Source organism: Ureibacillus sinduriensis BLB-1 = JCM 15800 (assembly GCF_000772955.1).
GTDB lineage: Bacteria > Bacillota > Bacilli > Bacillales_A > Planococcaceae > Ureibacillus > Ureibacillus sinduriensis.
Window position 1 is genome coordinate 519,042 of record NZ_JPVO01000055.1, and the last position, 57,671, is coordinate 576,712.

The window sequence follows — 57,671 nt, forward strand, 5'->3', positions numbered from 1 at the left end:
GATTTTATCACACCGTGCTGTCCTGGAAGAACAGAAGGCTTCAAATAAAAAACGTTTACTGGACGAAATTCATGCTGGTGATGTAATAGAGGGTAAAGTTCAACGTTTAGCACCATTTGGGGCATTTGTCGATATCGGTGGGGTGGATGGTTTAGTCCACATTTCCCAAGTTTCACATGATCATGTAGATGATGTAAGCAGTGTTTTATCAGAGGGTCAGGCTGTTCAAGTAAAAGTGCTTTCGGTTGATCCAGAAAATGAGCGCATATCATTATCGATTAAGGATACATTGCCTGGACCATGGTCAAAAGTGGAACAACAGGTGACAAAGGGGTCAATTCTGACTGGTACAGTTAGACGTTTAGTATCCTTTGGGGCCTTTGTTGAGCTATTCCCGGGAGTTGAAGGGCTTGTTCATATTTCGCAAATTTCTCATAAGCATATCAATACACCTCACGAGGCACTAAAAGAAGGCGACGAGGTACAAGTGAAAGTATTGGATGTAAACGCGGAAGAAAAACGACTATCTTTGAGCATTAAAGAGCTTCAAAATAATCCCGAAAAAGAAGAAGAATTCGACTATGAATTACCTGAAGAAACAACTGGATTCTCGTTGAGTGATGTAATTGGAGACAAGTTAAAAGGTTTTACAAATAAATAAAACCAAGCAAGAGACGTACCATAAAGGTGCGTCTTTTTTAGTTGAAGTCAAATAGTAAGTTCATACCAAGTTAAGTTCAATTAGTTTGGCAAAGAAAACTTCTCATCGAGGAAATAGCTGACTTTTTTTCGCTGGACAGTGGGGTTGTTTCGTCTTGACGGGTGGTTAAGTTTTCCAAAATTAATTGCTTAGAATTGAAAAAATGATATAATTTATATTTTCGTGTATAATACTAAAGATAAGAATTTGGAAGGATGAAGTACAGATGACAAAACCAGTAATCGCCATCGTAGGTCGTCCGAACGTTGGAAAATCCACAATATTTAACCGTATTGTTGGTGAACGCGTGTCAATCGTGGAAGATATTCCAGGCGTAACACGTGACCGTATTTATAGTTCGGCAGATTGGTTAACACATGAATTTAACATCATTGATACAGGTGGAATTGAAATAGGAGATGAACCTTTCTTAGAACAAATTCGCGGACAAGCAGAAATTGCTATTCGAGAAGCCGATGTAATTATCTTGATGACAAATGGGCGTGAAGGCGTTACATTAGCTGATGAGCAAGTAGCAAAAATTTTATATAAAACAAAAAAACCGGTTGTTTTAGCGGTAAATAAAGTTGATAATCCGGACATGCGTGAAATGATTTACGATTTTTATTCTTTAGGATTTGGCGAACCATTCCCGATCTCAGGTTCCCATGGTTTAGGTCTTGGAGATTTGCTCGATGAATGTGCGAAACACTTCCCTAAGGAAGAAGAAGAGCAATATTCGGAAGATACAATTAAATTCAGTTTAATCGGCCGACCAAATGTTGGGAAATCTTCATTAGTGAATGCATTCTTGGGACAAGAACGGGTAATCGTAAGCGATATCGCTGGAACAACGCGTGATGCTATTGATACACCTTATACTTATGATGATCAGGAATATGTCATCATTGATACAGCGGGTATGCGTAAAAAAGGAAAAGTGTATGAATCAACAGAAAAATATTCTGTTTTACGTGCATTAAGAGCCATTGAACGCTCCGATGTTGTTTTAGTTGTTCTAAACGGTGAAGAAGGCATTCAAGAGCAAGATAAAAAAATTGCCGGCTATGCCCATGAAGCGGGTAAGGCAGTTATCGTCGTTGTGAACAAGTGGGATGCTGTTGAAAAAGATGAAAAAACGATGAAACATTATACACAGCAAATTCGCGAGCACTTCTTATATTTGCATTATGCTCCAATCATTTTCGTATCTGCGAAAACAAAACAACGTGTACATCAAATCTTGAACATTGTTCAGCGTGTTAGCGAAAATCATGCAATGCGTATCCAATCGTCAATTTTAAATGAAGTGATTGAAGATGCAGTAGCACGTAATCCGGCACCATCTGATCATGGGAAACGTTTACGGATTTATTACACAACACAAGTGGCAATTAAGCCGCCAACTTTCGTTACATTTGTAAATGATCCGGAATTAATGCATTTCTCTTATGAACGATTCCTTGAAAACCGAATTCGTGAAACCTTTGACTTTGAGGGAACACCAATTCGATTAATCGCAAGAGCACGCGACTAATCGACTTTGAGGGGGAGAGAATATGGAAAATGTTACGGTTTTAGGAGCGGGCTCCTGGGGCACGGCATTGGCGCTAGTACTGGCTGGTAATAATCATGATACGCTTGTTTGGACACATCGTGGAGAACAAGCGGATGAAATCAATATACATCATACAAATCAAAAGTATTTACCTAATATCCAATTGCCAGAGAAACTCGTTGCCACGAGCAATCTAGAAGAAGCGATCCATCATTCAGACATCATGGTTGTAGCGGTGCCTACAAAGGCCATTCGTGAAGTCTGCGGCTCAATGGAACAGTTCCTAAAGGATAAAAAATTGTTTGTCCATGTATCGAAAGGAATTGAACCGGATTCGCTTATGCGTATTTCCGAAATTCTATCTGAGAGCCTTTCACCGGATATAGTAGAGGAAATAGTCGTCCTCTCAGGGCCCAGCCATGCGGAAGAAGTCGTTTTGCATCATCCCACAACAATTACGGCAGCTTGCAGTAATCTGGACGCAGCTGAAAAGGTTCAGGACCTATTCATGAATAACTACTTCCGAGTGTACACGAACGACGACGTAGTGGGAGTGGAACTGGGAGGGGCATTGAAAAATGTGATCGCCCTGGCTGCCGGGATCTCAGATGGCCTTGATTATGGAGATAATGCAAAAGCTGCGCTTATTACAAGGGGATTGGCAGAAATCACTCGACTGGGTGTGAAAATGGGCGGAAATCCTTTTACTTTCGCCGGTTTAACTGGTATGGGTGATTTAATTGCAACTTGTACAAGTGTCCACTCACGGAACTGGAAAGCAGGCAACATGCTTGGCAAAGGTTTGAAACTTGATGAGGTGCTGTCTCAAATTGGGATGGTGGTTGAAGGGGTGCGTACAACAAAAGCGGCCCATCAGTTATCTGAAAGATATGACGTACCGATGCCGATTACTACGGCACTTTTTGAGATTTTATTCAATGAGAAAGAACCAAAAGTAGCGGTGGATGAATTGATGATTCGAATGAAAAAACGTGAGATTGATCTTTACTAATTTTGTCATCATGCTTCATTCGGAATAAAAGGGTATGAGGAGGTAGTACGTTTACCTCCTCTTCTTGTGAAAGGAGTTTCCAACTTGCAAAATTTGTTATCTTCCATGGACTACCTAGCGCTGCAAACGGCGAGGGGACCACTTGCAACGATGCATGCCTTGGATGTCATGTGGGTTTCATTTTATTCAATTGGTGCCATGTTGTTATCTGTACTGATTGTGGGAATTACAAGAAAGTGGGTAAACAACGGGTGTCTATCTTTGGTTTTGCGATTAATCGCTTTTGTCATTTTTGCAATCGGTTCCATCCTCATGGTGCTCGTAGTTTTGACATGGCCGAACTAAATTATATACATAGTATAAGCTTCTAAATGGTAGCTGTTAGTGAAACAATGTACCCGAGGTGAGTAGAAAATGAAGAGAAAATGGAGCCTGTTTTTCGTACTAGCTCTTACTACCGTTTTGTTATCAGGTTGCCTCTTCCCTGAAGAGGAAAAAGCAGAAAACCAGGTACCTGACGATCTCCAATTAGCCTCTGTTCAAAAGGCTGTGGAGGAATTTCAAGCAGATACAGGTGTACTTCCAATTAAAACACGAGACATGGATACTGATATCTTTATTAAATATCCGATCGATTTTGAAAAACTTATTCCAAAATATTTAGCGAATGCACCAGCCAATTCATTTGAAAAGGGTGGATTGTTTCAATATATTATTTGGGACCCGGAAGTAAAGCCCACAGTGAAATTGGTTGATTTGCGATCTGCTGAAAGAATCCGGGAATTAAATATTAGATTTATGAGCACCTACTATCCAACTTTCAAGGAGCAAATTGCAGATTACGTGTATTCGATTGATTTCGAAAAGATAGGTTATAAGGAAGACTTAACTGTCCAAAGCCCCTATACGAATAATTTGCTTCCTTTAATCGTCACGACTGAAGGTGAAGTCTACATTGATTATTCATTGGATCTAAATATTTTCTTGAAAGAAAATAATGTAAAGCCTATACCAGGCGAGGATATCAGAATGTTATTAGTAAATGAGTACCCAGTTGTTCCTGCGTATTCATTGCCTTACACAGTCGATGAAAACAACGAACCGATCTTTATGTATGACCCGACTGCGGACAAAGAAGATGAACAAGAAACAACCGAAGCCAAGCAGTAAAGATAATAATAGTTAATGAAAATAAAAGTGTTTAAAAAATATGGTTACTTACATATTTTTTAAACACTTTTTTCATATGTATGAGTAAGCGTTTTTTGTTTGTACGATAGAACTCTTCAATTTGGCCAACAATATCGATTATTCATTCCCTATCTGAAAATTTTCGTACAAGGCGTTTTCATATTTGAAGAATGTCGTACATAGACTAAATTACGTAAAGGAGGAGCTACAATAGGCGAAGAAATCTTTCATCAAATAGCGGAAAGAACGAATGGGGACGTATATATCGGTGTTGTAGGGCCTGTAAGAGTTGGTAAGTCTACTTTTGTGAAGAAAATGATGGAGTCGGTTGTGCTCCCGAATATCGTAAACGATGAAGATCGCAAAAGAGCACTGGACGAGCTGCCTCAAAGTTCACCGGGTCCTGTTATTATGACTGCTGAGCCGAAGTTTGTTCCTGCACAGGGAACAGAAATTACAATTGGTGAAAGCGAAATACCGTTCCGTATTCGTTTTGCAGACTGTGTTGGGTATGTAATTGATGGGGTAAGGGGCTACGAGGATGAGGACGGTCCAAAATACGTCCATACGCCATGGCATTCAGAAGCCATTCCATTTGAAGAAGCAGCGAAGATCGGTACGGATAAGGTCATTCGCGACCATGCGAATATCGGTGTTGTCGTAACGACAGATGGCTCGGTTAATGGCATTAGCCGGCAAGCTGCCGAAGTAGCAGAAGAACAAATTGTTCAACAACTGAAAGAAATTGGGAAACCGTTTGTTATTGTGTTGAACTGTCAAATGCCGACACACAATAACACAATGGCCCTTCGTCATGAGTTACTCGAAAGATACGAGGTTCCGGTTATCCCGGTTGCAATTGATCAAATGAATACCAAGGATATGGAATATATCCTTCAAGAAGCACTATATGAGTTCCCTATTGAAGATATCGAGGTGGAGAAACCAGATTGGCTGGATGTATTGGATTATACGCATCCGTTGAATGTCACGCTCTCAGATGCAGTAGGGAATGTGTTGGACTCGGTAACAAAGATCCGTGATGTGTCCCAGGCAGCTTCAGAGTTGCGTGAGATTGATTTTGTAGAAGAAAGTGAAATTGAACGTGTCGATGCTGGTTTAGGTGTAGCAACAGTACGTGTAACGTTGAAACCGGAAATTTATAAAGCTGTATGTAATGAATGGTTGGACGCACCGATCGATACAAAAAAGGATTGGTTGCTCTTCATTAAAGAAGCGGCAGAAGCGAAGCAAGCGCAAAGAAGATTCCGCGAAGCGATTGATGAAGCAAGTGATAATGGATATGGTATCTCTCTACCGACATTGGAAGAATTCCAGCCGAGCGAACCAGAAATCATTAAACAAAATAATTTCTATGGGGTCCGCATGAAAGCAAGTGCACCTTCTTACCATATTATCCGTGTCGATATGGAAACGGAATTTGCGCCTTTAATCGGAACGGAATTCTATGCAAATCAATTACTAAAAGACTTGCAGTATTCATATAAGCATGACCGAGATCAATTATGGCAAACGCAGCTATTCGGCACTACGCTCCATGAAGTGCTTCAAGAGGGAATTCGTTATAAAATGAATGCTGTTCCTCCAAGTGCCAAAAAGAGAATGCGCCAAACGATTGAGAGAATGGTGAATGAAGGCGAACGTGGTTTAGTAACATTCATAATCTAGGAATAATCGCTTCATTACCACAGTTAGGTGAATATTTATGCACTTATATCTTTAGTTACATCTCGTGGTAGCATAGGAGTGGTATGGTAAGCTTCTGGATTAATTCGAAAGAAATGTTTTCTGAAAGTAGCTAAGGGCGAATTTTAAGGGGATTTTAACATTCCATCTGAACTTAGTAGCCTAATGCCAACGTGTAACCTTAATGTATAAAATGAATAAAAATGGTATAAATTAGGAACAGGACTTTTCATTTACCAGGTGAAAAGTCCTGTTATTTATGTTTTGAATGAAAAAAACCGTGCTATTGTTGAAAAACATGGATAAATACAGTTGCACAGGGATTTTCTATATGTTAATCTTTTTACATGATTTAGGTTCATGACCCTTTGAGAGGAGGTGAATGGTGTGAATAAAACAGAATTAGTAAACTCTGTTGCTGAAGCTGCAGGTCTTTCGAAAAAAGACGCTTCTAAAGCAGTTGAAGCTGTATTTGATACAATTCAAGATGCTCTTGCAAAGGGTGACAAAGTACAATTAATTGGTTTTGGTAACTTCGAAGTACGTGAACGTGCCGCTCGTAAAGGGCGTAACCCACAAACAGGTAAAGAAATCGAAATCGCTGCTAGCAAGGTACCTGCGTTTAAACCAGGTAAAGCTCTTAAAGATGCTGTAAAATAATCAAAGCGTCTAGCAGTTACATAGAGCAGTCGTCATGGACAAGCATGATGGCTGCTCTTTTTACTTGTTGAAAAACTTGTTATAATAATGTTTTGTAGGTTTCTCACATCTATGTGCGAAGTTCAAATAATGGGTGGATCCATAATAACGGTAAATAACTAAAATAAATACATACATAACACTTAATATGTCGAACGAAAGGCTATTTTGCGTAAAGGGGAAGGATGTGCTACGATTCTTTTGAGTAGCGACTGTCCGTTTTAACTAGGAGGAAGAAAGATGTCGAAAGTAGATTTAGAAAAAATAGAAGAAGCTGTAAAAATGATATTGGAAGCTGTCGGCGAAGATGTCGAACGTGAGGGACTGCTGGATACCCCTCAACGAGTTTCTAAAATGTATGCTGAAATGTTTAGTGGAATAGATGAAGATCCGAGAGAATTTTTCAGTACAGTATTCCATGAAAATCATGAAGAACTAGTATTAGTGAAAGATATTCCGTTTTATTCTATGTGCGAGCATCACCTTGTTCCATTTTATGGGAAAGCCCATATCGCTTATTTGCCTCAAGGAGGCAAAGTTGCAGGGTTGAGCAAGCTCGGCAGATGTGTCGAATCTGTAGCTCGAAGACCTCAGTTGCAGGAAAGAATCACATCGACAGTGGCAGATACACTTATGGAAATGCTGGAGCCTTATGGTGTGTACGTGGTAATCGAAGCAGAGCACATGTGCATGACAATGCGGGGATTAAAAAAACCTGGCTCCAAAACAGTTACTTCAGTGGCACGTGGTGTTTATGCCGAAAATGACGTTTTGCGAAGAGAAGTAATTTCATTTATTCAAATGTCTTAAAACTATAGTTTTAATATGATATGATGTACAAGAAAATGTTTTAACTTCATTCTAGAAGAAACGTATTGGACATGGGGCTAATAGAGAGAGGGAGTTGGATAAAAGCTTCCGCAACCATGCGGACATTTGCTGACTTCACCTGCATCGTGCAGGCCTCGAGCTCGGGTAAAACCCTTGGCGCAAATATTTTGGCTATGGTGACGAAAAGAAATATTTAAACGACTGTCGAAATAGCCAGGCATAATTTGATTTTGAGGAGACAAAACAAGATGACTCAACCTGATTATATTATTATTGAAGCTCAAGAAGATGGCGTACATGTAATAGGTTTGACACGCGGTACGGATACTAAATTCCATCATTCCGAAAAATTGGATACTGGGGAAGTAATGATCGCCCAGTTTACGGAACATACATCTGCAATGAAAATTCGTGGAAAAGCAAAGATTTTTTCGTCACATGGCACGATTGAAAGTGGATCGAAAAAGTAATATTTAAATGTTTTTTTACACAAAATGACTAACAGTAATTGTTATATACGAAAGTTAATTTAATTTGTATTGGTGAACCAAACGAAACAATGCAATGGAGCCACACATTGCACTTTAAGTAGAATGGAGTAATTTCTATGGATGCAACATACATTCAACAGTCAATTGAACAATTAAAAACAAATATTTTCATGCATGTTCGTCATAGAACTTTGATTCAACATACGGGATCACCAGTGCTCGATGAAAATCAATTGTTTTATTTGTTATTACCATTTCTAAATGGAGAAAAGTGGGATGAGCAAATTTTTGAGAGTGCGATTACGGTAGGTATCGTTCATGCTTCACTAAACGAACACGATAAAATTAGCGAAAAAAATGCAACTAGTAAGGAACAGCAGCTTACAGTTCTTTCGGGTGATTATTATAGTGGACGTTATTATGAGATTTTGGCGCATTCCGGCAACATTTCTCTCATTCGACAGCTTTCTGAAGGGATCGTGAGCCGGTGTGAGCATCAAATTAAGCAATATGAAGCATCACAATACACGATCAATGAGTGGTATCAAGTTATTTCCGTCATTCAAACAGAGCTGATTAAGCGTTTTTATCAAGTATACGAGTATGAACAATATGGTTCATTTATGCATACGGGTTTATTATTGCTTCAATTGCAGAAGGAACTTCAACTGCATCAATCCGGTACAACTTCAAACCTGTTTGCTAAAATGCAGGATAGTGTTCTGGGGGAAGAAGGTTCAATTGAGTTAATCATCCAAAAAGAAATTGATTCTCTCAAAAGCTTGTTAAACGAAAATATCAGGACGTCCACAATATTAAAGGACGACTTAAAGTTATACATACAGCATCAAGTTGCGTTAAATGAGAAAGTAACGCGGGAAAGGTAATGAAAAAATGGCTAAATCGAAAGAACAACACGTACACGAAGTTTTTGAGAACATATCAGATAGCTATGACAAAATGAATTCAGTAATTAGCTTTCAACTGCATGTAAAGTGGCGTGAGGACACGATGAAACGAATGGCTGTTGAACCAGGTTCCAAATGTCTGGATGTTTGTTGTGGTACAGCCGACTGGACAGTAGCGCTTGCAAAGGCAACTGGGGAAACAGGTGTCGTGAAAGGCTTGGACTTCAGTAAAAATATGCTGAAAGTTGGGGAGAACAAAGTTAAACCTTATCCTCAGGTCGAATTGATTCACGGCAATGCCATGGAACTCCCATTCGAAGATGATACATTTGATTATGTAACGATCGGATTCGGTTTACGCAATGTTCCGGATTATATGCAAGTCTTGAAAGAAATGAACCGAGTGTTGAAGCCTGGTGGGATGGCTGTGTGTCTGGAGACATCACAATCCGAAATTCCAGTATACAGACAATTATTTAGATTCTATTTCAACCACATCATGCCATTATTCGGAAAGCTATTTGCAAAAAGCTATAAAGAATATTCATGGTTGCAGGAGTCCGCAAATGATTTCCCAGGGATGAAAAAGTTAGCGAAAATGTTCGAGGAAGCAAACTTTGAAAAAGTAACATATAAGCCGTATAGTGGTGGGGCTTCCGCTATGCATATGGGCTTTAAAAAAGAAAACTAGGGGGAGAAGGGTTCGCGCGTGGAAAAGATGAAGCTAACATTACTTTATTCCGATTTGAAATCGGATATAGACATCATCGAAAAAGAATTAGAAACTGCGTTAAACTCGTCTTCACACTTGATAAATGACGCCTCTCTCCATTTGTTGCAGGCTGGCGGCAAACGGATTCGCCCTGTTTTTGTCTTAATGAGTGCAAAATTTGGGCAGTATAATATCGATCAAATCAAAAATATTGCCGTACCGCTGGAGTTAATTCATATGGCATCACTTGTACATGATGATGTTATTGATGATTCGGATTTGAGAAGGGGTAGGCATACTGTAAAAGCGCAATGGAATAACCGTGTTGCCATGTATACCGGCGACTTTATTTTTGCAAGGGCTTTAGAGTATGTGACATCTATCGACAATGTAAAAGTTCATCAAATTTTAGCCAAAACAATGGTTGAAATTTGTAATGGTGAAGTTATTCAAATTGAAGATAAGTTTCGTAACAATCAAAACCTAAAAGATTATTTCCGCCGTATAAAGCGAAAAACAGCATTGCTTATTGAATCAAGCTGTGAACTTGGGGCTGTCGTTGGTGGACTTGATGTTAAAAACGTAAGACGTTTAAAACGATTTGGCTATTTTGTAGGGATGAGCTATCAAATTGTCGATGACATTTTGGATTTCACTGCAACGGATAAAGAGCTGGGCAAACCTGCTGGAAGCGATTTACTTCAGGGCAACATTACGTTGCCTATTCTATTGCTTAAAGATCATCCCACGATTTTGCGTTTTGTTGAAAAAGCAAGCAAAGGTAGTGTATCGGAATCGGATCGAATGGAAATGTTAAAGGTGGTTCGCAATTCTGATGCAATCAAGAAAGCGATTGCTTTAAGTAATCAGTATTTGAGAAAAGCGTTAAAAGAAGTGGACGCTTTACCGAACCACCCTATGAAGAAAAAACTAAGAGACGTGGCTTTATTTATTGGGAAACGTAAATTTTAAACAAAAATAACAAGGTTTTAATAGTAAAAGTTGATGTATTCCGGTTCTTTTGGTAATATTTATCGGTAGGTGTAACGCCTTTAGACAAACTTAAGGAGTGTTTTATAATTATGGCAATCGAAAAAACTTTTTTAATGATTAAACCAGACGGAGTAAAACGTCAAGTAATCGGAGATATCGTGAACCGTTTTGAACGTCGTGGGTTCGAATTAAAAGGTGCTAAACTAATGGTAGCTTCACGTGAAGTTGCTGAAGCTCATTATGCAGAACATGCGGACAAACCATTCTTTGGCGAATTAGTTGACTTTATCACTTCAGGTCCTGTATTCGCTATGGTATGGGAAGGCGAAAGCGCAATTTCATTAGCCCGTACGATGATGGGTGCTACAAAACCAGCTGATTCTCAACCAGGAACGATCCGTGGTGACTTCGCTACTACAATTTCTGAAAACATAATTCACGGTTCAGATTCAGCAGAGTCTGCAGAACGTGAAATTGGCTTATGGTTCGGCGGAGAATTAGCTTAATTCCTGCTTTGCAATAATATGAAAATAAAAATAACTATTGCGCATATGCAATAGTTATTTTTTGGTTGTTTGGAAACAATTTCGTTGAAATTTGGTATATAATCGGTTTTGGAGGTGAAAGAATTGGAAGATTACGTAATTTTAGTATTAGGAATTGTATTGATAGGTGCTGCAATACCAATCACGGCAATATTGACTAGCCATCTAAGCAAGCAATCAAAATTGAAGCTGGAAGTGCTGAAGCAAGAAATCGAACTGGAAAAAGTGAGAAAAGAAGGATATATCATTGAAACAGAAAAGCTTCGATTAGAAATAGAACAAACTAGACAGCAATTAACATTGGATCAACCAGTCCAATTCAAGTTGGAAGATAGGTAGTGAAAAAAGTCACTTTTTCCACCCTCTTTGGCTATGTAAAATAGTCGAAATGATATATATTTCCGATTTTCTGTATTTCCTATATAATGAAATGAGGAACTAACGAGGGGAAAGATAACCAATGTCAGATTATGAACAATTTATTACTGGAATAAATAAAAAAACAGGTATCAATTTAGCTCTCTATAAAGAAGCGCAAATGAAGAGACGATTAACTTCTCTATATGAAAAAAAGGGATATCGTGATTTTGTCGAATTCTTGCTGGCACTTGAAAGAGACCGGGATCTAATGAATGAATTTCTAGATAGGATGACAATTAATGTTTCGGAATTTTACCGTAACGGCAAACGATGGGAAATTTTGCGAAATAAAATATTTCCGTTATTGCTTCAGTCCAATAAAAGATTGAAAATTTGGAGTGCTGCTTGTTCAACGGGGGAAGAGCCCTATACAATCTCGATGGTATTATCCGAACATTTGCCACTTTCTCAAATTCAAGTACTGGCAACAGATCTTGATGAAAATGTCATCCAGAAAGCTAAATTAGGCCTATATCCAGAACGTTCCCTTGCGGAAGTTCCAAATGATGTGAAGATGAAGTATTTCATCCAGGAAGGTTCTTTCTTTAAAGTCAAAGATGAAATTAAAAGAACGGTCAATTATAAAAAGCATAATTTGTTGAATGATCAATACGAATCAAATTATGATCTAATTGTGTGCCGTAATGTCATGATTTATTTTACAGAGGAAGCAAAAGACCAAATATACCATAAGTTCAGCAAGGCGTTACGCCCAGGCGGGATTTTGTTCGTTGGCTCTACGGAACAAATCTTTAACCCTGCTCAATATGGCTTCGAAATTGAAGATACTTTCTTTTATCGAAAAAAATAATTGGAATAGCCATAACATTTATTTATATGTCCTTTTAACTTCGCTTTTCGGATTGTACGGAAAGCGTATTTTACTATAAAATGACCTTTTCTGAAGTAAGTATGAACAGGTTAAGGGATTTTTTGAGATATTGATATATAATGGAATATCTGAATATTCGGTACTATTTTGCGTGTTAATTCAAAAATAGCACTGTTTTTTGGATTGTAATATGTTATATTTAAAAATACATACTTTAGCGAGTTGAAGGGAGAAAGTGTTTTATGCGTTACCTTACTGCAGGAGAGTCTCACGGACCACAATTAACCACAATAATCGAGGGTCTTCCATCCTTGCTGCCAATATCAGCAGAAGCCATCAATTATGATTTGAAACGACGTCAGGGCGGCCACGGCCGAGGAAGACGGATGCAAATAGAAACTGATACTGTCGAAATTGTAGGTGGTGTTCGTCATGGAAAAACACTGGGTTCCCCGGTTGCATTGGTTGTTAAAAATGATGATTGGAAACATTGGACGAAAATAATGGGGGCTGAACCACTTCCCGAAGATGTTGATCCAAACGAGATCAAACGTCAAATCTCCCGCCCGCGTCCTGGGCATGCAGATTTGGTCGGTGGCATGAAGTATGGCCATAGAGATTTACGCAACGTTTTAGAGCGCTCCAGTGCCCGAGAAACAACAGTTCGTGTAGCGGTAGGATCCGTTGCGAAGGCGTTGCTAAGAGAGTTAGGTATCTCAATTGTCGCACACGTTACAGAGATTGCCGGCATCAAGGCAGATACAACAAAAGTGGAAGGCAAATCTGTAAATGATATCCGTAAAATAGTGGAACAGGATCCGTGTTATTGTGTTGACGCGGAAGCTTCTAGCCAAATGGTTCAAATGATTGATGATACTAAAAAAGCAGGAGACTCCATCGGTGGTGTTGTGGAAGTAATTGTTGAAGGACTCCCGGCTGGAATCGGTTCCTATGTACATTATGATCGAAAGCTGGACGGCAGGCTTGCTCAGGCAATGTTATCGATCAATGCTTTCAAAGGTGTTGAATTTGGCATTGGATTTGAAATGGCCCGTCGCAAAGGATCGGAAGTTCACGATGAGATTCTTTGGGATGAAGTGGATGGCTATACTCGAGCAACAAACCGTCTCGGTGGTCTGGAAGGCGGAATGTCAACTGGTATGCCGATAGTGGTTCGAGGTGTAATGAAACCAATTCCAACATTATATAAACCTTTACAAAGTGTTGATATTGAAACGAAAGAACCTTTCAAAGCAAGTGTAGAACGATCTGATAGCTGTGCAGTACCAGCGGCGTCCATTGTTGCAGAAAATGTGATCGCTTGGGAAGTGGCAAGTGTGCTAGTAAATCAGTTTCATAGTGATCAATTGCCGCAGTTGAAAGCACAGATTGAAGAAATGAGAAAATACTCAAAGGAGTTTTAAAAATGAAAATTCCAGTAAACACAGCATCACACCAATATGAAGTTGTGATTGGGAAGAACATTTTAAAAAGTGCAATTGAATCCTTATATGAACGACTACCGAAAATAGATAAAACCATCGTATTGACAGATCAAAACGTATGGGAAGCAGGAAAGGACTATTTTTCTGCAAACTTCCCATATCCTTTTGAAGTCTTTGTGATGCCACCGGGTGAAGAGTGCAAAAGCTTTGATAATTATAAGGAGGCTCATTCGTTTTTAATCGAAAATGGATGCACCCGCAAATCACTTATAATGGCCTTCGGTGGGGGAGCGGTTGGGGATTTGACTGGTTTTGTTGCAGCGACATATATGCGTGGGGTTCCTTTTGTGCAAATCCCTACGACCATTTTGGCTCACGATTCGGCCGTTGGAGGCAAAACAGCCATCAACCACCCGCAAGGAAAGAATTTAATCGGTGCATTCTATCAGCCAAAGGCAGTAATTTATGATATGGAATTTTTAAGTACTTTAAGTGAACGTGAAATTCGCTCAGGAATGGCAGAAGTCATCAAGCATGCAATGATATCCAATGAAAAATGGCTAAAAGAAATAATGTTGATCGATTCGATTGCCAACATCGAAACTGATAAACTGGCATCTTATTTAAAGGCCGGTATTGAAGTGAAGGCAAAAATTGTTGCTGAAGATGAAACAGAGCAATCGGTGCGGAAATATTTGAATTTTGGTCATACATACGGTCATGCCATCGAAGCTGCTGCAGGGTATGGAGGAATAGCTCATGGGGAAGCCGTTGTAATGGGAATCGTCTACGCTTTGCTTTTAAGTGAGCGGTATGGAAATGTTTCAAGGAAGTTCACAAAATCTTTTCTGCAATTTGCATACAATAACGGATACCCGTTTGAAGCAGTCTCAAGTTATACATTTGATTCGCTAGAACCGTTTTTAGTTAAAGATAAGAAGGTTGAATATGGCGAACTGCAATTCGTTCTACTTAATGCTATCGGTGAGCCATTTATGCAATCCATATCATTATCGGTATGTCGAGAAATAGATTCGGAGTATCGGGCTTTACTCTTGGAGGTGTGTAAATGATTAGAGGGGTAAGAGGCGCAACCACAGTTACCGAGGATAAGGCGGAGCTTATTTTTAAAGAAACCGAAATTTTGGTGAAGGAAATAGTCCGTGCCAATGGAATATTGGCAGAAGATATCATCTCGGTACTAATTTCGACAACGGCGGATATCACTTCCGGCTTTCCTGCAAAAGCAGTACGCTCCATTGAAGGCTGGGAATATGTACCGACAATGTGTACACATGAAATGAATGTTCCGAATGCGCTTCCCCTATGTATTCGGGTTTTGCTGCATGTGAATACAGAGTTGCATCAAAAAGATGTACGGCATATTTATTTGAACAAAGCGGTTAGTTTACGTCCAGACTTAGTACAAGAAACAAAAAAGTAAGGAGACATTAATTATGAAATGGAAACAGCAAATATACGGAATGAAAGCATACCAACCGGGTAAACCGATTGAGGAAGTAAAGAGAGAATTTGGACTAAGTGAAGTAGTAAAGCTTGCCTCCAATGAAAACCCATATGGATTCTCTCCAAAGGTAAGAGCGTTTCTATCTGATGATCATTCAAATCATGCACTTTATCCAGATGGCTATGCACAGGAGTTGCGTACAGCCGTTGCCGCTCATTTAGATGTCAAAGAAACGCAAGTCATTTTCGGGAATGGATCGGATGATTTAATTGCAATCATTACACGAGCATTGCTTTACCCCGGGGTTAACACGGTTATGGCAACTCCATCGTTTTCGCAATATCGCCATAATGCACAGATAGAAGGGGCTGAAACTAGGGAAATCCCAATGCGAAATGGAAAACATGACCTGGTTGCGATGTTGGAAGCGATTGATGGGAATACATCGGTCGTTTGGGTATGCAATCCCAATAATCCAACAGGGACAATCGTCAGTGATGATGAACTACAAGATTTCTTAAATAAGGTTCCCTCTGAAGTGCTAGTTGTATTGGATGAAGCATACTTCGAATACGTAAACTCATCAGACCACAAAGACACACTTCCGTATATTGATAAATATCCTAATGTAATTATTTTGCGTACTTTTTCCAAAGCATATGGACTTGCATCGTTCCGGGTAGGTTATGGCATTGCACAAGAGGAAGTAATCGCTAAATTGGATGCTGTTCGGGCTCCTTTCAATAACACGATCCTAAGCCAAAAAGTCGCAATTCTTGCCTTGGCTGACCAGACTTTTATCGAGGAATGCAAAGAGAAAAATGATGCCGGAAAAAAACAATACATTGAGTTTTGCAAAAAACATAATTTGGACTACTACCCAACGGAAACAAACTTTATATTATTTCAAGTAAAAGCCGACAGTGATGTAGTGTTTAAAGAGATGATGAAGCGAGGCTTTATTATCCGAAGTGGGAATGCGCTCGGAACCCCTGGCTATATTCGCGTTACGATTGGGACTGAAGAACAAAATGACAAGTTTTTATCTTTACTTGAGGAAGTTCTTACGGAACAGGGAGTTTTCGCATGACACGGAATGTCCTTGTCATCGGATTGGGGTTGATAGGGGGCTCTATTGCGCTTTCTTGTCAAAAAGCACCGAACACGAAAGTACTCGGATTTGATTTAAACGAAAATACTTGTCATCAAGCAAAAACTCTAAGTATTGTCCATGAAGTGGTGGATGATGTCATACAATCGGCAAGTACCGCGGATATCATCATCTTTGGAACACCGGTGAATGCGACACTGGAGTGGTTAGAGGAAATGAAGAACTGGCCACTCAAGAAAAATGTAATCGTGACGGATACTGGAAGTACTAAAGGATTAATTATGGAAAAGGCTGCCCAATTACGGGAACTAGGAATTACGTTTATTGGCGGTCACCCAATGGCCGGTTCCCATAAAAGTGGTGTGCAAGCCGCAAAAACATATCTTTTCGAAAATGCTTATTACATGTTGACCCCATTAAAAAATGAAAACGAAGAATCAATCAAAAAACTAGAAGATCTGCTAAAATTCACACTAGCAAAAATAGTGCTGCTTGATGCACATGAACATGATCATATGACAGCTGTCGTTAGCCATTTTCCTCATATTGTTGCAGCATCGTTAGTTCATCAGCTGCAAAGTGAACAGCAAAATTATCCGATGACAAGTATGCTTGCTGCGGGCGGTTTCCGTGACGTCACACGAATCGCTTCTTCCAATCCACTTATGTGGAAGGATATTGTGCTTCAAAATCGTGAAGAGTTGCTAGTACAGTTAAATGCTTGGCAGCATGAAATGGAACGAGTCAAATCAATAATCCTTAGCCATAACGGGGAAATTATTGAAGATTATTTTGCGTCTGCAAAAGAAGTTCGAGACAAATTACCGATCAACACAGGAGCATTTTATACAACTTATGATTTATATGTGGATATCCCTGACTATCCAGGAGTAATATCCGAAATAACTGGTTATTTGGCTCAGGAACACATAAGTATCACCAATATTCGAGTAGTTGAAGCACGTGAGGATATATTTGGTATTTTGGTAATAAGCTTTCAAAATGCAGAAGATCGAGAGAAAGCACAAGGATGCATCAGCAGAAGAACAAAGTATGAAATGTATATGTCATAAATAAGTATCGATTTATTGAAAGGAGCATAAGTATGTCTTCTACAACAAGTTTATATTATAAGAATGCAAGTCTAAAAGGAACAATCACTGTTCCTGGTGACAAATCCATATCTCATCGGTCTGTCATGTTTGGATCGATTGCAAAAGGCAAAACAACTGTAAGCGGTTTTCTTTTAGGGGAGGATTGTCTTAGTACAATCGATTGCTTTCGCAAGCTTGGTGTAGAAATACATGTCGAAGGAACAAATGTTGAGATTATAAGTCCGGGCATGGATAACTGGGAAGAACCAAAAGAAGTGTTGTACACGGGTAATTCAGGCACTACAACTAGACTTATGTTGGGAATCTTATCCGGTACAACATTGCATACCGTAATGACGGGTGATGCGTCAATTGGAAAACGGCCAATGCGTAGAGTTGCAGATCCACTTCGATTAATGGGTGCAAAAATTGCTGGCAGAGACAATGGACAGTATACACCATTGGCAGTTCAGGGGACACAGTTGAGAGCAATCGACTATACAATGCCTGTGGCCAGTGCGCAAGTGAAGTCAGCAATATTGCTGGCAGGGCTGCGGGCTGCGGGGACTACCGTTGTAAGAGAAAAGGAAATCTCCCGCGATCACACTGAAAGAATGCTGAAACAATTTGGTGCCCACATTGAAGTGGCGGATGGCGTTGTAGCATTCAAAGGCGGCCAACAGCTCCAAGCAACACATGTCAATGTTCCTGGTGACATCTCATCAGCCGCCTTTTTCTTGGTGGCCGGAGCCATTGTTCCTGGCAGCGAAGTGGTTATGAAAAATGTCGGTGTAAATCCTACGAGAGCAGGAATAATTGAAGTGCTGGAGAAGATGGGGGCGGAATTATCGGTAAAAATGGAGGATAACCATGCTTCCGAACCGACCGCAACACTTACAATCCGTACTTCTGATCTAAAAGCAACGACAGTGGAAGGGGAGATAATTCCACGTTTGATCGATGAAATCCCTATTATTGCGCTTTTAGCAACTCAAGCAAAGGGAACTACAATCATCCGTAATGCGGAAGAGTTGAAAGTTAAAGAAACAGACAGAATTACTGCTGTGGTGACTGAACTCCAAAAACTTGGTGCAAATATTGAAGCGACCGATGATGGGATGATTATTCATGGACCTACAAAACTCCATGGAGCCAAGTTGCAAGCATACGGGGATCACCGTATCGGTATGATGTCCGCAATCGCTGCTTTGATATCAAGCTCTCCTATTGATCTTGATGATACGGAATGTATTGCTGTTTCATACCCTACCTTCTTTGAACATATAGAAGGACTTCTGAACAATGCATAACTTTTGAGATGAAATTTAAATAGTAGGACCTCCTGCGAATTCCAGCAGGACAGGTCCTTTTTCTTGTTTCAATTAAATAAGTAAAGTAGCATAGTATTGACTAAACATAAAAAGGTGAGTAAAAGTTGACAAATACAGCGAACGAAATGATCCAAGCCATTCAAAATGGCGAACTACAACAAATTAATATTTTATTAGAAACATTTTTGCTGAATGAACAAGCTGATGTCCAATACGAGATTGCCGACTTATTAATGCAATACGGTTTTTTATCTGAAGCAGATCGAGTTTTTGAACATTTGCAGTTTTTATTCCCGGATGAGGCTCAAGTAGCCATTGATCGTGCATCGGTATTAATTGAGTTGGGTGAAGAAGATGAGGCCTTGCAGTTACTGATGGGGATTGATTCAGAAACGCCGGAATACCCACAAAGCCTGCTCTTATTGGCGGATTATTACCAAATGCAAGGTTTATATGAAGTAGCCGAACTACGTATTACAGAAGCGCTGGAATTATTGCCTAATGAACCGTTGCTGCAATTTGCAAAAGCCGAACTATTGTTTGAAACTGGCCGCTTTACAGAAGCAGCCCGCATCTACGAAGAGTTGCATGAAAAACAAAAAGAAATCGCAGGGGTTTTATTGGCTTCGAGGTTGGCAGAAGTATTTCGTGCAGGCGGTGGGTATGAAACTGCCATGGATTACTATATGGAAGCATTGGAGGACACTGTAACACCCGACTTATTATTTGGGTCTGCCTATGCGGCTTTCCAAACAGAAAAATTTGAACTGGCCACTAAACAGCTGGAGGACCTAAAAGAATTGGATCCGGATTATTTTAGTGCCTACTTATTATTAGCGGAAAGCTATGCAATGATGGAAGATAATAAAAGAGCGCTAAAAATCATTGAAGAAGGTTTGAAGCGTGATGAATATGAAAAATCCTTCTATTTATTTGCAGGCAAAATGGCTTTGAAAAATAATTTGCCAAACGAGGCTGTCCATTACTTGCAGGAAGCCATCGCACTTGATCCGGAATATATGGAAGCCATTCTAGTCCTTATGTCAATTTACGCAAATCAAGAGCGGTACGAAGAAATTATAGAATTATATGAAAATTTAAAAAATAACGATTTCGACTGGAGTGCTTTATATCCCTTCGTTGCTGATGCTTATGCCAAGAATGAGGACTATGAACGTGCATGCGAAATTTATAAGATAGCATATAATGATTTTAAAGACGAACCATCGTTTTTAGAAAAATATTGTTATTTCTTGATTGAAGAAGGAAAAAGAGAGGAAGCACGAAGTATCGTTAATCAGTTAATTGCTTTGGAACCTACAGAGCAACAATGGTTAGATCTTCTCTACACTCTTGAATAAAAGGAGGGATAGCAAAGTGACTTCTTCCATTCCGATTATTGATAAAAAAACTTTTGTTCGTTGGTTTCTAAAAAATTACCAATTAAAAAGAAGAGAATGTGTTTGGATACTGAATTATTTATTAAGTAATGATAGCCTGCTTGAAAATATCCACTTTGTTGAAGAAGCGCATTATTGTCCGAGAGCGATTGTCATGTCCTCGGTAGATTCAACTGGAGTACCATTTCGGTTTTATAAAGGAAATATCATGACAAGCGATGCCGAAAAGTCTTTTCATGATTTACGATTACATCCTGGTGAGAGCATGTATATCCAATTGAACTTTCCCAATATACCGCCGAGTCAACAGTATTTGGCTGTGCTGGAGGAAAATCCATTTATGCCAAAGTATTTGCATATTAGCGAGAAAGATCGACTTATTGCAGAGGAAATGTTGAATAATAGTTTGTTGGCATTTCAAGAAGAGAAATTATTGAAAGAAATCGATGATGCGTTGGATAAAGGAGATAAAGAAAGATTTTATTCGCTATCCAACTTATTACAGGCATTGAAGCAAACTACTAAAAATGTGTAATAAAATCGTAAGTTAGTATTGAATTTTAATGTTTATGCTATGACTTTATGATTAATGATAGAGTTTCGTTGTGAGGATCAAGTTGTTCGTCGAAATTGATCTGCACGGAGTTTTTAAAAATTCAATTGATATAAGCGCTAGAACGGTCGAATCTTGAAGTGCTGTCATACAAACCGGGGTACATTGAAGCACTGGTTTTTGACAAGGTCCATATGCGACGAACGGACAATTAGTTCAAAATGCGATCGATTGTCGGTAGTCCCAGTCTCATTCAGCCTTAGGTATAGAGGCTGGATGAGATTTATTTGTGGGATTGAGTCAAACTTGTAAAATCGATTGAAAATTAAACTGTTATTTTTTATTGTTTTTGGCAATAGTAAATATTGATATATGGAGGAGAAGAAATGTTTTTTAATGGGAATGATGTACAACAATTTCAAACACAGAAGGATTTCATAGATACGGCGCTGGTCCCGCTGCTTTTTCTCGAATTCGATGATGCAAGGATAAGACAGAGTAGCTCGGCGACAGATTTTTTAATGTCCCTGACAGCATTTGTTGAACAGCAGTTCAAAGGGAGATTGATGCTTGTCCCTCCATTTTCTTATACGAATCAAACAAAAGATGGTTTGGCAGTCAACCTACTAAAGGAAGAGTTACAAAGTACAGGCTTTAAATACGTCATCTTTATCACAACCGATCACACTTGGACAAGCCATAGTGAACAACTGGACGTAATATGGCTGCCCCCAATTCCTCTGGAGTCCATGGATAAAGGGGTAAAGAAAACCGTGCTGGAAGAACAATTAAAGCAAATAATACCAGTACTAACTTCCAAATGGTACTAAAGTTAGTAAATTGTTTCATTAAATGTTCACAAACTTGTCGAAAGTATAGAAAGCCAATATTGACCAACCTATTTTCTTGATATATCATAGATATGTCCTAGTAATTACTATTTGTAAAAGTATGTCCGTTGGACTGACCTTTTAGTTAGAGGGGGGAAAAGGATGAGTAACAATCGAGTTTCAAGACGTCAATTTCTTAACTACACTTTAACTGGTGTTGGTGGATTTATGGCGGCGGGTATTTTAATGCCAATGGTACGCTTTGCAATTGATCCAGCTTTACAGACTAAAGCTGAGGGAGATTTTGTACAAACTAGCCAAAAAGTTGCAGATATTACAGAGGAGCCTGTAAAAGTTGACTTTTCATATGAACAAGTTGATGCATGGTATACATCTGAAGTTACTGATACTGCTTGGGTTTATAAAAGTGGAGATTCAATAGTTGCACTATCGCCAGTTTGTAAACACTTAGGCTGTACTGTTAACTGGAACAGTGATACTGAGCACCCAAATCAATTCTTCTGTGCTTGTCACGGTGGACGTTATGAAAAAACTGGTAAGAACGTTCCAGGTACACCACCATTAGGTCCATTAGATGCGTATGAAGTATCAGAAAAAGATGGCTTTTTATTGCTTGGGAAAAAAATCGCAAATAATTTAGCTTAATTAGTAAGGGGGTAGACATCAGTGCTAAATAAAATTTATGATTGGGTCGATGAACGACTGGATATCACTCCAATCTGGCGTGATATTGCCGACCACGAAGTGCCAGAGCACGTTAACCCTGCACATCACTTTTCTGCATTTGTTTATTGTTTCGGTGGATTAACATTCTTTATTACAGTTATCCAAATTTTATCGGGTATGTTCTTAACAATGTACTACGTACCGGACGTAGAAAATGCATGGAAATCAGTTTATTACTTACAAAACGAAGTAGCTTTTGGTGAAATCGTTCGTGGTATGCACCACTGGGGAGCTTCATTAGTTATCGTAATGATGTTCTTACATACACTTCGTGTGTTCTTCACAGGTTCGTATAAAAAACCTCGTGAGTTAAACTGGATTGTAGGAGTTTTAATTTTCTGTGTAATGTTGGGATTAGGTTTCACAGGATACTTATTACCTTGGGATATGAAAGCGCTATTCGCTACTAAAGTAGGTATTGAAATTGCTGCTTCTGTTCCGTTTATAGGCGAACTTATTAAAATTTTACTTGCTGGGGATGCTACAATAATTGGTGCTCAAACGTTAACACGTTTCTTCGCAATTCATGTATTCTTCTTACCTGCAGCATTATTTGCATTACTTGCAGCACACTTTATCATGATTCGTCGTCAAGGTATTTCTGGACCACTTTAATACAATTTGAACTATTGTAAGGGTCTATGATTTTTTAAAGGAGGGGACACTATGCATCGCGGAAAAGGGATGAAATTCGTAGGTGATTCACGCGTAAAAGCAAACAACCGTATGGTGAATATGCCTAAAGATTATTCCGAGTATCCAGGTAAAACAGAAGCTTTCTGGCCTGACTTCTTATTAAAAGAATGGATGGTTGGTGCAGTTTTCTTAATTGGATATTTATTATTAACTGTCGCTCATCCTTCACCACTTGAAGGTCCGGCAGATCCAACTAATGCTTCATATATTCCATTACCAGACTGGTACTTCCTATTCTTGTACCAATTATTAAAATACACTTATGCATCAGGTCCATACAATGTAATTGGTGCGATTATTATGCCTGGTTTAGCAATCGGCGCATTAATGTTAATGCCGTTCTTGGACAAAGGTCCAGAACGTCGTCCATCAAAACGTCCATTGCCAACTGTGTTCATGTTGCTATCACTTGCTGCAATGATTTTCTTAACTTGGGAATCTGTTGTAAACCATGACTGGGAAGCAGCAAAAGCGCAAGGTGAAATCAAGGAACAAGTTGACATTGAGATTGATGAAACTGCAGAAGGTTTCTTAATTTTCTCTGGTGAACAAGGTAAATCTTGTATCGCATGTCACGGTGCTGATATGCAAGGTGGAGGAGCAGCACCTGCTTTAGTAGGTAACGAATTAACAGCTGAAGAAGTTGCAGAAGTAATTAAAAATGGTCGTGGCGCAATGCCAGCAGGTCAATTTGCAGGTACTGATGAAGAACTTCAAGTATTAGCGGAATTCATCGCTAGTCTAAAAGCTGAAGAATAATATATCCATTTCAAAAAAAGAGAGTCGGGAAACTGGCTCTCTTCTCTTTTAGTTATTTTTAATTACATATGCACATTTGTAACAAAATATACATAATTTTTAAAAATTTTGAGGAATACTAAGGGGAATAGAAAATGAAGTCATTTTTTAGTCATGTATGGTTACTATTGTCACATCGCTCATTTTTGTCGTTATTATTTATAATTAACTTGCTTGGTACAGTATATGGTTATATTTGGTATGGCTCTCAATTATCTAGAACCGAACCTATATTTCTGATTTTTGTTCCTGATAGTCCAACAGCAAGTCTATTTTTCTCTATTGCTGTTCTAGGTTGGATATTCGGTAAGCATCTTAAATTAATTGAAGCATTGGCATTAATTACGCTTGTAAAATATGGTATTTGGGCAGTTGTCATGAATTTATTGACTTTGGCGGAAATTGGCTCAATCGGCCCTTCTGGGTGGATGCTCGTTGCCTCCCATGGATTGATGGCGGTACAAGCAATCCTTTATATGACGAACTATCGGTTCAGCATGATTCATATCGTGATCGCAGCAATATGGACATTGCATAATGATGTGATTGATTATGTATTTGGACAAATGCCTACTTATAGTGTTTTAAGCCAATACTCCAGCCAAATCGGTTATTTTACATTCTGGCTTTCAATTACTTGCATTGCGATAGCTTATATTGTTTATACTAATAATCGAACTCTCTATCGGGATCAGATTAAATCTAGATAGCAATTAAAAATTCCCAACTTTTCTGATCCTTATTGTATTTAATAATGGGTGTGAATATTTGCATAACGAATAGGCAACTATTAAAATTAGAAGTATAGTAAGCTATTAGAAAGGAAGAGATTAATTGACCGCAGGAATGTATATTATTTACTTTCTAATCATCTTGATTTTGCCGATTTATGCACAGATGAAAGTGAAAAGTACTTACAAGAAGTTTTCTCAGGTGCAATCTACAAAAAGGATGACTGGTGCTCAAGTAGCACGACAGATTTTGGATCAACATGGATTGTTTGATGTTCGAGTAGTGCCGACACAAGGGGTTTTATCGGATCATTACAATCCAGCAACGAAAACTGTAGCGCTATCCGAAACGAACTTCTACGAATCTTCAATTGCTGGAGTCGCTGTCGCCGCACACGAAGTTGGCCATGCAATTCAACATAAAGAAGCTTATTCATTTTTAAATATACGTTCTAAATTGGCGCCAGTGGCTAATATTACGTCGAATGCATCCTGGTTATTTGTAATGATTGGTATTATCGCATCCAGTTCAGGCTTATTATTGCTAGGTATAGCTTTGCTTCTTGCAGGTGTTTTATTCCAGGTAGTAACACTGCCAGTGGAATTTGATGCTTCCAAGCGTGCAATGAATGAAGTGGTGTCTTTAGGATTAATTGCTAATAATGAAGAGCGTTCCGCGAAGAAAGTGCTAAATGCAGCTGCCATGACTTATGTAGCGGCTGCAGCGGTAGCAGTATTGGAACTTTTACGTTTAGTCCTTATCTACACGGGAATGAGATCTGACGACTAAACAAATATGAAAAATGCCCTAAAGGTTTGAACAATAAAACCTTTGGGGCATTTTTTGTTAGGCATAAATAAGTGGAAGGTTCATTTAATGGCCAGACAATTTTTCCGCTAAGCAGGAACAGAAAAATTTTTACTTATAAATAATAACTAGTTCAATAGATTAATAGAATATAGGGAACTATTCCTCAAATTATGAAAGCGCAATCATGCGCTTTGCATAACCAATATAAGGGGGGAGAGACTTGAAATTTAATTTATCCAAGGTGCTGTTGTTCAGTTTTATTGTGATAATTGTTATTGCTGGTCTTGCATTTTACGCGGGTGTTTTAACTAAGAACAGTTTGGAAGATATGAAAACTGAAGAAAATACGGGTTCATTCCACTTCGAAACAACGACGGATGAAGCAGAAAACAGTGGTAAAAGTCCTAGTCAACCTCATATAGAAGTGGAGTATGCAAAAGAAGGATGGGCTACTCATGGTGGAGACTATTTTAATCGACGTTTTTCAGAGCTTGAGCAGATTAATCTTGAAACAATTAATGAATTGAAGCCTGAGTGGGTTACGAGTTTAGGGGCAAGCCTCGATATGAAGTTTTCTGGCGAAGCAACCCCGATTGTGGTGGATGGGATTATGTATATTGCAACTGCCGAAAATGATGTATTGGCATTAGATGCAAAAACAGGTGAAAAGATTTGGGAATTTCGCCCTGAAATTGAAGAAAAACTTGATACCGTTTGCTGTGGTTGGACCACTCGCGGGGTGGCGGTTGCAGATGGGAAAGTGTTTGCCGGTTTATTAGATGCGAGGTTAGTGGCTTTAGATCAACAAACTGGTGAGTTGCTTTGGGAAACTGAGGTGGCAGATTGGGAAGAGGGTTATACGATTACCAGTGCGCCACTTTATTATAATGGCAAGGTATACACAGGAGTTGCAGGTGGAGAGTATGGAATTCGAGGAAGAATAATGGCTTATGATGCTGAATATGGACATGAAGTATGGCGATGGTATACAATTCCAACACCTTACGAAAAAAATGGGGATACTTGGCCGGATGACGAAGATAAAAATTGGCTGCATGGTGGAGCGCCAGTTTGGAACACCCCTGCGGTAGATCCAGAACTGGGGACGATTTACTTTGTAACAGGCAATACTGCTCCTGACTTGGATGGAAGTAAGCGGGAAGGGGATAACCTTTATGCAAACTCCATAGTTGCTTTAAATGCTGAAACAGGTGAGTATGTATGGCATTTCCAACAAGTTCATCATGATATTTGGGACTTGGATCCTACAAATCCTGTGATATTATTTGATGTCGAAATCGATGGAGAAACTAGAAAAGCACTTGGCGAAGCTGGGAAGACCGGATGGATATACTTCCTGGATCGAGAAACTGGGGAACCGCTAATAGGCATCGAGGAAAAAGAAGTACCTCAGCTTGCGAAGCAAAAAACTTCGCCGACACAGCCATTCCCAGTGGGCGATTCCTTTGTACCACAATCCATTACGGAAGAAGATGTAGAACGTGATTTAGCAGATGATTTTGAAGGGCAGATTGGATCTATTTTCACTCCTTTCTGGGATGAACCGATTACATTAAAACCATCTTCTTTTGGAGGAGCAAACTGGCCACCTTCCGCTTATTCCCCTGAAACGGAGTACTTCTATGTGTTGGGTACAGATGCTTATGTTGCATTATCGAGACAAGATGAAGATGCATATGAAGAAGGTGGGATGTGGATTGGCAGTATTTTTGTTCCTGTAAATGATGCACCGATGCGGGGAACAATAACGGCCATGGATGTAAAAACCAATACTATAGCTTGGCAAGTTGTTTGGGATGCGAATGCATATTCGGGAGTGCTGGCTACTGCTGGTGACTTAATTTTTGTGGGGCATAATGATGGACGCCTTATTGCATTCAATGCGAAAACCGGTGAAGAAGTATGGAGTTACAAAATGGATGCCGGTGCGAATGCTCCGTCTGTAACCTATGAAATTAATGGTGAACAATATCTTTCCATCTTTGCAGCAGGGAATTCTTTAGCCGGCTCTGTCCATGGCGATAAAGTATATACATTCAAAATGAATGGCAGCTGGGATGGTACACCAATTGATGCTTCGGAAAAAAATGATGGTGGCGCGTTGACAGGTAAAGACCCGATAGAAACTGATACGACTGGTGACACCAGTGATTCATTTGAGTTAGGTCTTTCCATTTATGAGGGTAACTGTTTATCTTGTCATGGAAATATGGGTGAAAATGGCCATAACGGACCAAATCTGCAATTATCCGAGTTGGCAGAAAACTATGACGGTGTTGTAGATAGAATCAATAATGGGGGATCCACAATGCCGGCATTCAAAACGATTTTAACTGAAGAAGAAGTTAAAGAAGTTGCGCGTTATGTAAATGAAGTATTATCGAAAGCGGATGAATGATGACAGCCTTTCCAAATAATAATGACGTGTAAAAATGAGCGCTTGGAATAAATAAATCCAAGCGCTCTCATTTAGTTATTTTTTAATTGACCATAGTTCTGGCTAGTTCAGTTAGTATCGGAAACTTAAGTGACCCGTTACTCATCAATCCTGAAGCCTTCCCCGGTAACATCTTTTACATCAATTATGGAAACAAACGCATTCGAATCAATGGCTCGTATAATCGATTTTAGTCTTACTAATTCATTTCGCGCCACAATACAGTATAAAACATCCTTCGATTGTTTTGTGTAATGACCATACCCATGGAAGACCGTTACTCCTCGTTCCATTTTCTCAGAAATCAAATTCGCAATTTCATTGGGGTTGTTTGAAATGATAAGTGCTGCTTTAGCAGTGTAAGCACCTTCTTGAACCATGTCAATAACTCTGGCTCCAACGTAAACAGCAACAAGTGTATACATCATGGAACGCGCATCTAAAAATGTCATCCAGGACGCCAAAATGACGAACGCATCAAATATAAACATTGTGCGGCCCATACTCCATCCGACGTGTTTGTTCGTAACGCGTGCGATAATATCCACACCACCTGTTGTTCCACCGCATCGGAATATGATCCCGAGGCCTACTCCAACAAATACACCTGCAAACAAGGAAGCAAGTAATAAATCATTTTGTAGGTCAAGGGCGAATTGGTATACTTGGAAAATTCTAAGGAAGACTGAAACTGCTACCGTTCCAATAATGGTATAGATAAATTCCCTGCGGCCAAATTGTTTCCAACCCAAAATGAACATTGGAATATTAAGAATGAGATTCAATATGGCCGGATCCCAGTTCAGTGTGAAGTATAAAATCAATGTGATTCCACTAAAGCCACCTTCACCGAGCTCATTTTGCATATTAAAATGTACAAAGCCAAAACTATAAATTGCCGCACCTAATAAGATTCCGATAATATTTTTGATTTTTAGACCTTTCAATAAAAAACCTCCAAACATTCACAATAAATAATCTATATCACTACCGGGTTCAAATTCCGGATGCTAACTTGTAGTATGACCCCACCTATTTATTTATATAAAAATAACAGGGTGGGATGTATGCCATAACCTACACGATTATAGAAGGAAATAACAATATTTTGCAGCGTCATCCATTGGCGTCGACTCAATTAAACGAAGAGGGTTGGTCTAACGAAGTGCTTACATAAAATAACCAACCATTTGCAGTTTCACTTTATTATGTTGTATTTTTCTTCTTTTGACAACATAGCCCTTTATTATATACGATGTTAGTAAGTGCGTGGTATGATGTCGAATAGGGATTTACTCGCGTAAAATTAGTGATGAATACATAGTTGAAATTAAGAACTAGTTATTTCTTCCCGACTTAGGGCTAATAAAAACAACTCTTAAACTTAGGTAATAGATTGAATCTACTGAGATACATAGCGGTTATTTGGTCGGTGGACACCTCCGGAAAATTTAGGAGACTTTTTCAATTTAGTATGCTATCAAGCTGTGCTAGGTATCCAATTAGATGACCCTTTTTTAGCCCAGAGGAAAAAACTTATGGAAGATTTAATTAGAGGACATGAAGGGATGGGTAATTGTGACAATTCGAGTGGCAATAGCAGGAAGTAGAGGGAAAATGGGTTCGGAAGCAGTAAAAACTGTTTGTAACCGTGAAGGAATGGAGCTTGTCGCAGCCTTGGATTACAAACACGTAGGGGACAGTTTGGCAGAGCTCGAAATGTTTCCTTCCAATCTGGATGTACCTATTTATACAAACTTAACTCAATTAATCACCGAATCAAAACCGGATGTACTGATTGATTTAACAAATCCACATTCTGTTTATGAGCATACAAAAGAAGCAATGTTGCATAATGTGCGAACGGTTGTGGGGACAACCGGTTTTACCGATGAGCAACTGGAAGAGCTGACTAATCTTGCAAAAGTAGGCAAGGTCGGATGTATTATCGCTCCAAACTTTGCAATAGGCGCCGTTTTAATGATGAAATTCGCAAAAGAAGCTGCGAAATATATGCCGCATGTTGAAATCATTGAATTACATCATGATCGTAAATTAGACGCTCCATCTGGTACGGGCAAGAAAACAGCACAGATGATAGCGGAAGTGCGAGAAGCAACAAAGCAGGGTCATGAATTTGAAACAGAAACAATGCCGGGAGCAAGAGGCGCGGATTTTGAAGGAATGCGCATCCATTCGGTACGTTTACCTGGTTTAGTGGCGCATCAAGAAGTTCTCTTTGGTGGAGAAGGGCAAATGCTAACGATTCGTCACGATTCCTATAATCGGGAATCCTTTATGGGTGGCGTGGTTTACTGTGTTGAGAAAGTTATGACACTGGAAGAATTAGTATACGGATTAGAAAATATCCTATAAGAATGGAGATTTAATATGAAAATTGCTCTAATTGCGCACGATCGCAAAAAAGATAGTCTAGTTGAGTTTGCCATTGCATATAAAGAGATACTGTCCGAGCACGAACTCTTCGCAACAGGGACGACGGGGCAACGCATTTCGGATGAAGTCGGCCTGAAAATAACAAGATTCCGTTCAGGTCCCTTGGGTGGGGATCAACAAATTGGTTCCATGATCGCCAACAATGATATGGATATGGTCATCTTCTTCCGGGATCCCCTAACTGCCCAGCCACATGAACCTGATGTGACGGCACTTGTTCGACTATGCGATGTATACCATATTCCTTTGGCAACAAATATGGGAACGGCAGAAATTTTGCTAAAAGGTCTGCAAGAAGGATTTGTTGATTGGCGATTAATCCAAGAAAGACGCAATTAAAGATAGAGATAACTTAAGAATGAAGAAATACTGTTAATCATTTAAATATATAGTGAACTTCTGACGGATGCTTTTTTGATTTTTATGAACAATATAGCATAAATGAATCTACACATATTTGATTAATTAATTTGTTTTCTAGGTTTAAGTAATTAATTATTTGTATAGAGAGGACGAACGTCGGATGAGAAGATTGAAAATCGGTATTACATGTTACCCAACGGTCGGTGGATCAGGAGTTCTTGCAACAGAACTAGGAAAGATGCTGGCTGAGAGGGGACATGAAATACACTTTATAACATCAAGTGTACCTTTTCGACTGAATAAAATTTACCCAAATGTATTTTTTCACGAAGTCGAAGTTAATAATTACTCAGTTTTCCAGTATCCACCATATGATCTTGCACTGGCAAGCAAGATGGCTGATGTTATTAAAGAAAAGAAATTAGATGTTTTACATGTTCACTATGCAATTCCGCATGCAGTTTGTGCGGTGCTGGCTCGCGAAATGTCTGGTGAAAACATCGGGATACTTACAACATTGCATGGAACGGATATTTCGGTTTTGGGCCAGGACTCGACTATGGCTCAGGCAATAAAGTATGGGATTGAAAAATCTGACATTGTGACGACTGTCTCAGATGCCTTAAAGGAACAGACGTATCAGTTGATTGATCCAAAAAAGGAGATAGAGACCGTATACAATTTCGTGGATGAGTCCGTATTCAAACCAATTGATTCGAGTAATTTAAAGACGCAATATGGGATAGGCGAAAATGAACGTGTTCTTATTCATGTATCAAATTTCCGCAAAATTAAAAACGTGCCGGATATCATCAATACGTTTTTTAAAGTTCGGGAAGAAATGCCTGCGAAACTTCTTTTGGTCGGAGATGGACCGGAAAAACAAAGAATGGTGGATTTGGTCAAGTGCTCACCATTTAAAGAAGATGTCCTATTCTTAGGAAAACAAGAAAACGTAGCGGAGTTATATGGGTTGAGCGACTTAAAATTATTATTGTCGGAAACGGAGTCATTTGGTTTAGTTCTGCTGGAAGGGATGGCTTGCGGTGTACCTGGTATCGGAACAAATGTTGGCGGCATACCTGAAGTCATTCAGCATGGAGAAAATGGCTTTATCGTTGAACCGGGTGATGTTGCGGGAGCAGCCAGATACGCAATCGAATTATTACAAGATGAAGAGAAGCTGATTCAATTCCGACAAGCCGCCATTACTTCCATCCAAACAAAATTTTTGGCAAAACCGATTATTGATCATTATGAGCAACTATATGAACGATTGGTGGCTCTTCGTGTATGAATGTGAATAAAGAATGGCAAGCTGCCTTACGGGTAATTGACAAGATTGAACATAGCGGTTTCGAGGCAGTTATTGTGGGTGGGGCAGTTCGCGACCACCTATTGCAAAGAAGCGTCAATGATGTAGATGTTGCAACAAGTGCATTGCCTGTTGAGGTGAAAGAAATTTTTTCATCTACTGTGGATGTTGGAATCGAGCATGGAACCGTTTTGGTGTTGGACGAAGGGGAACCAATTGAAGTAACCACCTATCGTACAGAAGGTACATATAGCGATTACCGAAGACCTGAAGAAGTAGCATTTGTTCGAAATCTGGAGGAGGATTTGCAACGACGCGACTTTACAATCAATGCGATGGCTTTTACAAAGGAAGGCACGATTATCGATTTATATGGCGGCAAAGAAGATATTGATAAAAAGATCATTCGCGCAGTTGGTGATCCCAATGTTCGTTTTCGTGAAGATGCCTTACGAATGTTAAGGGCAATTCGGTTTGGTGCACAATTAGGATTTTCTATTGAAGAGGGCACTTTAAAAGCGATACAAATGGATAGCGATCTAATTGATTTTATTGCGAATGAACGAATTTCAATGGAGATGTCCAAAATATGGAAAAGTAAATACGTCTACTATGGACTTCAACTACTAGTGGAAACGAATTTATCGAAGTTTTTAGTTGGGCAATTGGAAGACCAGCTCGAGCATTGGCGGACATTTAAGACCGAAGACCCTGTGGTCGGTTGGGCCTACCTTTGTCTGCTCAATCGTCAAGAAGTTCAAAACATTGCTGATTTCTATCGATTGTCGAATAAAGAAAAAACTTATATCCGCAAAGTATTAAGTGCGTTTGATTCGCTCCGCCAAAATTGGACTGCAATGGATTACTTTATCAATGAGTTGGATGTGCTTGAAGCTGCCTATGATTTCGCGCAGTGGCAAAATTTCAGGCTGCCCTTTAAAAAGGAAAAAATTCAGGAAATTAAAAATAACTTGCCTTTGCAATCAGTAGATCAGCTTGCAATCAATGGCAATCATTTGATGAGTTGGTCCACCAGGAAAAGAGGCCCTTGGATAAAAGTAGCATTAGATGCAGCAATTATTGCCGTTTTAAATGGCTATGTAAAAAATGACGAAGAGAAGTTGAAGGAATGGTTTATAAATGACTTTATCGATGAAGGATAAAATACTAAAACGTTTCCTTCTTGCTTCGGGTGAACCGATTTCGGGCCAGCATTTAGCAGAAGAATTAGGAATTTCCCGAACTGCAGTATGGAAACATCTACAATCCTTGCAAGAAGAAGGGTATGCGTTTGATACAATCAAGAAGAAGGGCTATCTCCTACTAAGCAAACCGGATAGGGTGGATGCTGCGAGTGTAGCATCCATGCTGTCCACAAAACGTTTCGGTCAAACGATTCATTATATGGAAGAGTGTGCCACGACTCAAACAATTTCACATGAATTGGCGAGAAACGGGGCATTGGATGGAACGGTCGTCATTGCCGAAACTCAGACCGCCGGGAAAGGAAGAATGAGCCGCCCTTGGGAATCGACGAAAGGAAAAGGCATCTGGATGACCGTTATCATTAAACCGGATGTATTGCCACATCAGGCACCTCAATTTACATTAGTTGCCGCAGTAGCAATTGTGAATGCGATGAAATCACTGTATAGCAGCTTCACTCCGGTCATTAAATGGCCAAATGATATTTTAATCAATGGACGTAAATGCACAGGTATCCTTACGGAAATGATTGCTGAAATGGATCGGGTTCAAGCTTTGCTGATTGGAATTGGAATCAATGTTAATCAACAGCAAGAGGATTTTCCGGAATCGCTTCACTCTATTGCCACTTCATTGAGTATTGAGGAAGGTTCACTGTTGAACCGGGCCCAGTTGGTTGGAACAATTTTAAACTATTTAGAGAAGTATAGTGATTTATATATAGCGGAGGGATTCAGCCCAATAAAAATACTTTGGGAAGAGGCATCCGGAACAATCGGCAAACAAATTAAAGCAACGACTTTGACTGAGGTGATTCAAGGAAAAGCAATCGGCATAACCGAATCGGGTGTCCTTGAAATACAACTGGAAAATGGAGAAATACGCAGTGTCTATTCAGCGGACATTGAATTGGACGAATAAATATGATAGGGTTCAAGCTCTTTTTCATGGTGAAAAACACTTTTGAAAAGGAGCTTTCTTGTTCCATCGACAGCCTTTTAAAATAGTGTCAGAGAATCATATAAATTTGTGTACGTTTAGCGCAAAACTTGTTATAGTAGCGGTATGGACAGTATCATTTCGAACTGTACCTTTCTAGGCGTTAAACAAAACAATTAAAAAGATCTGCCTTGATCCAATGAGAGACAGGGACGGAAGAAAACAACTGCGTTATCATTAGATTTTAACGACGCAATCCTTCTGTCTATTTTGAAGACGGAAGGATTTTTTATGCTGAGAAACCTGGTTGTGCAGGGTCAACAGTATAAGAGAAAAACATCGATTATCGCTAGATTCCGATAATCTGTTCTTCTCATGTTTTCTTCTTAATTAAAAGGAGGAGAAAATAATGAAAAGTACGAGTGATTTCTTGAAAATGAAAGCACAAGGCGAAAAGATTGTCATGATTACGGCTTATGATTACCCTGCTGCAACGTTCAGTGAAGAAGCTGGAGTCGATATGATTTTGGTGGGTGATTCATTAGGAATGGTTGTCCTCGGTTATGAGACGACATTACCTGTTACAGTTGAAGACATGGTGCATCACGCAAAAGCGGTGCGACGTGGAGCGAAGGATACATTTGTCGTTGTTGATATGCCATTTGGTTCCTATCAGGGCGACTTAAATGAGACATTTAAAACTGCGGTAAAAATGATGCAGGAAACCGGTGCAAATGCCCTTAAACTGGAAGGTGCCGGTGAAGTAGTAAAAGTCATTGAAAAGTTAACGAGTGCAGGAGTTCCCGTTGTTGCACATTTAGGACTGCAGCCACAATTGGCAAACGTGTTAGGTGGCTATAAAGTGCAAGGGAAAACCGCTGAACAAGCCAAGAAAATTATTCAAGATGCGAAGGACTGCGAAGCGGCCGGGGCCTGTGCCCTAGTATTGGAATGTATTCCACACCAACTTACGGAAGCGGTTACAAATGCGTTATCGATTCCGACAATCGGTATTGGTGCGGGCGCTCCGGCGGATGGGCAAGTACTTGTTCATCATGATTTATTGAGATATGGGAAGCACCATATTCCTAAATTTGCCGAGAGCTTTTCATTTGTGGGCGAAGAGGTTGAACGCGGAATTAAAGAATATGTGAATGCTGTAAAAAATGGGTCCTTCCCCACATTGAAGCACAGCTTTACAATGAAGGATGACGAGCTAACACAAATTTATGGGGGAGCCTGACACATGATGATTTTAAACACAATTTCCCAGTTGAATTCAATCGTTGATCAGGCGAAAAGGGAGGGAAAATCAATTGGTCTAGTTCCGACAATGGGGTTCCTGCATGAGGGCCATCTAGCTTTAGCGAACGCCGCAAAAGAAGAAAATGAATTGGTTATTATGAGCATCTTTGTGAATCCGACCCAATTTGGCCCAAATGAAGACTTTCAAACCTATCCTCGTGATTTAAAACGTGATACGCAATTGGCGGAGTCGGCAGGGGTTGATATCATTTTTGCCCCATCAGTCGAAGAAATGTATCCGGAAAATGGCGGCATCTCCATAAAAGCAGGTAGACAATCTGAAATCTTATGTGGCGCCTCTAGACCGGGCCATTTTGATGGCGTATTGCAGGTGGTGACAAAACTATTCCATATTGCACAACCTACCCGTGCATACTTTGGCCAAAAAGATGCACAACAGGTTGCCATCATTCAAACTTTGGTCAGGGATTATAATTTCCCACTAGAGATTAGAAGTCTGCCAATAGTCCGAGAAGCCGATGGGTTGGCTAAGTCCTCACGTAATGTTTATTTAACCGAGCAGGAACGTTCAGAAGCCCCGGCCATTTATGAAGCGTTGATCAAGGCCAAGGAAGAATTTTTAGTGAACAGGAACGCTAATGCGGCGATTGAACTCGCATCAAACCATATTACAAGGAATAGCTCGGGAAAGATTGATTATATCGAGCTGTTAGCCTATCCGGATTTAAAAGAGGTTACGGGGGATACAAATCACTTTTTACTTGCAAGTGCCGTATTTATAGGAAAAACGAGGTTAATTGATAATATTATTTTTTCTTTTGAAGGGGAAACAGCCAATGTTTAGAATGCTGATGAACAGTAAAATCCATCGCGCACAAGTGACGCAAGCCGACTTAAACTATGTAGGGTCCATAACAATCGATGAAGATATCTTGGATGCTGTTGGGATGCTGCCGAATGAAAAGGTGCATGTTGTCAATAATAACAATGGTGCGCGATTTGAAACTTACATTATAGCAGGCGAGCGAGGCAGCGGGGTCATATGTGTTAATGGAGCTGCAGCAAGACTTGTGCAAAAAGGCGATATTGTCATTATTATCTCCTATGTATATGTTACAAATGAAGAAGCGATAGGCCATAAACCAACTGTCGCGATAATGGGCGAGGACAATAAAATTAAAGAAATGATTTCTTGCGAGCCTGAAGCGACGATCAAATAAAAATAGAGGAGTATTTTTCCTCTTGAGTTTTTAACTATTTTAATATAGAATAAGATTTAGGTGCCAAACCTACGTAAAGTTTTATACTTTACAGCCAAAGTACTCATTACGACACGGATTTGTCGGAGTACTTTGTTTTTATGAGCAGGGAGATGAGCCCCTGCTCTTTTTATTTGTCCATTTTTTCTCGACTTTTAATAATAGATGAACCAATGCCTAGTTCAGCCACAAATAGGCAATATAATAACCATTAACTCCATATGACAGTTTCACCAAAGGTTCAGTTAGAAATTTTGGTTTTTTATTTTAACGTGAAAACTGAATAAGGGCAAGATCTACAAAAGGACGTGATTCGACAAAAGAATCACGTCCTTTTTCGATTAACGAAGCAACTTGCCGAAGAACACAAAGTTAGAATAAGGGAATTAGTATTATGAATTTTATGGAAAAAATATACTCCCTGCATTGACAAAACCATCTACTCTGTCATACTATATACTGGTAGTAAGTAATACTGAATATAAGTGATAAAGAGTACGTAACTATAAGTTACAATAATAGGAGGAGGACATTTGGAAAATATTACGGAAATGCTAAAGGGAGTGCTTGAGGGGTGTGTGCTTGAAATTATCAGCCGTGGCGAGACTTACGGCTATGAGATTACACAACAACTCCGGGAACTAGGATTTACTGATGTTGTTGAAGGCACAGTTTATACGATTACAATGCGACTTGAAAAAAACAAATTAGTGGAAATGGAGAAGAAACCATCCACTATGGGACCGCCGAGAAAATTCTACAAACTCAACGCAGCAGGGCAAGAGCAACTTGCGAAGTTTTGGGTGAATTGGAATTTTGTATCAAGCAAGATTAACGAACTTAAAACAAGTAAAGTTAAAGGGGCGAAGTAAAATGAATCTTTTTGAAAAAATGATTGGAAGTCTGGATGACAAGCGGGAGTGGAAGGCGTTGGAGTCGCGGGCAAAGGCACTTCCGAGCGAGTACAGTAATGCCTACAAGGCCATACAAAATTATCTTTGGACTGTTGATAGTCCAACCGACTGGAAGGACACGAATCGTATCTTTGGGGGCATTCTCGACCTATTTGAGGAAGGCGCCGCGGAAGGCAAAAAAGTAACGGACCTTATCGGTGAGAATGTGGCTGCTTTCTGCGACGATCTAGTGAAAGATGAGCAAACTTGGAATGACAAATATCGCAAAAAGTTGAATGATACGATTGGTCGAGGCTAGCAAACACTCAAACTAAATCAGGTTGCAACTATCTTTAATAGATCGGAATTGATGAACTACAGTGAAAAAATCGATCAATTTCTTTTGGAAAAATTAATCCCATTATAAGACTCCGTTTTGATTGCACTTTTATCAAAATGGAGTCTTATTATTTTATAGTTTAAAGGCTAAGTTGTGGAATGTTTTGGATTTAAACTATATACCGAGGCAACAATAGGATTTTATTTTTTATTTCTAATAGGGCTTGAGGTGACCGAATGGCGCCAGGTATGATAAAATTCGCTTATCTAGATAAGGAATATAATAATTTAAAATTGTGAGTTGAGAAAAATGGTGGAAAGTCAAAAATATGCAATTGTCGATATTGAAACAACAGGTCATTCCCAAGCAAATGGTGACCGGATGATTCAAATCGCAATTGTCATCATGAAGGATTGGTGTATCAAAAAGACTTTTACATCATTCATTCATCCGGGGAAGTCCATCCCGCTTTTTATACAAGATTTAACGAATATAACGGATATAGATGTACAAGATGCTCTTCCTTTCGAAGCACATGCGGATTATATATACGAATTATTGCAGGATGCGGTGTTTGTGGCGCATAATACAGATTTTGATTTATCTTTTTTACAAGGTGAGTTTAGACGTGTAGGATTGCCAACCTGGAGTGGGAAAAAAATCGATACAGTGGAATTGGCGAAAATACTTTTTCCGTCTTCATTAAGCTATAAATTAGGGGACCTTGCTGCAGAGTTAAATATCCCTCTGAATAATGCCCATCGTGCTGACGATGATGCGAAGGCGTGTGCGCTATTATTAAAAGAATGTTGGGAAGAGCTCCTATCATTGCCACAAGTAACTCTAGAACAAATGCATAAGAAATCTTTCCGGCTTAAGTCGAATATTTCTCAACTGTTCTTTGATGCTTTACAAATCAAAAGAAGTAGAGCAGCAAAAGAAGATGACTTTGTTTACTACAACAAACTAGCATTAAAAAAACCGGTGAAAAGCGAAAGAGACGTTCAAGGCGGCATAGAGTATCCATTGACGACCAGCGAGAAAGTTGGTCTTTTTAAAGGAGCAATGGAACAATTTGAAGAGCGGCCGGAACAATTTGAGATGATGGATATTATTTGGGGAAATCTAAATGACAAATCAGAAGTGCTGATCGAGGCTTCCACAGGTATTGGAAAAACAATTGGTTATTTATTGCCCGCTATCTTTTACGCAAAACAGAATAAGCGAAAAGTATGTATTAGTACGTATACAACACACTTACTTGAACAGCTGCTTAACAATGAGATTCCAAAAATAGAAAAAATCATTGGTCGTCCAATCAATGTGACATTATTAAAGGGCAAGAGAAATTATGTGGATGTTGGCCTTTTTGAACAGTTAATGAAAAGCCAGGATTTATCTTATGATGAAACGCTAACAACATTACAGGTATTGGTTTGGTTATCCAAAACGCAAAACGGCGATCTTTCAGAGTTGAATTGCTCTGGTGGCGGACAGCTGTTTATTGATAAAATCCGGAAAAATCCCGAGAGCGCACAACACAAACAATCATTTGATTACTACGACCGTGCTATTCAAGAGAGCAGGGATGCTGATCTTATCATTACAAATCATTCCATGCTTCTCGCTGACCTTGTTCGTCATGAACCGATATTTGATGAAATTGACGGTTGGATTATTGATGAAGCCCATCAATTTGTTCAAGCGGCTGAGCAAAGGGATCAAGCTGTTTTCACCTTCACGAATTGGAAGTATTTATTCGGGCAAATTGGTCTTTCATCAGATCCGGAATTATTTTCTACGTTTCAAAAGATTGCAATAAAAAAACAAAGAGTGCCTTTAAAGTCGTTTCAACAATTGGAAAAAGCATTCATTCAAATGGTTGAATTGTTTGATCGGTCCATGCAAGATATCGTTCGCCAGATGAAAGAATGGGCCCAGCCTATAAAATCAAACCCTAAGAGAATAGCGTTTTTCCATGAGTTAAACTTAGATCGAGATCTTTATGTCGATTTTTCTAAAGCAATGCAACATTGGATCGACTTGGCGGATGAAATTTCAATGCTTTTTAAAAAGGATATTGAACAAATTGCACCGGAGCATAAATTGATTCTGGAACAGTGGGACTTTTTTGTTCGTGAGTATAAAATGAAGGCAAGCGAATGGGATGAAATCTTTATCGGCTTAGATGAAGATTTCACAACTTGGATTGAAATGGACAAAAGGAACATTCCCGGCAGTATCCGGGTTCTAAAAAAACCGATTACGATTTCTAGGTCGATTGAACAACTTTTTTACCCATTGCGAGAGCGTGCCGCAATCATTTGGACATCGGGTACTTTAACTGTGCCCAACAATGAACGGTTCATTGCAAAACAATTAGGAATTGAGAAAAGTGTGCCGCTCAAAATGCTGCAAGCGCCAAAACATTATTACAAAGGAGCAAAAGCATTCGTCGTCAATGATATGCCGGATATTCAATCGGTTTCACAGTCCGATTATATTGAATCAGTAGCCTTGGCAATCACCCAGATTGTGCGTTCGACAGAGGGTAGATGTTTTGTATTGTTTACCTCCCAGGATATGTTGAGAAAAACAGTCGAGCTGATTCAAGAAAGTGAACTACTCGACGACTATATGATTTTTGCACAAGGTGTTACAAATGGAAGCAGGATGCGTTTATTAAAATCTTTCCAGAAATTCAGTCACTCCGTGTTATTTGGAACGAACAGCTTCTGGGAAGGGGTGGACGTACCCGGTGACGGCCTATCATCCGTCATTGTCGTACGGTTACCATTTTCCGCACCCGAGGAACCAACTTTCAAAGCTAAATCGGCAATTTTGCAACAACAAGGGAAGAACGCCTTTTCCGAGCTCTCTTTGCCAGAAGCGATTCTGCGATTTAAACAAGGATTTGGAAGATTGATCAGGTCTTCGAAAGATAAAGGCATCTTTGTCGTTCTAGATCGCCGGATTGAAACAAAATCGTATGGAATAGAATTTTTGCGTGCATTACCGCAAATTTCTGTTAATAAACTACCGCTACAAGATATGGTCTTAGAGGTAGAACATTGGTATAATAACAAGGATGAGGAAAGAAAGCAGGTAGACAAACATGACGGATAAAAAAACAGCAGAAATGAAGGTGGTTCGATGAAGAACTGGATAATTTTCATTTCCGTTTTTATTGTATCTTTGGCACTTGTTATTTCTGTTCTCGTAATTTGGAAATCCGACGAACCATTCAATGAAATTGAGGGGAAGGCAGAAGAGCTTACTTTAACTACAAATTCATTGTCGGTTGTATCGGATTCTTACGTTTATAATGGTAATAAACCGTACGTTACCGTGTTCGGGGAAGACGAGGATGGTAACGAAAAAGCAATATTTGTTCCGATCAGTTTGGAAGAAAAATCGATTCAGGAAGTAGTTTTGCAGGACGGTGTTACTAAGGAACAGGCATTGTCGGTTTTAAATAAGGAAGTAGAAGTGAATAAAATCCTTCATACAAAATTGGGCTATGAAGAAGAAGTGGGCCCCGTTTGGGAAATTACTTATACAAACGGAGATGAAAAACTCAACTACGTCTATATTATGTTTGAGGACGGACAATGGTGGAAACGCATTTTGAACTTGTAGAGGAGTAGATGTTTCATGAGAGAATTATTAGCCAATCGTGTAAAAACATTAACACCGTCAGCAACTTTAGCCATTACTGCAAAGGCAAAAGAGTTAAAAGCGAACGGTATTGATGTGATTGGTTTAGGGGCAGGAGAGCCAGATTTCAATACACCAAAAAATATTCTGGATGCAGCAGCAGAATCGATGTATCAAGGACATACAAAATATACTCCTGCTGGTGGGCTGCCTGCTTTAAAGAAAGCGATTATTGACAAGTTGGCGCGTGATAACCATCTCGCTTATAAGCCAAATGAAATTCTTGTCGGAATTGGAGCAAAACACGTTCTTTATACTTTATTTCAAGTCATCCTAAATGAAGGGGATGAAGTGATTATCCCAATTCCATACTGGGTGTCATATCCCGAACAAGTAAAACTTGCTGGTGGTGTGCCGGTATATGTTGAGAGTACGAGTGAACAAAACTTCAAAATTACGGCCGATCAATTACGTAATGCGGTAACGCCTAAAACGAAGGCTGTCATTATTAATTCACCAAGCAACCCATCCGGCATGGTCTATACGCGTGAAGAATTGATTGCTATAGCGGAGGTTGCTGTCGAGAAAGATCTATTAATCGTATCGGATGAAATTTATGAGAAACTTCTATACAATGGATTAGAACATTTTTCTGTAGCATCCATATCTGAAGAAGTAAAAGCGCGTACAATTTTAATAAATGGTGTAGCGAAATCGCACTCTATGACAGGCTGGCGGATTGGTTATGCGGCAGGAAATGCGGAAATCATCGAATCGATGACAGACCTTGCTTCACACTCAACTTCGAATCCAACTACGACATCCCAATATGCTACGATTGAAGCTTACAACGGATCACAAGATTCGGTCGAAGAGATGAGGGCGGCTTTTGAGTCTCGACTGGAAACAATCTATCCAAAATTAAACGCAATTCCAGGTTTTAAGGTAATTAAGCCGCATGGTGCATTTTATCTACTGCCGGATGTATCGGAGGCGGCACAAAAAACTGGATACACATCGGTAGATGAATTTGTAACTGCCCTGCTTACTGAAGCAAATGTTGCAGTGGTACCGGGCTCTGGCTTTGGATTGCCATCCACTATTCGTCTAAGCTATGCTACTTCTTTAGAAAACCTGGAAGAAGCTGTTCGTCGGATGGATAATTTCGTAAGATCAAAATGGCAAGACTAATTTTTTATAATGAGTACTAGCAAAATGACTTATTTGACGAAGTAATAAGGTGCATGCTTACTTGCTTTGCCGTATAAGTTCATCTACGGCTAATCGCCATAGTCGGTACGATTAGCCAAGTTTTCTAATGGAGGAACAACTATGAAAAAAATCATGATTCAAGATATGCCGGGAGCTATCGGCGAAACTGTCAAATTGGGCGTATGGTTAGCAAACAAACGTTCAAGCGGTAAAATTGCCTTCCTGCAACTGCGAGATGGCTCAGGCTTCGTGCAAGGAGTTATTGTAAAAGAGGAAGTAGGGGAAGAGCTTTTTGCAACAGCAAAAGGTTTAACTCAAGAAACATCTATGTACGTTACAGGTGTTGTGAAAGAAGACACGCGTTCAAGCTTTGGATGTGAATTGGCCATTACAGGCATTGAAGTCATTCATGCAGCTGAAGACTATCCAATTACGCCTAAAGAGCACGGTGTAGAATTTTTAATGGACAACCGTCATTTATGGTTACGTTCACGAAAACAACACGCAATTATGAAAATACGTAACGAAGTAATTAGAGCAACATATGAATTTTTCAATAATAATGGCTTTGTTAAAATTGATCCGCCAATTTTAACCGGTTCTGCTCCTGAAGGAACTTCCGAGCTATTCCAGACAAAATACTTTGATGAAGATGCGTATCTTTCTCAATCTGGCCAACTATATATGGAAGCAGCCGCGATGGCGTTAGGGAAAGTATTCTCTTTCGGACCTACATTCCGTGCAGAAAAGTCAAAAACGCGCCGTCACTTGATTGAGTTTTGGATGATTGAACCGGAAATGGCTTTTGTTGAATTCGAAGAAAATCTAGAAGTGCAAGAGCAGTATGTTGCATACATTGTTCAATCAGTATTGAAAAACTGCAAACTTGAGTTAGAACGACTTGGCCGGGATACTTCAAAACTTGAAAACATTCAAGCACCATTCCCACGAATTACGTATGATGATGCAATCAAGTTCCTGCATGATAAAGGGTTTACAGATATCCAGTGGGGTGACGATTTCGGGGCTCCTCATGAAACAGCGATTGCAGAACATTACGATAAACCTGTATTTATCACATGCTACCCTGTAGGAATTAAGCCATTCTATATGCAACCGCACCCAGAACGCGATGATGTTGTTTTATGTGCTGACTTAATTGCACCGGAAGGCTATGGTGAAATTATCGGTGGATCTGAACGTATCCATGATTACGATTTATTAAAACAGCGGATAGCTGAACATAAACTCGATGAAACAGCGTATGCTTGGTATCTGGAATTGCGCAAACAAGGCTCGGTACCACATTCCGGTTTCGGTTTAGGACTGGAACGTACGGTGGCATGGATCAGTGGAGCGGAACACGTTCGTGAGAGTATCCCATTCCCTAGACTTTTAAATCGTTTATACCCTTAAATGGACAGTCAAAGCAAGTCACATTTCCTAATATAAAAATCAAAGCGCTCGTATCGTACGGGCGCTTTCATTAGTATTTCCATTATTGTCATTAAAATATCGAGTATTACGCAATGCCAAGTAGTAAACGATAAAGACAAAGACAACCCATCAAGACGTATATTTCAGAAGAAAGGAGTCTTTCATATGAATAGGAAATATCAACGACTCCATATGTGGATAGAGCAGGGGAATGTGTCAATACCCAAGCTGTTCTTTCAATACTATAAAGCGTTAAAGATTTCGGATGATGAAGCACTTCTTTTATTACATTTACTAGCCTTTCATTCAGAACAGAATGATTTTCCGACACCCGGAGATTTAGTGAAAAGAATAAATTTCAGTGAAAATGAAATCAGCCTAAAATTACAAAGGCTGATGCAAAAAGGATTTATAGAGATTACCCAAGGAATCGATGGAAACGGGATTGTCTATGAAAAATATTCAGTATATCCATTATGGGAAAGAATTCTGGATTATATGGAAGCTTCATCATTACAACATGAACTCGAAGAAGAAAAAAACGAAGAGGGCGAAATTTTTACAATCTTTGAACAAGAATTCGGCCGTCTTTTGTCCCCAATGGAAATTGAAACGATCTCAATGTGGTTAGATTCAGACCGTCATTCTCCCGCCATTATAAAGGCGGCGCTGAAGGAAGCGGTGCTGGCGGGTAAAATTTCGCTGCGTTATATCGACCGAATACTGTTTGAATGGAAAAAGAAAAACTTTACATCCGTTAAACAGGTCGAAAAACATTCAGAGCAATTCCATAGTAAAACAACTGCAGTTTTACCAAAAACAACTGCAATAAAGGAAAAAAACAACAAAGTTTCCTTTTATAATTGGCTCGAGGAAAGAGAATAGGGGGTGTAACGATGCTTACGAAAAAACAGTGGGAGCATTGTTTGGAAATAATGGACGAAATGTTCCCCGATGCTCATTGTGAGCTTGTTCACGATAACCCATTTGAGTTAACAATCGCGACACTATTATCAGCGCAATGTACAGATGTACTTGTCAATAAAGTGACGAAGACATTATTTCAAAAATATAAAACACCGGAAGATTATTTGGCCGTGCCATTGGAGGAATTACAAAATGACATCCGTTCAATTGGCCTTTACCGAAACAAAGCCAAAAACATCCAAAGTTTATGCCAAAAGTTGTTAACGGAATATAATGGTGAAATCCCACAGAGCCGTGAACAGCTTGTCACATTGCCCGGAGTTGGCCGTAAAACGGCAAATGTTGTTCTATCTGTAGCGTTTAATATCCCTGCGCTGGCGGTGGATACCCATGTGGAACGGGTTTCCAAACGTTTGGGGTTGTGTAGACTGAAGGACACGGTACTAGAAGTGGAAGAAACAATCATGAAAAAGACGCCTAAAGAAAATTGGTCGAAAACCCACCACCAAATCATCTTTTTTGGCCGCTATCACTGCAAAGCCCAGAATCCTCAATGCCATATTTGTCCTCTACTTGATGATTGTAGAGAAGGGCAGAAACGTCTAAAAAAAGGATTGGTGAAGCAATCATGATAAAAGTGAAGAGGGAGTCCATTGCACGGGAACTAGTAGAACCCTTCTTTGAACAATGGGATGAACTAAGTAACGTTATTCATCAGGCTCATGATGCCCGAAATGGTGAAGCCAAAATACTGATGGATAAAGGAATTCAGCTTTTCGAAAGTTGTATTGTACATTGCTCCGAAACATCTTCACAATCTATCATTGAATTTGAAGAATATGAGGTTCTTCCAATTAACGGGATGGAGCGTTTGAAGTTTATTAAAGTTCGGCCGGGCCAATATGCTTGTTTCAGACAACTAGATGAATTATTTAAAGAGTTGAAGAAGCGGCTAGCACGGTTGAGAATTAGAAGTTAATGGATTAGTTAATCAATATAAATTGACCCAAAAGCGATAGTGTTTTGCTTTGGGTCTTTTTATATATGGAGAGGTCAATGGGGAGAGCGTAACGGGCATTAATGAGATTTCAAATGCATGTTCTAATCGGTCCAACCGAGCAACATTCATCGATGAGTGGTCATTATGTAACTTTTTACTGTAAGATTGTTGAGAAACACAGCCCTAAACAATCTAAATCTTTGCCTAATCTAAAGAAAAAGGCGATGAAAAATAGTATTTTTCATCGCCATAGATAATGTGTTCAAACAACTATCTTCTTGAGATTATTCTGTTGAGACAGTTGGATCTGTTGGTTCGGTAGGGGTCTGTACTTCGCCCTCATCACCAGGTCCGAACCAGTCTTCGAAATCATTATTACTATCGGTATTTCCAGGGTCGTTCTCATTGCCATTACCGTTATTGCCATTACCGTTATTGCCATTCCCATTATTGCCGTTTCCATTTCCATTGCCGTTTCCATTGTTGTTCCCGTCACCGTTATTGCCGTTTCCGTCGTTGCCATTCCCATTTTCATTTCCGTTATTTCCATCTTCAGGGTTTTCAGGATCTTCAGGTGAGTCAACTTCGGGTTCTTCTAGATCATTTTCAATATAAATAGAGACGGTTGCTGGTTGGCTTCGAACATCCTCAGAAACTGCAACTACTGAAAACGTGTAATTACGGCCAGCTTCAATATTTGAAATGACGGCTTCATTGTTTGATGTAGTCGATACGATGACAGCTTCCTCGTTTTCAACAGACATCGAAACTTCGAATGAGACATTCAAGTCTTCTTCACCCGGAGGTGTAAAATCCCATGTCAATTCTACAAGACCGCCATCAGCACTGTAATTTGCTTGCAAATTCGTAGGTGCGCTTAATTCAATTTGCTCGAACTCTTCTGATATCTGTGTTGGTTCAGTGCCTTTTACAAATAATTCGGTTTGTCTCAATTCAGAAGGTGTATATTCACTAGCCAATTTTAATGGATTTGTTCCTACTTCAATTGTTGCTTCGACAACTGAACTTGGTCTTTTAAAGTCAGCCGTTTCTACACCGTCCGAGATTTCAGACATAATCGAATTAAACAAATGCTGTGGTAAACGGCGTTCATCCCAAGTCGTGATTGGCTCGCCACGTGTAGTATATCCACTCCAGATCGCAATGGAATAGTTGGTCGTATAACCTGCAAACCAAGAATCAGGTACACTGCTAGCAGGTAAATCAAATTTGTCGAACTCATCTGCTGCATAGTTGGTTGTACCCGTTTTACCGGCAATGTCCAGCCCCGGTACGGCTGCCGCAGTTCCTGAAGCGCCAGGTTTTGAACTAACAACATCCCGTAGAATGTCTGTCACCATATAGGCTGTAGAATCATTCATTGCAACATCCGGTTTGGAAGCATATGACTTCTTGGAACCGTCTCGATATTCAACTTCCTTGATTGAAGTAGGCTCATAAAAGATACCTTTATTTCCAAAAGCAGCATATGCGGCAGACATTTCAATAGGGCTCATCGTGATATCACCGCCCCCGATAGCATCGGATTCATATACATCTTCGGTTTCTATTCCAAGTTTATTAATGAATTTTTCTGCTTCTTCAAGACCTACTTCTTGCAGTGTTTTTACGGCTGGAACGTTTCGTGACGTATAAAGTGCTTCACGTACGGTCATGGTACCCAAATATTTATTGTCCCAGTTGGTAATGACTTGTTTCGAATTTGAGTATGTCATTTTTTCATCCGAGATTGTTTCACCAGTAGACCATTTTAAATTTTCAAATGCTGGACCATAATCAAGGAGTGGTTTAATTGTAGATCCCGGTGAACGGGTAGTTAAATCGTGCGCAAAGTTGAATCCTCGGTCCGCACCGTAGTTTCTGCCACCGCCGATTGCCAAAATTTCACCCGTTTTCGTATCCACTACAGAAACACCTGACTGAATGTCTTCAGTAGGGAAGTTTTCTGGGTTGTTCATGATGGATTCAACAGTAGTTTGAGCGTTTGCATCAAGTGTTGTATATACTTTAATCCCTTCAGCAAGTGCTTCTCCATCACCTTTTTCCTCAAGTTCGCTTAGTACAACATCCAAAAATGCATCATATTTAGTGCCTGAAACTGTTTGACGTTCTTCTTCCGCAAGAAGGCGGGAAGTGACATCGATTTCTTTTGCAGCTGCAGCTTCTTTTTCCGTTATCTTCTTATGCTGCACCATCAGGTCAAGAACCAAGTCTCTTCGTTGTTGGGCACGTTCAGGATTTTTATATGGGTTGTATCTATTTGGACTTTGCGGCAAGCCGGCCAATAACGCGACTTCATCCAGTTCCAATTCACTAGGCTTTTTGCCGAAGAAGTATTCGGAAGCAGTGCCAAATCCGTAAATTCGGCCAGACATAAGTATTTTGTTGAAATACATTTCGAATATTTCTTCTTTTTCATATTGCCTTTCAAGTTGAATCGCAAGCCATGCTTCTTGTGCTTTACGTTTCAACTTTTTATCATTGCTTAAGAATGAATTTTTCACTACCTGTTGCGTAATCGTACTGGCTCCCTGTGAACCGAAGCCTTGTGTAACGTTTGCAACAACGGCACTGCCCAAACGCCAAATATCTATTCCAAAATGATCAAAGAAACGAACGTCTTCCGTTGCAAGTATTGCATCAATCATGTTCTCAGGTATATCTTCATATTCAACGTATTTACGACTTTCAGCACCAATAGTGGCAAAGATCTCGCCGTTCCTATCATAAAATTCCGATGATACCGGGTCTTTTAATAATTCTTCGTCCAGTTCTGGAGCTGAGCTTGCATAGACTGCGAAAAGTCCTGCACCACCTATTAATCCTATTACGCCAATAATGGCAATCGTTAGAATGATTCGCTTTACCCACATCCCAACTGGTTTTTTTTGCTTTTTCTTTTGTAATTCACGCTCACGCTTTAATTCCTCGCGAGTCCGACGTTTTTCAGCCAAATTAATCTCCTCACTTTAGCAAACAATTATTGTTCGTTTGTTATCATTTTTTTAATGGCGGTTATGTAGTCAATCCTCGGATTGTAACCGGGTTTGATTTCCATCGTTTTTGATTCAAATACGCTTATTGGTATTGATTTTCTGCCTCCGTTTTCCATCTGGAGCCAGGATTCATACAAAACGGAAAATGGAACAATAAAATAGCGGTCCAAAGTCGTAAACTTGACAATTGTAAAAGCAATTCCTTTTTGACTTGTCACGTCTTTCATATGATTCACCTGATGCTGATGGACATTTTTCAGAGGGAAGGAAGTTTTGCTTTCTGTTTCCTTTGCCTCAAAGTCAATATAGTATCCATTCCAAACACCATTGAAATCGGTAGTCGAAGGTGTCCGGAAGTATGCCTCGCGAATAACTGCCGCACTCCGCGACGGATACTCTACTTTGACGATTTGCACCGGAACAGGTTTCTTATGGATAATTGCAATTTGTTGATTTAAATAATAAGTATTTGTCTCGTTAATTTCTTCTTCAAGCGTTTTTCCCCGATTGCTAAAGGAGAAATCTTTTTTCTTCGAAGTAGATTTTTCCTTTGACGGCTCACTGGGTTTGTATGGTTTGCCATTTGGATAATGAATCATCGGGAAAACACTCCTTCCTAAAATGATACCCATTTTTAGCATAAAAAACATATCGAAAATTTTGTTGTTTTAGCAACCTTTGTCTAGTTTTGACAAGTGGAAGGGATTTGAATAATTGCAAGGAATCTTAAATCCTAAAGGGAGGAATGACCATGCACCGAATCCAAATGCTAATTTCACAACTTGAGTGTATAGATCACATAATGACTGCGAAAATCGAGAATGAAAGGTCTCATATACACAACCAAATTTTCTCTCAATTAGGAACTACTTATCAAAAAGTAAGCTTAGCAGAAAAGCAGTTTCATGTAAAGAATGCCTGTTCCCCTATTACTAGTGTTGGCAAAGAAATTTTGGTACAATTAAAAGAAGAAATATAGAATTTCAAGAGGGACTAAAATGCAACTAATAGAACTATCAAAGAAATTATTAAACGAGTGTGATGCGTCAATTAGTCGCTTTTTTAAACAGCGTGAACTTGACGCAACGCCTCTCTTTTTTGAAGAAGTGAAACCACATGCCGATTATTTCCAATCCATTTTAAAAGATTGGCAACATCAATCCTTAAAGTGGATCGAGGAAAATAACCCTAGATATATGCATAAATCGCAAATTCAAAATGTAGTGGATGCAATGAATCAATTTGTCGTCCAATCCTTTTATAAAGAAACAAGTAAGAAACGTTTCATTCAATCGGTTCAATCTGTGCACTATACATTGTCTTTCTTTATTAGATACCTGGAGGAGGAGAGTGGAGCGGATGTTCAATAAAAAGCGGTCGATTGATGATTTGCTTACTGAATGGCGATTTGACGAAGAGCTAAAACAAAATATATTGCATTGGCACACATTGGAAGCCCGAGCCGCAAAATATGCTTCGTTTCCTGAAGAACTGCATCCTTCGATAAAAAAAGCGTTGGAAGCAAGAGGGATAAAACAGTTATATACTCATCAAAGACAAGCATTTGACTATGCTATTAATGGAAACTCTTTTACTGCCGTAACCCCAACTGCATCTGGTAAATCACTTTGCTATCATTTGCCTGTGCTGCAAAAAATACTCGAGGATAAATCCAGTAGGGCGATTTATCTATTCCCAACAAAGGCTTTAGCTCAAGATCAGAAATCTGACATAAATGAGTTAATCGAGGAAATGGGGGAAGAAATATTAAGTTATACCTATGATGGGGATACTGCACCTGCCATTCGACAAAAAATTAGAAAAGCAGGTCATATTGTCATGACAAATCCAGATATGCTTCACTCAGGAATATTGCCACACCATACAAAATGGGTGTCGCTTTTTGAAAATTTGAAGTATATTGTGATTGATGAACTGCATACATATAAGGGAGTTTTTGGAAGCCATGTTTCACATGTCATCCGCAGGCTTAAAAGAATTTGTGCTTTTTATGGAAGTGACCCAATTTTTATTTGTACATCTGCAACGATAAAAAATCCTAAAGAACTTGCGGAAAAGTTGACGAACACACATCATCAATTGATTGCCGATTCTGGTGCGCCGGTGGGGAAAAAAACCTTCCTCTTCTATAACCCTCCCATCGTGCATCCAACTTTCGGAGTAAGGCGGAGTAGTGTGCTTGAGGTCCGTGATTTAGCTACAAGGTTATATGAAGCAGGTATCCAATCAATTGTTTTTGCTAAATCCCGTGTTCGGGTTGAAATGCTCGTTACCTATTTAAAAAGTCTCACAAAAAACAAAATACAAGATGAATCAATCAGAGGGTATAGGGGCGGCTATTTACCAACAGAGCGGCGAAAGATTGAAAAAGGCCTCAGGGATGGAACCATCCAGATTGTGGTGAGTACAAATGCTTTGGAATTGGGAGTCGACATCGGTCAGCTGCAAGCCTGCATTATGACAGGTTACCCAGGCAATATTGCAAGTGCATGGCAGCAGGCAGGACGAGCGGGGAGAAGACAGGACTCTGCATTAATAATTTATGTAGCGAACTCAACAGCACTGGACCAATATGTCGTGAATCATCCAACATATTTATTGGGCAGTTCACCTGAAGAAGCATTGGTCAACCCGGAAAATATTTTGATCTTGATGGATCACTTGAAATGCGCAGCGTTTGAATTGCCTTTTTCCATCACGGATACGTATGGGGAATTTGAGGTGCAGGAACTGCTTGAATTCCTTCAAGACGAAGGGGTACTGGTCAAAACAAGTGCAACATGGTATTGGATGAATGAACGCTTTCCGGCACATGAAATCAGTTTGCGTTCAGCAGCGCAGGAAAATGTTGTCATTATTGATCAAACCATCCCGGCAGGTACAAAAGTCATCGGTGAAATGGATACATACAGTGCCATGACACTTTTGCACGAAGAGGCAATTTATTTGCATCAGGGGACGCAATTCCAAGTTGAAATATTGGACTGGGAAGAGAAAAAAGCATATGTGCGTGAAGTGGATGTAGACTATTTTACAGATGCCAATTTAGCCGTAGAATTAAAAATTCTTAACGAAGATAAAAGCGATGTTTACAACTCAGCGACTGTGAGCTATGGAGATATAAGTATTTTGGCAATACCAACAATCTTCAAGAAAATCCGTTTCCAGACCCATGAAAATATAGGTTCTGGGAAAATTCATATTCCACCATTGGAAATGCATACAAATGCTACGTGGATGTCCTTTAACTTGCCTGAAAACTGGTCGGAGGAAATGTTAACCGATGCATTGACAGGGGCGGCCTATGCAGTTGGTTCGTTTATCCCATTGTATATACAATGCGATAGAAGTGATTTATCGGTAGTGCCACAAGTGAAATCGACCCACAATGATAAGCCGACTCTATTTATATATGATAGCTATCCAGGAGGGATTGGGTTAGCTGAAAGAGTTTATGATATTATAGGGCCGATATTGAAAGAAACGATTGGGCATGTACGAAACTGCCCGTGTAAAGATGGTTGTCCGTCCTGTATCGGTGCACAAGATAGTCTAAATGAAAGCAAGGAGAAAGTAATCAAGGTACTTTCAATTCTACTGAATGAAATAGGGTGATTTCCCATGTCGTATGAAAATAAGATGCTGCAATTAAAGCAAAAACTTGGAAAAAAGAAAGAGCAACCAAAAGAAACTCCTTCATTCCGAAAACCAGAAAAACCATTCTACCTGAAAGATTGGGAATCAGCAGGATTAACAGTAATGGAAAATGAGCTTGGCGTCCTATTTAAGCGCGAAGTGACTTATCCACTTGATTATCAGCATGGTTCCTACCGCCTTGGTTTGTTGTATGATGCTATCGGAAAGTGGGGAAATACAGCTTTTGAGCATCCATATGCGATGGATTTTGATGAATCGATTGTTTTTTTTGATACGGAGACAACGGGTTTAAAAGGTGTTGGAACAAATATTTTTTTATTGGGTCTACTAGAAGCACTAGAAGACCGGTTTGTGTTGACTCAATATGTATTGGCGGATCCTGCCAATGAAGCAGCCTTTTTATTTGAATCAAAATTTTGGCAACATGCAAGAACGGTGGTTACCTATAATGGCAAGAGTTTCGATTGGCCTCAATTGGAGACAAGGTGGACATTAAATCAGCACGTTTTACCGAAATTGCGTTCACAAAAACAAATTGACTTATTACATAGTTCTAAGCGAATATGGAAAAATAATTTGGAAAGAATGAAATTAACAAAGGTAGAAGAAGAGAAGTTGGGGTTTAGTAGACAGGGGGACATCCCAGGTTTTTTGGCACCGATAATTTATATGGATGCCATCAAGAGTGGAAATGCAGATGCATTAATGAAAGTCCTGTATCATAATGAATGGGATCTCCTCTCATTAGTAACACTATACATCCATTCTACCAATCTATTACTGGAGCATGAATTGGATGAGTCGGCCACTACCTATACAAATATCGGGAAATGGTATGGGGACTTAAAGCATGCCCAGCAAAGTGAGCAGGTTCTAACAAGCGTGACCACAAATTTTGACGATGATAATACTGGTTTGGCCCATTATTATCTAGCTTTGCAACAGAAGCGGGATGGATCTTATAACGAAGCGGCAGAATCTTTTGAAAAAGCCTTATTATTTATCGGCAAAAGAGAAAAGCTAAAGGCATTGGAGCAGCTGGCCATTGTTTATGAACATCGTTTTAAAAATTATGAGAAGGCATTGAACTATACAAAACAAGGCTTGAATTTGACAAAGTCCAATCAATTTATGAAGAAAGAGCAAACCGATAAATTATATGATAAGTGGTTAAAAAGACTGACAAGGATTGAAATGAAGCTGATTAGAAGATAAATTTGGATTTTGCACGTAACAAGAAAGAGATATTTCCAGAATATTTAAACATTAATTTCCCGGGCAAGCGCATGATTTGACAATATGATGCGTTGATGTCGATAAAAGTCAAAAAAGTTACAAATAAGTAGATTTATCTCTAAAAAATTCTTTTTTATCTGAAACCTTTATGGCCTACCATAGAAAAAATACGATAGGCCAAGTTTTATAAAATTAGTTACTTTCAATCCCCTTTGCAACAGTCATATGATATAATTGAAATATGTACCGTATGGGATGGAAGGGCGATGTGAATGGAAATTAAATTAAATTCAAAAATCATTTTGGAAAAAGAATTTAAAAAGGCGATGAAAGGCTACAGTGTAGACCAAGTTGACCAATTTTTAGATCAAATAATGGAAGACTATGATACATTTGAAAAAATTGTCGAAGAATTACGAGCTGAAAATAAGCAATTAAAAGAAGAACTAGAAAACAATACAGCAAGACGGCCACAGGTTTCCCCTCCAGCTGCAGGAAATACTAACTTTGATATTTTAAAACGTCTTTCTAATTTAGAAAAACATGTATTTGGAAGCAAGTTATTCGAATAGCATATCATTTAAATAAGTAATCATATTTGGTCCATAATTATGATGAATTTTTGCCGAACGTTAATAAATTGTTGTCATTTCGAAGATTTTTTAGTATAGTAATATTTATCATAGTCAAATTCAAGTAATCGCTGCAATTTTATTGTAGAGGAAAGTCCATGCTCACACGGATCTGAGATGACCGTAGTGTTCGTGCTTACTGAAAAAATAAGGTAAGGCAAGGCAGTGCCTTGACGGCGGAAGGAAAACCTAAGTCGTTTTCGATATGGTTGACACTTCCTGAAAGTGCCACAGTGACGGAGCTTTATAGGAAACTATAAAGGTGGAACGAGGTAAACCCCGCGAGTGAGAAACCCAAATTATGGTAGGGGCACTCTCCTGAAGGAATTAAACAGATGGAGGGACGGGTTAATTCCCGTAGATAGATGATTACTACCCGATACGTACGAGGCAATTAGCCGTTTGAGTACCCGGGAACAAAACATGGCTTATGAATTTCTATGATTTAATTCTATTCTTATATATGAATCAATCTTAATAAAGGTTTAACATCCTATTTTTAAGTGGATCCATATTTGACAGCATACAAGTAAAGAAGGTAAATTCGAATAGAGTTTATAATTGTCACATAAGAGGCTCTCCATTTAAATTGGAGAGCTTTTCTTTTAGCGAAAAGATGTATATGTAGGTTAAGCTTATCTGATCAGATATTCACTTGGATAATGCATTTGTCGGCGTGCGAAAATGGTGTCTCTCAACTGAATGTCCAAATAAATAGGGAAATTACCTCTTTTGTGAAAGAAGCGGAATTTGTTCAAGAAAGATCAAACCATTGAAGCAAGTAAAATTTTCTTCTCTACAAGTATAGGAATCACTATTTATCCGCATGATGGGAATACAACAGAAAATCTTTCAAGCAAGGGGATAGCTGGGTAAAAGTAGCTTTTCATTTGATCTGATGAACAAATACAGATTCCAATGCCTTGTTCTAATAGATTAGGAAGCTATATATAAACGGGGTTTTGTATTGTATTTCCAATTAAAATCAATTGTGAGATTAGCGGAATGTAGCATTTGTTTCATGCATTAAGGAGTCAGTAAGCAAGTTTAGGAAAAGTGCAACTCAACTATCATTTTCGAAAAAGAGGCTATTCATCTATGTTACTTAATCCGTTTTCCGATGGATTTTAAAAGGCTCTATGAAACATTATGTGAAATTGGGAGATAAGCAAGCAATATAGGGCAATCATTAAAAAAACTTTAAAAGTTTACTGGCCTCTGATGGAGTAGGGCGCTTTACGCATCTCGGAAACTCAAGCAAAATGAGTGAGTTTGTTCACTTTTATTATTTTTAGTAAATTAATTCCGTCGGGGGAATAAACGAATCCCTTCATTCTTGGAATATGAATATCAAGGAGAAATTGTATTATGACAAAATTTCAATTAGTAGCAACAGCTGCAATGGGCCTAGAATCAATTGTAGCACAGGAAGTGCAGGATTTAGGATATGAAACACGTGTTGATAACGGGAAAGTTTATTTTGAAGGTGATGAAACAGCCATTGCCAGATGCAATCTGTGGCTCCGAGTGGCAGATCGCGTTAAAATAGTCGTAGCAGAATTTCCTGCACACACTTTTGACCAGCTCTTCGAAAGTACAAAGGCAATTGAATGGGAAAAATTCCTACCGGTAGATGCCGCATTCCCTGTATCCGGAAAATCGGTGAAATCTAAATTATATAGTGTTCCCGATTGTCAGGCCATCGTTAAAAAAGCAATTGTTGAGCGCATGAAGTTTCATTACAAACGACTAGGTTTTTTGGATGAATCTGGTGCAACATATAAAATCGAGGTTTCAATTTTAAAAGATGTGGCTACTTTAACAATTGATACTTCTGGTGCCGGTCTACATAAGCGTGGATATAGACAAGTGCAAGGGGAAGCTCCATTAAAGGAAACATTAGCAGCTGCACTTGTGAAAGTTTCTAAATGGAGCCCAAATCGACCATTTGCAGATGTATTTTGCGGATCAGGGACTATCGCGCTGGAAGCAGCAATGATTGGACAAAACATCGCACCTGGCTACAACCGGGAATTTATCTCAGAAGAATGGTCCTGGATGAAGGCGAAAATTTGGGATGATGCCCGAAATGAAGCAGATGACTTAGCCAATTATGATCAAGCTCTCGAGATCATCGGTTCGGATATCGATCATCGAATGGTATCAATTGCCCAGGAGAATGCTCTGGAAGCAGGATTTGGCGATATGATTATATTCAAGCAGATGCAAGCGATAGACTTTACTACTAGACTAACAGATGGTGTAATTATTTCGAACCCTCCTTATGGGGAACGTATCGGTGAGAAAGAAGCAATCGAAAAAGTTATTAGTGACTTTGGACAAGTTATGAAAGACTATCCTACATGGTCTGTTTATATGCTTTCTTCCATGGAAAATTTTGAGGAATTATATGGCAAAAAGGCGACGAAGAAGCGTAAATTATTTAATGGCTTCATTCGTACAGACCTTTACCAATATTGGGGTCAAAAGTCAAAACGTGAAGATTAATTACAAATTATAACGGAAGGAGGATTTCTCCTTCCGTTTCAGTGTCTTTTCCACATAAGACAAATACACTAATATGATATGAAAGTAAACATTACGAAACAGTGTCTAGCTACAGGTGCTAGCTTCTCCAAAACCCCTTGGAATCTACTGCAAGGACAAAAATGTCCTTCCATCTATTCCTCGGGCTGTGTTGTGAGGCAACGCAAGCACCTTCCGCTTTTCATGAAGGAGATTAAAAGAATGAGACAGTCTTTACC

Annotated in this window: 57 protein-coding genes and 1 other RNA gene (2 of these 58 cut by a window edge); 55 read left to right on the top strand and 3 right to left on the bottom strand. The window is 39.3% G+C overall.

Annotated elements, in window-relative coordinates; all coding sequences use genetic code 11:
• The 30 genes from rpsA to CD33_RS18545 form a co-directional block, all read left to right on the top strand.
• A protein-coding gene (rpsA, locus tag CD33_RS18400) for a 30S ribosomal protein S1 (protein WP_036203606.1) crosses the window boundary here: on the top strand, positions 1-661 show its 3' portion. 485 nt of this gene lie to the left of the window's left edge; 661 of the gene's 1,146 nt are visible here — the last part of the coding sequence; its start codon lies off the left edge, out of view; its stop codon occupies positions 659-661.
• A gap of 265 nt (positions 662-926) precedes the next feature.
• Positions 927-2,237 (top strand): ribosome biogenesis GTPase Der, encoded by a 1,311-nt coding sequence (gene der, locus CD33_RS18405; RefSeq protein WP_036203609.1) that lies wholly within the window; start codon positions 927-929, stop codon positions 2,235-2,237.
• Between the two features lie 22 nt (positions 2,238-2,259).
• Entirely contained in the window at positions 2,260-3,270 is a 1,011-nt protein-coding gene (locus CD33_RS18410; protein ID WP_036203612.1) for an NAD(P)H-dependent glycerol-3-phosphate dehydrogenase, read from the top strand.
• Positions 3,271-3,354: 84 nt separating this feature from the next.
• Complete coding sequence (locus CD33_RS18415; protein WP_235863143.1) at positions 3,355-3,615, top strand: DUF2768 domain-containing protein; 261 nt, start codon at positions 3,355-3,357, stop codon at positions 3,613-3,615.
• A 69-nt stretch (positions 3,616-3,684) separates the two neighbouring features.
• Complete coding sequence (locus CD33_RS18420) at positions 3,685-4,440, top strand: YphF family lipoprotein (protein ID WP_036203615.1); 756 nt, start codon at positions 3,685-3,687, stop codon at positions 4,438-4,440.
• Positions 4,441-4,671: 231 nt separating this feature from the next.
• Complete coding sequence (spoIVA, locus tag CD33_RS18425; protein WP_036203618.1) at positions 4,672-6,150, top strand: stage IV sporulation protein A; 1,479 nt, start codon at positions 4,672-4,674, stop codon at positions 6,148-6,150.
• 405 nt (positions 6,151-6,555) lie between these two features.
• Positions 6,556-6,828 carry a non-specific DNA-binding protein Hbs gene (hbs, locus tag CD33_RS18430; RefSeq protein ID WP_004232618.1) on the top strand — a complete coding sequence of 91 codons (273 nt, stop codon included), beginning with the start codon at positions 6,556-6,558 and terminating at the stop codon, positions 6,826-6,828.
• A gap of 279 nt (positions 6,829-7,107) precedes the next feature.
• The gene (folE, locus tag CD33_RS18435) at positions 7,108-7,677 is read left to right on the top strand and encodes a GTP cyclohydrolase I FolE (RefSeq protein WP_036203621.1); all 570 of its coding nucleotides are present in this window, start codon (positions 7,108-7,110) and stop codon (positions 7,675-7,677) included.
• Between the two features lie 269 nt (positions 7,678-7,946).
• Positions 7,947-8,168, top strand: coding sequence for a trp RNA-binding attenuation protein MtrB (mtrB, locus tag CD33_RS18440; protein ID WP_036203626.1), 222 nt, complete (start codon positions 7,947-7,949; stop codon positions 8,166-8,168).
• A 137-nt stretch (positions 8,169-8,305) separates the two neighbouring features.
• Complete coding sequence (locus tag CD33_RS18445) at positions 8,306-9,076, top strand: heptaprenyl diphosphate synthase component 1 (RefSeq protein ID WP_036203629.1); 771 nt, start codon at positions 8,306-8,308, stop codon at positions 9,074-9,076.
• A gap of 7 nt (positions 9,077-9,083) precedes the next feature.
• Complete coding sequence (locus CD33_RS18450) at positions 9,084-9,788, top strand: demethylmenaquinone methyltransferase (protein WP_036203632.1); 705 nt, start codon at positions 9,084-9,086, stop codon at positions 9,786-9,788.
• A gap of 18 nt (positions 9,789-9,806) precedes the next feature.
• Complete coding sequence (gene hepT / locus CD33_RS18455) at positions 9,807-10,781, top strand: heptaprenyl diphosphate synthase component II (protein WP_084591410.1); 975 nt, start codon at positions 9,807-9,809, stop codon at positions 10,779-10,781.
• Positions 10,782-10,891: 110 nt separating this feature from the next.
• Entirely contained in the window at positions 10,892-11,308 is a 417-nt protein-coding gene (gene ndk, locus CD33_RS18460) for a nucleoside-diphosphate kinase (protein WP_036203635.1), read from the top strand.
• Between the two features lie 123 nt (positions 11,309-11,431).
• A complete protein-coding gene (locus tag CD33_RS18465) occupies positions 11,432-11,686 on the top strand; it encodes a hypothetical protein (protein WP_052130334.1) in 255 nt (84 codons plus the stop codon).
• Between the two features lie 121 nt (positions 11,687-11,807).
• On the top strand, positions 11,808-12,578 hold the full coding sequence (locus CD33_RS18470; RefSeq protein ID WP_036203637.1) for a CheR family methyltransferase: 771 nt from the start codon (positions 11,808-11,810) through the stop codon (positions 12,576-12,578).
• 263 nt (positions 12,579-12,841) lie between these two features.
• Entirely contained in the window at positions 12,842-14,023 is a 1,182-nt protein-coding gene (gene aroC / locus CD33_RS18475) for a chorismate synthase (protein ID WP_036203641.1), read from the top strand.
• Between the two features lie 2 nt (positions 14,024-14,025).
• Positions 14,026-15,117, top strand: coding sequence for a 3-dehydroquinate synthase (gene aroB / locus CD33_RS18480; RefSeq protein ID WP_036203644.1), 1,092 nt, complete (start codon positions 14,026-14,028; stop codon positions 15,115-15,117).
• A complete protein-coding gene (aroH, locus tag CD33_RS18485) occupies positions 15,114-15,488 on the top strand; it encodes a chorismate mutase (protein WP_036203647.1) in 375 nt (124 codons plus the stop codon). The genes aroB and aroH overlap by 4 nt, the downstream gene beginning before the upstream one ends.
• Before the next feature lie 13 nt (positions 15,489-15,501).
• Entirely contained in the window at positions 15,502-16,602 is a 1,101-nt protein-coding gene (hisC, locus tag CD33_RS18490; protein ID WP_036203650.1) for a histidinol-phosphate transaminase, read from the top strand.
• Positions 16,599-17,696 (top strand): prephenate dehydrogenase, encoded by a 1,098-nt coding sequence (locus tag CD33_RS18495; protein WP_036203652.1) that lies wholly within the window; start codon positions 16,599-16,601, stop codon positions 17,694-17,696. The genes hisC and CD33_RS18495 overlap by 4 nt, the downstream gene beginning before the upstream one ends.
• 32 nt (positions 17,697-17,728) lie before the next feature.
• Positions 17,729-19,027, top strand: coding sequence for a 3-phosphoshikimate 1-carboxyvinyltransferase (gene aroA / locus CD33_RS18500; RefSeq protein ID WP_036203657.1), 1,299 nt, complete (start codon positions 17,729-17,731; stop codon positions 19,025-19,027).
• A gap of 146 nt (positions 19,028-19,173) precedes the next feature.
• Complete coding sequence (locus tag CD33_RS18505; protein WP_036204189.1) at positions 19,174-20,409, top strand: tetratricopeptide repeat protein; 1,236 nt, start codon at positions 19,174-19,176, stop codon at positions 20,407-20,409.
• A gap of 16 nt (positions 20,410-20,425) precedes the next feature.
• Positions 20,426-20,983: a ReoY family proteolytic degradation factor gene (locus CD33_RS18510; protein WP_036203660.1), complete on the top strand. Its 558-nt coding sequence runs from the start codon at positions 20,426-20,428 to the stop codon at positions 20,981-20,983.
• A gap of 404 nt (positions 20,984-21,387) precedes the next feature.
• Positions 21,388-21,831, top strand: a complete 444-nt coding sequence (locus CD33_RS18515) for a DUF2487 family protein (protein ID WP_036203662.1) — start codon at positions 21,388-21,390, stop codon at positions 21,829-21,831.
• A gap of 162 nt (positions 21,832-21,993) precedes the next feature.
• Positions 21,994-22,497 (top strand): QcrA and Rieske domain-containing protein, encoded by a 504-nt coding sequence (locus tag CD33_RS18520; protein ID WP_036203666.1) that lies wholly within the window; start codon positions 21,994-21,996, stop codon positions 22,495-22,497.
• A 21-nt stretch (positions 22,498-22,518) separates the two neighbouring features.
• Entirely contained in the window at positions 22,519-23,193 is a 675-nt protein-coding gene (gene qcrB, locus CD33_RS18525; RefSeq protein ID WP_036203671.1) for a menaquinol-cytochrome c reductase cytochrome b subunit, read from the top strand.
• A 51-nt stretch (positions 23,194-23,244) separates the two neighbouring features.
• Entirely contained in the window at positions 23,245-24,033 is a 789-nt protein-coding gene (locus CD33_RS18530; protein WP_036203675.1) for a menaquinol-cytochrome c reductase cytochrome b/c subunit, read from the top strand.
• A 134-nt stretch (positions 24,034-24,167) separates the two neighbouring features.
• The gene (lhaT, locus tag CD33_RS18535) at positions 24,168-24,782 is read left to right on the top strand and encodes a lipoprotein heptaprenylglyceryl N-acetyltransferase LhaT (RefSeq protein WP_036203678.1); all 615 of its coding nucleotides are present in this window, start codon (positions 24,168-24,170) and stop codon (positions 24,780-24,782) included.
• Positions 24,783-24,918: 136 nt separating this feature from the next.
• On the top strand, positions 24,919-25,593 hold the full coding sequence (locus tag CD33_RS18540; protein WP_036204193.1) for a zinc metallopeptidase: 675 nt from the start codon (positions 24,919-24,921) through the stop codon (positions 25,591-25,593).
• Positions 25,594-25,834: 241 nt separating this feature from the next.
• Positions 25,835-28,033 carry an outer membrane protein assembly factor BamB family protein gene (locus CD33_RS18545; RefSeq protein WP_235863145.1) on the top strand — a complete coding sequence of 733 codons (2,199 nt, stop codon included), beginning with the start codon at positions 25,835-25,837 and terminating at the stop codon, positions 28,031-28,033.
• 137 nt (positions 28,034-28,170) lie between these two features.
• Here the strand turns inward: CD33_RS18545 and CD33_RS18550 are convergent, their stop codons facing one another.
• The gene (locus tag CD33_RS18550; protein WP_084591411.1) at positions 28,171-29,019 is read right to left on the bottom strand and encodes a YitT family protein; all 849 of its coding nucleotides are present in this window, start codon (positions 29,017-29,019) and stop codon (positions 28,171-28,173) included.
• 631 nt (positions 29,020-29,650) lie between these two features.
• Here CD33_RS18550 and dapB point away from each other — a divergent pair.
• The 17 genes from dapB (at position 29,651) to CD33_RS18635 (ending at position 46,322) form a co-directional block, all read left to right on the top strand.
• The gene (gene dapB / locus CD33_RS18555; protein WP_036203684.1) at positions 29,651-30,448 is read left to right on the top strand and encodes a 4-hydroxy-tetrahydrodipicolinate reductase; all 798 of its coding nucleotides are present in this window, start codon (positions 29,651-29,653) and stop codon (positions 30,446-30,448) included.
• Positions 30,449-30,463: 15 nt separating this feature from the next.
• Entirely contained in the window at positions 30,464-30,868 is a 405-nt protein-coding gene (gene mgsA / locus CD33_RS18560) for a methylglyoxal synthase (RefSeq protein ID WP_036203687.1), read from the top strand.
• A 184-nt stretch (positions 30,869-31,052) separates the two neighbouring features.
• A complete protein-coding gene (bshA, locus tag CD33_RS18565; RefSeq protein ID WP_036203690.1) occupies positions 31,053-32,189 on the top strand; it encodes an N-acetyl-alpha-D-glucosaminyl L-malate synthase BshA in 1,137 nt (378 codons plus the stop codon).
• Positions 32,186-33,370: a CCA tRNA nucleotidyltransferase gene (locus CD33_RS18570; protein WP_036203692.1), complete on the top strand. Its 1,185-nt coding sequence runs from the start codon at positions 32,186-32,188 to the stop codon at positions 33,368-33,370. Before bshA ends, CD33_RS18570 begins: the two co-directional genes overlap by 4 nt.
• The gene (locus CD33_RS18575; protein WP_036203694.1) at positions 33,348-34,334 is read left to right on the top strand and encodes a biotin--[acetyl-CoA-carboxylase] ligase; all 987 of its coding nucleotides are present in this window, start codon (positions 33,348-33,350) and stop codon (positions 34,332-34,334) included. The genes CD33_RS18570 and CD33_RS18575 overlap by 23 nt, the downstream gene beginning before the upstream one ends.
• A 427-nt stretch (positions 34,335-34,761) precedes the next feature.
• Entirely contained in the window at positions 34,762-35,595 is an 834-nt protein-coding gene (gene panB, locus CD33_RS18580; RefSeq protein WP_036203696.1) for a 3-methyl-2-oxobutanoate hydroxymethyltransferase, read from the top strand.
• 3 nt (positions 35,596-35,598) lie between these two features.
• Positions 35,599-36,462: a pantoate--beta-alanine ligase gene (gene panC / locus CD33_RS18585; RefSeq protein WP_036203698.1), complete on the top strand. Its 864-nt coding sequence runs from the start codon at positions 35,599-35,601 to the stop codon at positions 36,460-36,462.
• The gene (gene panD, locus CD33_RS18590) at positions 36,455-36,838 is read left to right on the top strand and encodes an aspartate 1-decarboxylase (RefSeq protein ID WP_036203700.1); all 384 of its coding nucleotides are present in this window, start codon (positions 36,455-36,457) and stop codon (positions 36,836-36,838) included. The genes panC and panD overlap by 8 nt, the downstream gene beginning before the upstream one ends.
• A 572-nt stretch (positions 36,839-37,410) precedes the next feature.
• Entirely contained in the window at positions 37,411-37,749 is a 339-nt protein-coding gene (locus CD33_RS18595; protein ID WP_036203702.1) for a PadR family transcriptional regulator, read from the top strand.
• A 1-nt stretch (position 37,750) separates the two neighbouring features.
• Positions 37,751-38,089, top strand: a complete 339-nt coding sequence (locus CD33_RS18600; protein ID WP_036203704.1) for a DUF1048 domain-containing protein — start codon at positions 37,751-37,753, stop codon at positions 38,087-38,089.
• Between the two features lie 330 nt (positions 38,090-38,419).
• On the top strand, positions 38,420-41,236 hold the full coding sequence (gene dinG, locus CD33_RS18605; protein ID WP_052130335.1) for an ATP-dependent DNA helicase DinG: 2,817 nt from the start codon (positions 38,420-38,422) through the stop codon (positions 41,234-41,236).
• 27 nt (positions 41,237-41,263) lie between these two features.
• Complete coding sequence (locus CD33_RS18610) at positions 41,264-41,749, top strand: cell wall elongation regulator TseB-like domain-containing protein (RefSeq protein WP_036203706.1); 486 nt, start codon at positions 41,264-41,266, stop codon at positions 41,747-41,749.
• Between the two features lie 15 nt (positions 41,750-41,764).
• Positions 41,765-42,958, top strand: coding sequence for a pyridoxal phosphate-dependent aminotransferase (locus CD33_RS18615; protein ID WP_036203709.1), 1,194 nt, complete (start codon positions 41,765-41,767; stop codon positions 42,956-42,958).
• Between the two features lie 141 nt (positions 42,959-43,099).
• Positions 43,100-44,395, top strand: a complete 1,296-nt coding sequence (gene asnS / locus CD33_RS18620) for an asparagine--tRNA ligase (protein ID WP_036203712.1) — start codon at positions 43,100-43,102, stop codon at positions 44,393-44,395.
• A gap of 186 nt (positions 44,396-44,581) precedes the next feature.
• Complete coding sequence (locus tag CD33_RS18625) at positions 44,582-45,301, top strand: DnaD domain-containing protein (RefSeq protein ID WP_036203715.1); 720 nt, start codon at positions 44,582-44,584, stop codon at positions 45,299-45,301.
• Between the two features lie 11 nt (positions 45,302-45,312).
• A complete protein-coding gene (gene nth, locus CD33_RS18630) occupies positions 45,313-45,975 on the top strand; it encodes an endonuclease III (protein ID WP_036203718.1) in 663 nt (220 codons plus the stop codon).
• On the top strand, positions 45,972-46,322 hold the full coding sequence (locus CD33_RS18635) for a YpoC family protein (RefSeq protein ID WP_084591412.1): 351 nt from the start codon (positions 45,972-45,974) through the stop codon (positions 46,320-46,322). The genes nth and CD33_RS18635 overlap by 4 nt, the downstream gene beginning before the upstream one ends.
• A 305-nt stretch (positions 46,323-46,627) precedes the next feature.
• Here the strand turns inward: CD33_RS18635 and CD33_RS18640 are convergent, their stop codons facing one another.
• The gene (locus CD33_RS18640) at positions 46,628-49,318 is read right to left on the bottom strand and encodes a penicillin-binding protein 1A (RefSeq protein ID WP_036203724.1); all 2,691 of its coding nucleotides are present in this window, start codon (positions 49,316-49,318) and stop codon (positions 46,628-46,630) included.
• A gap of 26 nt (positions 49,319-49,344) precedes the next feature.
• A complete protein-coding gene (recU, locus tag CD33_RS18645; protein ID WP_036203727.1) occupies positions 49,345-49,959 on the bottom strand; it encodes a Holliday junction resolvase RecU in 615 nt (204 codons plus the stop codon).
• A gap of 152 nt (positions 49,960-50,111) precedes the next feature.
• Between recU and CD33_RS18650 the strand changes: the two genes are divergently transcribed.
• The 8 genes from CD33_RS18650 to CD33_RS18680 all read left to right on the top strand — a co-directional run.
• Positions 50,112-50,339: a hypothetical protein gene (locus tag CD33_RS18650; protein ID WP_052130336.1), complete on the top strand. Its 228-nt coding sequence runs from the start codon at positions 50,112-50,114 to the stop codon at positions 50,337-50,339.
• Between the two features lie 19 nt (positions 50,340-50,358).
• Entirely contained in the window at positions 50,359-50,730 is a 372-nt protein-coding gene (locus tag CD33_RS18655) for a YppE family protein (RefSeq protein WP_036203730.1), read from the top strand.
• The gene (locus CD33_RS18660) at positions 50,720-52,996 is read left to right on the top strand and encodes a DEAD/DEAH box helicase (protein ID WP_036203733.1); all 2,277 of its coding nucleotides are present in this window, start codon (positions 50,720-50,722) and stop codon (positions 52,994-52,996) included. Before CD33_RS18655 ends, CD33_RS18660 begins: the two co-directional genes overlap by 11 nt.
• 6 nt (positions 52,997-53,002) lie before the next feature.
• Positions 53,003-54,253, top strand: coding sequence for a ribonuclease H-like domain-containing protein (locus CD33_RS18665; protein ID WP_036203736.1), 1,251 nt, complete (start codon positions 53,003-53,005; stop codon positions 54,251-54,253).
• A gap of 293 nt (positions 54,254-54,546) precedes the next feature.
• Positions 54,547-54,846, top strand: coding sequence for a cell division regulator GpsB (gene gpsB / locus CD33_RS18670; protein ID WP_036203738.1), 300 nt, complete (start codon positions 54,547-54,549; stop codon positions 54,844-54,846).
• Positions 54,847-54,962: 116 nt separating this feature from the next.
• Positions 54,963-55,341, top strand: an RNA gene (gene rnpB, locus CD33_RS20025) — RNase P RNA component class B.
• 933 nt (positions 55,342-56,274) lie between these two features.
• On the top strand, positions 56,275-57,414 hold the full coding sequence (locus CD33_RS18675; protein ID WP_036203740.1) for a THUMP domain-containing class I SAM-dependent RNA methyltransferase: 1,140 nt from the start codon (positions 56,275-56,277) through the stop codon (positions 57,412-57,414).
• Between the two features lie 240 nt (positions 57,415-57,654).
• Positions 57,655-57,671, top strand: the 5' portion of a protein-coding gene (locus CD33_RS18680; protein WP_036203743.1) for an ATP-dependent DNA helicase. The gene runs 1,888 nt beyond the window's last position; the window shows 17 of its 1,905 coding nt (coding positions 1-17); its start codon is at positions 57,655-57,657; its stop codon lies beyond the right edge, outside the window.

Coding starts and splice junctions, on each gene's coding strand:
- der (WP_036203609.1), top strand. CDS start 927: ATGACAAAACCAGTAATCGCCATCGTAGGTCGTCCGAACGTTGGAAAA.
- CD33_RS18410 (WP_036203612.1), top strand. CDS start 2,260: ATGGAAAATGTTACGGTTTTAGGAGCGGGCTCCTGGGGCACGGCATTG.
- CD33_RS18420 (WP_036203615.1), top strand. CDS start 3,685: ATGAAGAGAAAATGGAGCCTGTTTTTCGTACTAGCTCTTACTACCGTT.
- folE (WP_036203621.1), top strand. CDS start 7,108: ATGTCGAAAGTAGATTTAGAAAAAATAGAAGAAGCTGTAAAAATGATA.
- mtrB (WP_036203626.1), top strand. CDS start 7,947: ATGACTCAACCTGATTATATTATTATTGAAGCTCAAGAAGATGGCGTA.
- CD33_RS18445 (WP_036203629.1), top strand. CDS start 8,306: ATGGATGCAACATACATTCAACAGTCAATTGAACAATTAAAAACAAAT.
- CD33_RS18450 (WP_036203632.1), top strand. CDS start 9,084: ATGGCTAAATCGAAAGAACAACACGTACACGAAGTTTTTGAGAACATA.
- ndk (WP_036203635.1), top strand. CDS start 10,892: ATGGCAATCGAAAAAACTTTTTTAATGATTAAACCAGACGGAGTAAAA.
- CD33_RS18470 (WP_036203637.1), top strand. CDS start 11,808: ATGTCAGATTATGAACAATTTATTACTGGAATAAATAAAAAAACAGGT.
- aroC (WP_036203641.1), top strand. CDS start 12,842: ATGCGTTACCTTACTGCAGGAGAGTCTCACGGACCACAATTAACCACA.
- aroB (WP_036203644.1), top strand. CDS start 14,026: ATGAAAATTCCAGTAAACACAGCATCACACCAATATGAAGTTGTGATT.
- aroH (WP_036203647.1), top strand. CDS start 15,114: ATGATTAGAGGGGTAAGAGGCGCAACCACAGTTACCGAGGATAAGGCG.
- hisC (WP_036203650.1), top strand. CDS start 15,502: ATGAAATGGAAACAGCAAATATACGGAATGAAAGCATACCAACCGGGT.
- CD33_RS18495 (WP_036203652.1), top strand. CDS start 16,599: ATGACACGGAATGTCCTTGTCATCGGATTGGGGTTGATAGGGGGCTCT.
- aroA (WP_036203657.1), top strand. CDS start 17,729: ATGTCTTCTACAACAAGTTTATATTATAAGAATGCAAGTCTAAAAGGA.
- CD33_RS18505 (WP_036204189.1), top strand. CDS start 19,174: ATGATCCAAGCCATTCAAAATGGCGAACTACAACAAATTAATATTTTA.
- CD33_RS18515 (WP_036203662.1), top strand. CDS start 21,388: ATGTTTTTTAATGGGAATGATGTACAACAATTTCAAACACAGAAGGAT.
- CD33_RS18520 (WP_036203666.1), top strand. CDS start 21,994: ATGAGTAACAATCGAGTTTCAAGACGTCAATTTCTTAACTACACTTTA.
- CD33_RS18530 (WP_036203675.1), top strand. CDS start 23,245: ATGCATCGCGGAAAAGGGATGAAATTCGTAGGTGATTCACGCGTAAAA.
- lhaT (WP_036203678.1), top strand. CDS start 24,168: ATGAAGTCATTTTTTAGTCATGTATGGTTACTATTGTCACATCGCTCA.
- CD33_RS18540 (WP_036204193.1), top strand. CDS start 24,919: ATGTATATTATTTACTTTCTAATCATCTTGATTTTGCCGATTTATGCA.
- mgsA (WP_036203687.1), top strand. CDS start 30,464: ATGAAAATTGCTCTAATTGCGCACGATCGCAAAAAAGATAGTCTAGTT.
- bshA (WP_036203690.1), top strand. CDS start 31,053: ATGAGAAGATTGAAAATCGGTATTACATGTTACCCAACGGTCGGTGGA.
- CD33_RS18570 (WP_036203692.1), top strand. CDS start 32,186: ATGAATGTGAATAAAGAATGGCAAGCTGCCTTACGGGTAATTGACAAG.
- CD33_RS18575 (WP_036203694.1), top strand. CDS start 33,348: ATGACTTTATCGATGAAGGATAAAATACTAAAACGTTTCCTTCTTGCT.
- panB (WP_036203696.1), top strand. CDS start 34,762: ATGAAAAGTACGAGTGATTTCTTGAAAATGAAAGCACAAGGCGAAAAG.
- panC (WP_036203698.1), top strand. CDS start 35,599: ATGATGATTTTAAACACAATTTCCCAGTTGAATTCAATCGTTGATCAG.
- panD (WP_036203700.1), top strand. CDS start 36,455: ATGTTTAGAATGCTGATGAACAGTAAAATCCATCGCGCACAAGTGACG.
- CD33_RS18600 (WP_036203704.1), top strand. CDS start 37,751: ATGAATCTTTTTGAAAAAATGATTGGAAGTCTGGATGACAAGCGGGAG.
- dinG (WP_052130335.1), top strand. CDS start 38,420: ATGGTGGAAAGTCAAAAATATGCAATTGTCGATATTGAAACAACAGGT.
- CD33_RS18610 (WP_036203706.1), top strand. CDS start 41,264: ATGAAGAACTGGATAATTTTCATTTCCGTTTTTATTGTATCTTTGGCA.
- CD33_RS18615 (WP_036203709.1), top strand. CDS start 41,765: ATGAGAGAATTATTAGCCAATCGTGTAAAAACATTAACACCGTCAGCA.
- asnS (WP_036203712.1), top strand. CDS start 43,100: ATGAAAAAAATCATGATTCAAGATATGCCGGGAGCTATCGGCGAAACT.
- CD33_RS18625 (WP_036203715.1), top strand. CDS start 44,582: ATGAATAGGAAATATCAACGACTCCATATGTGGATAGAGCAGGGGAAT.
- nth (WP_036203718.1), top strand. CDS start 45,313: ATGCTTACGAAAAAACAGTGGGAGCATTGTTTGGAAATAATGGACGAA.
- CD33_RS18635 (WP_084591412.1), top strand. CDS start 45,972: ATGATAAAAGTGAAGAGGGAGTCCATTGCACGGGAACTAGTAGAACCC.
- recU (WP_036203727.1), bottom strand. CDS start 49,959: ATGATTCATTATCCAAATGGCAAACCATACAAACCCAGTGAGCCGTCA.
- CD33_RS18650 (WP_052130336.1), top strand. CDS start 50,112: ATGCACCGAATCCAAATGCTAATTTCACAACTTGAGTGTATAGATCAC.
- CD33_RS18655 (WP_036203730.1), top strand. CDS start 50,359: ATGCAACTAATAGAACTATCAAAGAAATTATTAAACGAGTGTGATGCG.
- CD33_RS18660 (WP_036203733.1), top strand. CDS start 50,720: ATGTTCAATAAAAAGCGGTCGATTGATGATTTGCTTACTGAATGGCGA.
- CD33_RS18665 (WP_036203736.1), top strand. CDS start 53,003: ATGTCGTATGAAAATAAGATGCTGCAATTAAAGCAAAAACTTGGAAAA.
- gpsB (WP_036203738.1), top strand. CDS start 54,547: ATGGAAATTAAATTAAATTCAAAAATCATTTTGGAAAAAGAATTTAAA.
- CD33_RS18675 (WP_036203740.1), top strand. CDS start 56,275: ATGACAAAATTTCAATTAGTAGCAACAGCTGCAATGGGCCTAGAATCA.